The following is a 57,671-nucleotide window of genomic DNA, read 5'->3' as shown; positions in this document are numbered from 1 at the left end:
CTAAAAAGCTTAAGAAACAATAATTTATTATTTGGAGGTGTAATAATGTCATTTGTAGCATGGAGTGCAATTTTTATGACTTTAATCGGAGCATTATCTGGAGCAATTTTTGGTACAATCTCCTTTAGAAATAAAAGCAAAAAGTAGCCTATAAAATTTTATAGGCTACTTTTCATTTCATCGTTATTACTTAGCTAATTCTTTCGTACCCTTCATTACATCAACGAAGAATCCCCAGTTATTCACAACAGAAGAAATACTAATATGTTCATCTGGAGTGTGAACATTGAATATATCTGGACCGAATGAAATTGCATCTAATTCAGGCATCTTTTGAACGAATACACTGCATTCAATCCCTGCATGTACAGCGAAGATTTCAACATCTTTATTGTATTTTTCTTGATGTACTTTTTCAAATAAATTACGAATTTGTGAATTCGGATTGTATGGCCATTCTGGATACTCTGACTCTATTTCAAATGTTGCACCAACTAATTCAGCAATACATTTAATCTCATCTGCAATATGTTGTTTTAAACTACTTACAGAACTTCTCACTTCGTTACGTAATTTAATTTCATCTTGCAATGTTTCAATAACACCTAAATTGGTTGAGCTTTCTACTAGACCTTTAATATCCATGCTCATACTTTGAATGCCGTTCGGAATTAAGAATAATGATGAAATAAGCTGCTTTTGTGTCTCTTTAGCAAATACTTTTTCTACTTTCTCATCCAATTTTGTAAGTGTAACATGAACATCTGGATCAACGGCACGCATTTCTTCTTGTAATACTCGTGACCATGACTCTAACTTTTCTTCTACCTTCTCTACATCTTCTTGACGTAATAAAATTGTAGCTACACTTTCACGCGGAATTGCATTCGTTTTCAATCCACCATGAACTTCACTTATATCAAATTGAATATTTGCTGATAAATCATGTAATACTCGTCCTAATACTTTGTTTGCATTCCCGCGTTGTTTATCAATTTCCATACCAGAATGTCCGCCTTTTAGACCACCGATATATAGACGGTATGCAACCAAATTTGCTGGCGCTTCATCCCAAATTACTGGAATTGTTTCAACAGCTTTCGCACCACCTGCGCTACTTACTAGTAATTTATGATCTTCTTCAGAATCAATATTAATAAAAATCTTTCCTTCAAAATGATTTGAATCAACAGCGAAAGCTCCGCCCATTGTCGTTTCTTCTTCAGTAGTAATAACTACTTCAAGTGCTGGATGTGGAATGTCTTTTGAATTTAATAAAGCTAATGCATATGCAACTGCAATACCATTATCAGCACCTAAAGTTGTTTGATTTGCATATAACATGTCCCCAATAATTCGTAATTCAATTGGATCTTTTTCAAAATCATGTACGGTTGCTTGATTTTTTTCGCAAACCATATCCATATGACCTTGAATAATAATAGCCGGTACATTTTCATAGCCAACAGTTGCTTCTTTTTTAATGATGACATTTAACGCTTCATCTTGAATAACTTCTAAGCTACGCTCTTTCGCGAAATTTACTAAGTAATCACTAATTTCTTTTTCATTACCAGATCCTCTAGGAATCTTCGAAATTTCTGCAAAATGATAAAATACAGGGTGCTTTGTTAATTGTTCTAAAGTAGAATACATTTGTAAGCTCCTCTCAAAATGACAAAATAATATGTAAGTTCTATCTCATTATACCATGTTTCAGTATTTCTCCTTTCTATTTCACACCTTAAAAATGTTCAAATATTAATATCACTCCTCCGAATAATATTGTGTATGATACCTATATACGATGAAGTTGCTTTGCAGAAGAAACTTGCATGAAATAAAAAAACGAAAGAACATATATTATGCATGTTCTTTCGTTTTTTTCACTCGTATATATTTCGCAGTATCGCTATTCATCAGTTTCTCTAACCTATCTATATTTTCCGTTAATGCACCTTTTACAAGAGAGAAATCTGTATTTGATTCTTCTTTTTTTTCTTTAAAAAACGAAGACTTTTGTACATTTACTTCAGCCATCTCCTCTCCCCCTTTTCCAAAAGATACAATCTTTTATTTATATTATATAGCAAGTATAGCCAGAGTGTACACTTATGATTTTCTTTTTAATTCTTCTTCTAACTCTTCTACTTGCTGCAACGTATCTCCTTTTATTAAAGAGAAATCAGTTGTATCTTCATTATCTTCTTTGAAAAAATCATTGTCATAATCTTTTATCACTACAATCACCTCTACGTGCTAGTGTAGGAATGATTGTCCGATTTTATTCAACTTTGTCCGATTTTATGTATAAAAGAGTAGGACAGAAGATTCTGCCCTACTTAATAAAATAACTATGATGTATCGTTAAATTATATACATTTTCAAAATCCCGGTCTTGAAGATTATTTTTCTTCCCGTCAATAACAATGAAAACATCACTCACTATTTTTGCTGGTATAATTCCGACATTTTCTACTTGCACTGCTTTCTGCTCATTCAATTGCTCAATATACTCTAACGGAATCATAATACTGAATTGAGAACGGATACCACGAAAGTTTGTATTCAATTCCTTTGCCGCTTCAAATACAACAATTTTTGCTCCAATCTTTTCCCCGTACGAATCTAAAAATGCGTTTAAGCTTTTTGTATATTCTTCCTCCGTATGCCATTCCATCGTACCGAATACTGCTGGATTGACATTTTGAATAATTGTTGTGTATATTTCTCCTCTTGCTTTAGAAGCAATTAATGACCGTTTTATCGATTGAACCGTCTTGCCGATATCGCTAAATTTCGCTCCCCATATTTCTGAAATATTAGGTGTTAAAATAAATGCAATATCAACGAAAATAACCATTGCAGTGAACATTAAAAGATTTTTCCAGAGGGTTAAATCAATTCCTTTTATCATGAAATATACGGTGACTGATATTATAAACAACCCATACCAAGTCTTTCGAATACGTTGCTTCTTCTCCTCGTACAACTCTTCGTTTTTCCAATAGAAGAAAATAAGTAATAGAAAAACGATTGCTAAAATAAATAAGCCGATTCGAATGTTAGAGATCACCAATGACATCACCCTCCATTCAAAAATACTCACGATATCATTACATGCACAAGCAACTCTCTTTATGACAAAAGACGTGGACAAGCTTCTAAATTTAGCTACATCGCATATACATTAGAAGGTGCCACGTCTTTATCATGAGTCTACATTGTATATGTAGACAAGCATTCATTTCAAATTTTCATGTTAAAAAGTAAAATGTTTCGGAATTTCCCCTTTAGGTACTTCTCCGTCCATACTTAAATAATAATGACGAATCGGACGTAATTTTTCGTCTAATTCATACACAAGCGGAATGCTAGTTGGGATATTTAATGAAACTACACCATCACTTGAAAGGTTGTCTAAATATTTCACTAGTGAGCGAATTGTGTTACCGTGTGATGAAATGATTACTTTATTACCACTCTTTAATGTCGGCGCAATTTCTGAATGCCAATAATTAAGTACTCTTTTCTCCGTATCCACTAAACATTCTGTCAATGGAAACTCACCTTTTTTCAGTGCTTTATATCTTGGATCATTCACTTCATATCTAGGATCATCCTCAGTAAGAGCAGGTGGTCTTACATCAATACTTCTTCTCCAAATATGAACTTGTTCCTCACCATATTTTTGGGCAGTTTCGTCTTTATTCAACCCTTGCAATGCACCATAATGTCTTTCATTTAACTTCCAAGATTTATGTACTGGTACCCAGGCAAGATCCATCTCATGAAGTACAATCCATAACGTCCGAATTGCTCGTTTTAATACAGATGTATAAGCTACATCAAAAGTATATCCGTTTTTCTTTAATATCTCTCCTGCTTCTCTCGCTTCACTTAATCCATTCTCTGATAGATCAACATCTGTCCATCCAGTAAAGCGATTTTCAAGATTCCATAAACTTTGTCCGTGACGAATAAGTACAAGTTTTATCATTATAATTCCCCTTTCGGAAATGTGAATTTTATTGTTCCATTGCGTACACGTATAAAGTATCTAGTAATGTATCTTTTTATCCATTCACTCTATGACCAAATCATAGTTGCCAAATGTATGGATAAAATTTGTTCTTTTTCAAACGATAAAAACAGAAGTTTTTTCATTATTTTTGATCGACTGGTATTTCCCGTTTCGATATCCAAGCATCAAAACCTGATCGGCTATTTGCCATTTCATTCATAACTTGGTGCCAATTGTCCTCACATGATTCACCAAATTTTGAAAAAATAGCACCCATTTGTTGTCTTTGTACATCGCTCAGTTTTTTCTCTAAATCAGTACCTTTTTCTGTTAAAGATAACTGTTTCACACGGCGATCATGTGTAGCTTCATTACTCTCAATTAAGCCCTTTTCCACAAGTTGGCGTAATGGTCCGTGAAGAGCTTGTTTACTTATTTCTAGTAGTGATAATAACTCATTTACACTTATCCCCGGAAAGCGTGCGATAAAAAATAAAATTCGATGATGTACTCTTTGAATACCATACTCTTTTATAATTTCATCTGGCTTTTCAGTAAATGTTTTATATGCAAAGTAAAATAATGCTAATGCTTCATTCATCTGTTCTTCTTTATGTTGTGTCATCTACTTTCCCCCTGTATGTAAATTATACCACATTCTCGTAATGAATTTTTAAATCCATACTCTAGAGCTGCTTTCGTTTATTACAAGACAGCAAAACAAAGAGGAGATGATTCACTTGAAAACGCAATATACTGTAAGTACATATTTATTAGACCGACTAAGCGAATTAGGAATTGAACATATTTTTGGTGTCCCTGGTGATTATAATTTGGCTTTTTTAGATGATGTAATAGCACATGAAAAGTTAGAGTGGGTTGGCAATTGTAATGAATTAAATGCGGCGTATGCAGCAGATGGATATGCTCGTATAAGAGGAATCGCCGCTCTTATTACCACTTTCGGTGTTGGAGAATTAAGCGCCATTAACGGTGTTGCTGGCTCATACGCAGAAAACGTACCTGTTGTAAAAATCACGGGGACACCACCAACAACAGTAATGGAGAATGGAGCACTCGTTCATCATACGTTAGGTGATGGAAAGTTCGATCATTTTTCCAATATGTATAGAGAAATCACGGTGGAACAATCAAAATTAACACCTGAGAATGCCGCTGAAGAAATTGACCGTGTGTTACGTGCATGTTGGAGTGAAAAACGCCCTGTTCATATTCAATTACCAATTGATGTGTATAATAAACCCATTAATAAACCTACAGAACCAATTTTACATAAACCAGTTTTAAGTAATAAAGATGCGCTGGATAAAATGCTTCTACATACAGCTTCAAAAATAAACAGTGCCAAAAAACCTGTTATTTTAGCTGATTTTGAAGTGTCACGTTTTCATGCGGAAGAATATTTGCATCAATTCGTAGAAAAAACTGGGTTTCCTATCGCAACGTTAAGTATGGGAAAAGGAATATTTCCAGAAAAACACCCTCAATTCATAGGGGTTTATACTGGTGATGTAAGTTCTTCGTACTTGAGAAAAAGAATTGATGAATCTGAATGTATTATTAGTATTGGTGTAAAGTTAACTGATACTATTACAGGCGGTTTCACACAAGGTTTTACGAAAGAACAAGTTATAGAAATTCATCCCTACACTGTGAAAATTTCAGATAAAAAATACGGGCCAGTTGTAATGAAAGATGTTTTACAACATTTAAGTGACTTAATTGAGCATCGCAATGAGGAAACTCTTGAAATCAAGCCGTTTATTTCAGAATCAGTTTCTATTACAGAAAAGTTTAATCCAAAAATGCAAATGGTTACACAAAAACATTTTTGGCAGCAAATGTACCATTTCTTACAAGAAAATGACGTCTTAATCGTAGAACAAGGAACGCCTTTCTTTGGTAGTGCCGTTATCCCTTTACCAAACAACACTACATATGTAGCGCAACCATTATGGGGATCAATCGGCTATACATTACCTGCTCTACTTGGTACACAGCTCGCTAATGTATCACGGCGCAACATTTTAATTATTGGTGATGGTTCTTTCCAATTAACTGTTCAAGAGTTATCGACTATACTACGTCAAAATTTAAAACCAATTATATTTTTAATTAATAACAATGGATACACTGTTGAACGTGCAATTCACGGTCAAAACGAACCGTATAATGACATACAAATGTGGGATTACACAAAAATAGCAAACGTATTCGGATTGAAAGAACAAAGTCGAACATTTAAAGTGGAAAATGAAACAGAGCTGGCAAAATTCTTAACGGAAATAAATCTTAATAAGGATCAGCTTATCTTTGTTGAAGTTGTAATGAGCCAAGGGGATCAGCCTGAATTGTTAGCTAAACTTGGAAAAAGAATCGGCCAACAAAATTCTTAATATTACAAGCATAACCTAATTATATAAAAGGAAAAGGATGACAAGTGTCATCCTTTCCCTTTTATATATAATATTTCAAGAATATTCTTCGACTAACGTCTCGTGTGACAAGTCAAAATTTTTAATCACCCTTTAACTTTATAGCTTTTGTAGCAATAAATGTTTTAATATGCTTATCTAATATTCTTGTTCCACCAAAATCATCCTCATAAAAACCTGTTATAATAAAACCTGCTTCAATTTGGCCTTGGATTTGGTCTTCTAGAGTATGCGCATATTCTATTGTTTGATTTGAATCGATGTAATCTTGAACTTCATCCTCTGGTAAATAATCCAATGTCGATGAAGGGATTGAATGTTTTACATCAAGAATACCTTTTTGTTCTTGATTATCATCAAAAATCCATAGTAATGGATTTGTAAATCCAGAAATAAGAATACCTTTATTCTTTAAGACCCTTGAAACTTCATTCCATACAAGTTGAACATCTTTTACAAACAAATTAGAAACAGGATTTACAACAATATCAAAATATTCATCCTCAAAATCACTAAGGTCTGACATATCTCCTTGTACTGTTTTTAAAGTTAAACCATCCCGTTTTGCTACATTTTCATCTTGTTCCAATTGCTTCTTGGATATATCAGTAACTGTTACATCTGCTCCAGCAGCAGCTAGAACTGGCGCTTGTTGTCCGCCACCTGATGCTAAGCAAAGTATCTTTAATCCATTTAATGACTTTGGAAACCAATCTCTAGGAACTGATTTTTCCGTAGTCACTGTAATCTCCCATTCACCTGATTTACTTCTTTCAATAATCTCGCTACTTACAGGTTGCGTATATCTAGAACCTTCTTCAACTTTTTTATCCCATGCATTACTGTTTTGTTGAGTTGTATCCATTATAACTATTCCCTCCTAGCTATCTTATTACATTTTAAGTGTAAGATCATTTTCTATTTATGCTTTTCTTTTTCTATTAACCTAACCAATAATTAATACATATTTTTCTATATTTATATTAACAGATAAAAAGTAGTAAAAAAATAAAATATTCTAAATAGAAAAAATACAAATTTATTTAAACAAATAAAAAGGCATTCCAAACCTGTTGACGGTTGGAACACCTTTTTATTTGTTATTTAAATTTTCAACCTCTTAACTACACCCATTAAACAAATCAATTACAATTTATTCCGCAAGTGTTAACTGCCAAGACACGCCATACTTATCATTTAACCAACCAAATTTTTTACTAAACGGATAGGCACCTAAAGGCATAAGTACTGCTCCATCCTCCGCTAGTTTATTAAAAGCCGTTTCAATTTCTTCTTCCGTATCACAAGTTACATAAAGAGACATAGCTGGAGTGAATGTAAAATTATGATTTACATAACTATCTATGCACATGAACTCTTGCCCGTGTAACGTAAACGTTGCATGAATGACAGTACCCTCTTTACCAGGCCCGTTTTCATCGTAGCGAGAGATATTTACAATTTCTGATTGATCGAATAGTGATGTGTAAAAATTCATCGCTTCTTCAGCTTTTCCTTCAAACATTAAAAACGTAGTAATTTTTTGATTTGTGTTACTCATATAGAAACAACCCCTTGTTATATATTTATGTAAAATATACATCGGTTAACAAAACCGAACGTACATTCTTATAAGTGTATTGTCTATACAAACGATGAGTTTGTCAATTATCTCCTTTCTTATTTCTTCTTAAATAATGCTGTCCAAAGAAATGATTCTCCAAACATAGTATTTGGTTGTTCCATTTGCTTCATTTTTCTAATTTCAATCACTTCAAATTCTTTAAATATCTCTCTTAATTTTTCTTCCGAATAAGCAAGACCACCTTGTAGACTCCATCCTCTATATACATCCCAATCTGTTATGTCTGAGCCATTTCGTTCGTCTAAATCGCCTGCCGCAAAACATGTTAATCCGAAATAACCACCTGATTTCAATGAGTTTTTAATTAAATCCACATAATTTATTCTTCTATGTGGTGGAATATGATGCAAACAGCCCGAATCGTATACAAAGTCAAAATCATTTTGACCCTCCAAATTAAAAATCGAATCACAAATAAAGTGAATTTCTATCCCTTTTGCTAACGCTCTCTCTTTCGCCCAATTAATGCCCTCTATAGATAAATCTACTGCTGTTACATCAAATCCTTCATTTGCTAGATAAATTGCATTTCTACCCGGACCACATCCAAGTTCTAGTACTTTTCCTTTTGAAACCCACTTTTTTTGTATATACGAAACTAGGTTCTCATCTGGTACATTTTCAAAAAACGGAACATCTTTTTCTCTATTTGCATAAAATTTATTCCAAAATGGTTCTGCTGGTCTTAATAATGAATCTAGCATTTTTAAAATATCTTCTTGATTATGCAACATTTCATTTTTCACTTGTATCCCTCCAAATATAAATATTCAGAAAATTATTATACATCTTTTAGAACTTTCAGACAAAGAGAAAAACTCCTACATTCAATAGGAGTTTTTCTCTTTAAAATCCAAGAATAGCTAACCATTTTAACAACTTCTCTTCTCGCGCTTTTAAATCATCGTTCCTAAGCTTACCTAACTGTATTTCACTAACAATTTCTCCGTCCGCCATAAAAAGAACTCTTTCTGTTTTCGCTGCTACCTTTACATCATGAGTCACTAACATAATAGTCGTTCCATCACGATTAATATTTAATAAAATTTGCATTACTTCTTCTGTTGATTTTAAATTTAGAGCACCCGTTGGCTCATCAGCAAAAATAATATTTGGATTATTAATGAGCGCTCTACATATAGAGACTCTTTGTAATTGCCCCCCAGATGCTTCGGTTATATAATGAGATGCTATATCATTTATCCCCATTTTCCTCATTAGTTCCAGAGCACGTTGATTTACTATTTTCTTACTCTCACATTTCGCTAAATACGCAGACAAAATGATATTATCAAATAGATTCAAGTTTCTAAGAAGGTTGCTCTGCTGAAAAATAAATCCTATTTCAGTAAGGCGCAATTTGGCTAACGCTTCTTCTTTCATACAAGATATTTCTTTACTACCAAATTTCACACTTCCTGATGACATTTGATCCATTCCACTAATATTATATAGTAACGTCGACTTCCCAGAACCAGAAGGCCCCATAACCGATACAAATTCTCCCTCATAAACCTCTAAATCTATATTTTTTAGCACGTGATAATTTGCATTTCCATCTATTGAAAATGTTTTGTTTACTTGCTTCACTTCTAAAATTTTTTTCAAGTTTTACACCCCTACTCCCCATTTGGCTTTACATCGTTTGTTTGATTTATAGTAAAACTACTGAAAAGTGTTGTTGCAGTCACAGCTATAAATAAAATAGCTGGACATATTATATAAGAAACGATAGGATTTACGACAAACTTTATATGAGCTGCTCCCATAAATGAGCCTAACCAACTTACTAACATTTCACCAAACGTAGCAGCTATACATATCCCTGTCACAATGCCTAATAATACGATGACAATCGAACGAGTTATATACTGTATACGAATATCTTTATAAGAAAATCCGATATTTTTCATAATTAAAATTTGCGAAGAATCTTTTGCTAATAACATTTTAAAAAACATCGCAGTTATTAAAACTGATATTAATATCGCAATCAAAATAGCTACTTGAGTCACAAGTCTTATTTGTTTAACTGTCTCTCCTAAAGTTTGCGTTAAATAATCATCCGTATCTGTTATTTTTGTAGAACTAAAGTTTTGTTTATACTCCTTCACTTTTTCTTGCACATCCACATTAGGCTTCAAATCTATATTTACTACATACCATAATATATTTTCATTATTATTAGAAAAACTAGCTTTAGCTGTTTTCCCACCATTCGTTACATCTTGATATATACCACTAATCGTTAGTGTTTTCTCTTTCCCATCTACAAATAAAACGATATAATCCCCTACACTCTTTTTTAATTCATTTGCGTTCATATAAGAAAGAGCAATTTCATTTTCATTTTTTGGTGGCCTACCTTGAATATAGTCTAATGGAAATGTAGTGAAGTCTCCCACTTCTACATTTAAGTTTTCATGTGTATCATCAGCGCTAACCATTTTAAATGTACTCGTTACAAATGCTGCATATTTTTCTACTTCATCATCATCTCGTAAATATGATATAACGTCCTTAAATCGTTTCTCTATATTTTCAGTTTGCTGTAAATCTATTCGAATATCACTTTTTCCTGTTCCCATATAATTAACAAACTTCGGTGACTGAATCGTATACAAAATGTTAACAGGTACCACAATCATAAACACAGCTATTATTAATACGATACTTAATACGCGATATAACTTAAATCTTTTTATAACATCTTGTATACCAATAAATATATTTACATTTGTAATTTTAGTTTGTTTGATTGAAAAAGATTTTCTAATCTTTCTTTTTCCTAGTTTATCTCTTGATTGCAAAGCATCTATTGCTGTAATTCCCCTAAATTTCCGCAAAATGATACGACAGAACAGGATAACGACTAAAAATAACAATGTTGTGATTATTAACGGCACAACATTGTGTAAAATACTTTTATCTGCCGCCCCCATATAAAGAGTGATATTAGAAGTAAATATCTTTGTAACAAATAGTGAAAATATATATCCACATATACATCCACCAGCTGAAATAACAACATATTTTGTTACATATAGTTTTTGAATATCTTTGTTATGAATGCCGATAGCTTTCATAACTCCAATTTCCCGATAATCTTCTTCCATCGAAGTAATGATCGTAAATCTAATACATAACATTGCAATTAACATTAATAATGCACTTATTATGATAAGTACTGCAGCTATTATTCCATCTGTTAATGAATTGAGTGTTTTAAATAGTGAATACGTAATAGAGGGGCCTTTTTGAGGTAAGTTCGATGACTCGTATAGATTTTCAAATTCATTTATTTTATTTTCATCTGTTAGCTGGAATTCAATAAGATATTCGCTTTCTCCAAAATTCCTTTTTATTTTTTCAAAGTCTTCATTGCTTATTACGAATCGTTTTGAACTAACAATTGATGGATTCATTTGAACATCACGAACAAATGCTGAAATAGTAAATTCTAGTTCATTCTTATTTTTATCAACCCATATTTTATCTCCAATACGCAAATTATATTTTTGCATATAATAAATGGGTACACCTATTTCCCCTTTCCTAACATCAACCACTTCATTATTTAAATTTAATAAAAAATCAAACTTACTATTTTGTTTAACGAAGCTTATGTCCATTACACTACTATGTTCCGCTTCATTTTTCTTCTTTATAAAAATGTTAGATCCGTTTATTTGAACCATCTCAGCCGTTTGCTGTTTTTTTACAAACGGAGTTTTTTCTACAAAGGAATCAATTGACTTTTGATTTACTTCTCCGGCATGCATTTGTACGAAATGCGGTGCGTTTGATACTTTAACCAATTGATCCATTGAGTTCAATAGATTCATAACATTACTTGAAGCACTAGCCATTAAAAGACTTGATAACATGATAAACATAAATAAAATAGTAATTATCATTTTATTTTGAGAGAAATCTCTTTTTAACATTCTCCTAATCATATAAAGCTAGTTCCCTTCATTCGATAGTATTTTCTTCGTCACAACTGCTATTAATATCATTATGAAACTAATAACTAATATAGGTAAATAAATTTTCATACTGAATTCTTCAAACATAAAACCATAAACGACTTGCCCAATCGGTGTCATGCATTGGGATACCGCTGTAATAATTGCCATTACTTTTCCTAAGTTCTCATTTGGTGTTTTCTTTTGAACTACAGTAATCACATAGATGGATACAATTGTCATGATCATTGCAATTAGAATAGAAGAAAGTATAAAGAGGATAAATGGTGGATAGTATCCTAAATTAAGAATAAATGGTGTAACTGATAGCGCTACTGGTATTACTAATAGAGCTATAATAAGCATCCAATAATATAATGTTTTCATCTGTAACTTTTTAGCAAAGAAACCGATTGACAATGCACCTAATATGGTGGCAAAATCAATTAACCCCATCCCAATTCCATACATCGTATCGCTACTTTGCATAGTTACTCGTAAAATAATAGGTCCTCCAACAACAAATAGCGGTGTCAAAATTAAGTTTAGTAAAGCTGCAAGTAACATAGCCTTCAAAATAAATGGCTGTTTTAAAACATATATAAATCCTTCTTTCATATCCTTTACAATTGTCGGTATTATATAGCTTTCTTGTGCTCTTTTTATAAAAGGTATTGTAATAAACATTTCTAAAATCGCAGATAAAAAGAAAGCAAGACAACTTATTATTACAAGCATTTCCAAACCAATTATGCCGTACAATATTCCTCCTAATATAGGAGCAACTATATTAGATAGTGCTTGCACACCATTTACAATACCGTTCGCTTGTTCTAATTTTGTCTCAGGAACTAATTGTGGAATACTTGCCATTACAACTGGTGAGTACATTGCACTAATGACTGCTAATAAAAACATTATTGTTCCAATCAATATAATAGATACAGATCCAGTAAATAATAAAACTATAAAGCTTAATACAATCGTAGCGTTTATAAAATCAAATATAACCATTAAATTACGGCGATTAAAACGATCTGCTATCGCTCCGCCAAGAGGAGCTAGCAAAAACGGAATACTCGTTACCGCATATAATCCTGCGAATATATCAGCACGTCCTGTTATATCTAGTACATATAATGACAATGCAAAACGTAAAAGTGTTGAACCTAAAATAGTAATAATTTGCCCACTCACCATTAAATAAAAATCTTTCATCGAAGATTTTATACTTATAGACATCATAATCACACCCTTCCTTTAATTTAGACCGACTGTCGGTCTATAATAAACAAACAGAAAAACATTATTTCTGTTTCATTAAAACCTCCATCATATAATCAAAGGATCCTTCTTTCGCTCCAACAGATACTTCCATCATTTTAATATAAGCTTTCACTCTCCTCATCATTTCTTCCGGTTTCCATTGGAATAACCCATCATCAAATATGACTTGCGCTGAGGATAGTAATAATTCAATCGTTTCTTGTGGGTAGGAAGTTGAAAATATCCCCTCTTCAATTCCTTGCTCTAAAACTTCCGTTAATACAGGAGATAAATGAATAATAGATTGTACTAAACTTTTTTGATGCATTTCTGCATTATTTGGTTGATGAAATTGCTCAATCATTTTATCTTTTACATCCCCTGATTTTGGGGATTGCTCCATCAAAACCCGCAATAACTTTTCTAACACTGGGATTTTGGGATTAGAGATGATTACTTTTGCTTTAGCAACATCTTCTTTAATAATCCTCATAATAATCTCATCCATTACTTCCTCTTTCGACTTAAAATAGTGATAAAACGTCCCCTTTGCTATCCCTATCTCTTTTAAAATGTCATTTACTGTTGTTTTCGTATAACCTTTCGTAATAAATAAACGTTCAGCAGTTTCTAAAATTTCCTTTCGTCGCTCCTCATATTCCTTAACTATGCGCATTCACGTTCTCCTTCCCGCCAGACCGACTGTCGGTCTATTTCAATTATATGTTTAGTTAGTAAAAAGTTTCCTAATTATTGTTTATATACAACATCCTTCTTTCTATTTCCTTTATAAATTTTTATTTTTTAGCTTCCGTTCAATTTATTTAAAACGTACCTCATGTTTCTTATCGTCACCTTTCATTTTAGGAAAAGAACGATGCCCCGGCTTAATCCTATTTTTCTTGATTCTTCATTCAGACGCACAATACTTTGTATTTTTTCAGCTCCTTTACCACAAGTCTACGCATCTCCTTTTCATCGATGACTTCAAAAAGTGACAATTGATTCATACGATACGGTTCCCCTCTGTTCGATCTATTTACTTATGAATGGATTATTTTGTTGAGTCCCAATATGCAATATTGCATATTTCGTACTTTTAATTTATATATATGTAATAATTTATTTATAAAAATATAAATTATTACTAAGGGTGATTTATATGAGCAAGTTCCGAAATAAGATAATTAAATATTTGCAAACATTTTGGGGATGCTTAGCATTTGGTGTATTAATGTTTGCTATCTTCTTAATTATGGATTTAACAGATGCATCTTTAAATACATTAGGCTGGAGGGACTGGCTAGGTTCTGTAGCAGGCGCAGCCATTTTATCTGTTGGGATGTTTACTTTAAATAAATTGGATTTAAAATAAATATTCGGTCAATACTGAATGTAGGCTGTATGCCAACATTCATGTAAAGTAGTCTTCTCTGATCTCCTTGTATTGAGCAGTTAGCTTTTGCTAGCTGCTCTTTTATTTCATTCCAGTTCTTACCTCTTAAAGAAGTCTTTAACTGCGTTTCCCAATACGTACACATATCTATTCCCCTTTGCTACAAAATGAAATCTTTATTTTGTTTTATGCGTCGCTTCTTCAATCAGCCAAGATACAATATTAAAATCATTAGCTTCAACCTTTAAAGATGTTCCGTTCTAAAAGCATTCTTTAATCACCTCGAGTAATTCTCCAACAACTTCAATTCATCCCGTATTCATTCGCCCTTTCTCCCAAATAACTATTTTGTTTTACTTTATACTCATCGCTCTTTTGAACATTTACCTTTCTATTGTTATATTTGCTCATTGTTTTTCTCTTTGTTTTACTAATTAGCTGATTAATTTCGCAAACACCATTTATTAAACATTCCATGTTTCTTCATCTCTTGAATATTTTTCAAATAAAAATACATACTATTTTCAAGCCGCCGTGTCCACGGCTAATACTTCTTTCTTTTGTTACAGCAGAAGCAGGTAGGTTCTTCACTTATCTGCTTTCTCTGTATATTTTTTTAGAAATCGAAAATAATACCAACAAGCTGTTTGAACTAGCAGCTTCACTCTTCTCGTAATGGGGATGCAAATTATCACAATTAGCTAACTCATTGAACTCACTGGCAGACAACCAAAATCGTTGTCTGCTTTTTGTATGAGATTTTTCATTTTACATATACTACTTTTGAACCTGCATACCAATACGAGCCATTTTGGTGCTTGGGATTTCCCTTCCGGGGATAAGTATTTTTTACTTATCCCTTTTTTTGTATAGACACTTATATTTAGGGTAAAACTAATCACAAGCAGATTTTCTGTTTATGCGTAGTTCTAAACAAGATTACTGTTTCTCCTATTAAAGGACGGCAGGTACGACTGCTAGTCCTTTTTTCTTTTTTCGTATACTACCCCTTCTGTTAACTTCACACTACATTACCTTCATCGTCATAGTAAGCAATTTCCCAATTAGGATGGCAGTGGTGCTTCTCGAGTTTCTCATCGAACAAAACTAACAAAGTAATTTTCGAGTTTCCAACGATTGTCCCCCCCCCCATACGAGTTTAATCCTCATAAACTTCTCTTGTTCTATTTCGACAATTGCGGAATGTGTAATGAAAATACTCGTTCGCTTCAATACCTTTTCTTTCAACAAAAGTGTTCTGCCTAAATAGTAGACATAATAAGTGCCGTTCTCTTTTTGCTGCAGCATAACATTCCCCTACCATTTGAATATGTTACGAATTTCTTTCACTCCATCGTTCAATTCTTTGTTTCCAAAAGATGTTTTCGTATCGTTATACCAATTGATTTTTTCATACTCCGTATCATCATCAGGGGAGCTAGCACGAATTGCTTTCTCTCGATTTTTTCCGATTAAATATTGTTCATACGTAAGTTGCACTTGTTCCTGAATTACGACATGGTTGTAATTCCCTTGCTCTACTGCTTTTGGACTATATAATCTCCTTTATAAATTTTAAATACGGTGAATGAAATTTTTGTTCTTTTTCTTGCTATCATCCTTGTTCTATACAAACAAAAAAAGAGCCACAATTTTTGCGACTCTTTACAATTCTAACTATTTAACGGCCACGTCTTTGCTGACCTTGCTTTGAACTACCTTTTTTATTACTTGGCTTATTAAATGATCGGTTGTTTTCATTTCTTGAACTATTTCTTGAATCACTTCTTGAACCATTTCTCGAACCACGTCTTGATTCACTTCTTGAACCTTCACGGCTATCTCTTTGACGATATTCGCCTGATTTCTTCGGAGCCGGCTTTGGTACCGGTTTTCCATTTTCATCTACATGTTTTATCTTCGGTTGTTCGATTATTTCTCTTTGTATTGGTGCACCAAGCGTTTTTTCAATTTCTTCTAAATGTTTTTCATCTTTCGCTGCAACGAATGTAATTGCAAGACCTGATCCACCTGCACGTCCTGTTCGGCCAATGCGGTGAATATAACTTTCTACATCTTCAGGGATATCAAAGTTAAATACGTGCGTTACACCATCCACATCCAATCCACGAGCTGCTACATCCGTTGCGATTAAGTACTGGATTTTAGCTTCGCGGAAACTCTTCATAACTCTTTCACGTTTCGCTTGAGGTATATCACCATGAAGTTCAGCACAATTATAACCTAGTCCTTTTAAATTATCATAAAGCTTACTTGCTCTAACCTTTGTACGACAGAAAATAACTGCTAAAAATGGCTGATCACGATCCATAACAAAACGAAGTGCATCTGGCTTTGCACGATCTGTTGTCTCAATGACACGCTGCTCAATTTTATCAACCGTTACTTCTTCACTTTGTATTTGAATCATTTGCGGCTCATCCATATAGCGCTTCGCCAATTTTTTAATATCTTTTGGCATCGTTGCTGAGAATAACATCGTTTGTTTACTACCAGGTGTCTCATCTAAAATATCTTCAATATCATATAAGAAACCGAAATAAAGCATTTGATCCGCTTCATCTAGTACAATCGTTGAAAGATTACTTAAATCAATTGTTTCACGTCGTATATGATCTAATAATCGTCCTGGTGTTGCAACAACAATATGTGTATTACCTTTTAATTTTCTCAATTGTTGTGCTACATCTTGCCCGCCATAAATCGCTAGTACATTAATATCTTCTCTTTGAACAAGCATTTTTTTAATTTCAGTTGTAATTTGCAGTGCTAGTTCCCTTGTTGGTGCAACAATTAAAGCCTGAACATCACTAGACTCTGGATCGATTTTTTCTAAAATCGGTAACACGAATGCTAACGTTTTACCCGTTCCTGTTTTCGCCTGCCCAATAATATCTTTACCTGACAGTATAACAGGAATTGCCTTCTCTTGAATCGGTGTTGCTTCTGTAATTCCATTTTCACGTAATGTATGATTAAAAGTTTCACTAATTCCTAATTCTAAAAAGTTTTTCAAATAGACCACTTCTTTTCCTTATTTTTCACATTAGCTTTCATTGTACCATTTGTTTCGCCAAATATGAAAAATAAAAAAATTCTTATCTTCTTTTTTTATATTCATCGTGTACTAGTCGGACAAATTCTTTTTGCTTTTTCTCGGATTTTATTAATGCTTCCATGTTAGTAGAAGACAAAATGAACTTCTTAACTTTTCTATTACTCCAAATTAATCTTGTATACTTTGTATCTTCGTGTAGCTTTCGAAACCACTCAAATTCGCTTAATTTGGCAATATGATGTTTTAATTTCATGTCATTTCGAGGATAAAATAAAATGATATCTGCAATTACATCAAACAATAAACTCATCTTCTCCCTCCTATACATATATATTTCAAATTTACGGAAAGATAGTTATAAGATGATAAAATTGACTAATACACTCATAAGGATTTTTTGCATATTTTTCTTACTATATTTTCAATCCACCACAATTATTATGGCGAAATCTCAAACAGATGTATTAAGTAAATTCAAATATGCTTTACTCAAAAATGATAAAAAATTAATGCAGTCATATGTAATAGATGGGATTGAACTACCTAACTTCAAAAAAATAAACCTATTCGCAAAATTAAAATAGTACCATCTCCAAAAAATGATACTACAATTCTTATTTGTTATTTCAAAGGCACTGATGAAGAATTTACTATCGGTTGCATTTTAGAGATAGTAACAAAGAATAATAAAATATCTCGAATTAAGCAAATTTTTGATGGAACGAATCCATTTATGAAAGAAGCTACTATCGTAAAAGAATATGAAATGAAGTGTAAGGAACATATACTTACTCCTCCAAAATTCCCGTTCGAAATTCACGAATTTCAAGGGTACATCTATAACGATTACTTAAACCTTCAATACTACAATGAAGATATTAATGGGATTTTTAAAATCACTGTTTCACCAGTTCAAAATAAATTAGCCTTCTATGTACATAAGGGCGCTAAGTTCTACAGCCTAAAAAATAATATAAAAGCATTATATAATCCTCATTTTGATTCAGCATACGAGCTCCTCTTTCAGAAAAATGGTTTTCAATATACAATTGCAATTGGTAACAAACGCTATATACAAGAAAAATATAACGTAAAGGATTTAATTCAAATTGCAGAATCTATGAATTTAAAAACGATCTTTTCGATATGGGAAAGATCATTTTTTATTATTTTATACAGTAAGCTTTCCTCCATGATAGCAATAATACTGCGCTGCTTTAAGACTTTTAATATTATTTAATGATTCTTCCGCTTTTTCTATGTCTAAGCAAAAATCCGGATTAGCTATTTTTAATTCACAATTATCTTGAACAGCCGCATCCCCTGTGATTACACAGTTTAAATTCGGAAAATATAATGAAATATGCCCCGAAGTATGTCCTGGCGTCGCTACTATTTGACATTCATTATTCAAAATCATTTGACCATCATATACTTTTTCATCGACGGAAATATGCCTTATATTTTTTAACTGTTGTATAAACCACTCACCAAATTCTTTCTCTTCATTTGGCATACGTTCTAACATTTCTTCAGCTTGAACTAACCTCTCTGATTTTATATCACCATTAATATAGTTAGATTCAATTTCACTAGCAATAATATGAACGTGAGGATATTTCACTTTGAAATCATATAAAGATCCTATATGATCGTCATCATAATGAGTAATAATTATATTTTTTAAGTTTTTCAGCTCATACCCATGTTTTAATATTGCATTTTCAATTAAAGGTAAAAAATTTGTATATCCTGTATCGACTAATGTTAATTCATTATGTAATATAATTAAACTTGGAAAAATACATTGTTTTTTCCCGTTAAATTTGAATTCAATTGGTAGTTCTATTATCTTCATTTTTCTTCCCCCATACCGCTTAATAAATGTTTAATAAAAAAATAAATCATCTACATACATATCGTTCAAATTCTCATTTAATGTGTACTTTCTATATAATAAAGAAAAAGCATCCGTTATGAATGCTTTCCTTATCTTACCTGTTCAACTACATAAATCAACTTGGGCCTATCCGAAACCTGATATGTATAGTCTTCATTTTTATGCATATATGTTTCTATCCTATTTATCACTTCAAACATTCTGTCTGAATTCGCACTGAAACGAGATACTGAATCACATAAAACTATTGACCCTTTCTTGTAAAAATTAATAATTTCATAAATATCGCGTTCTAGACAAACTTCCCCTACTTGCAAATCCTCTTTCGCTTCATAGTTATAAATCCCCATTCTCATCTTCCCCTCAAATTGTATTTTTTTCTTACAACATCCCCTTGTTATATAAATAATAGCACGATAAAATTCTAAAACTCAAACTCATCAGCTTCATCTGAGAAAATAAAAAAGCCATCACCGAAGTGACTACTTTCAAGAAGATGGGAGAAAAGAGAAGAAAAAATAATTCAAAACAAAGTAGCACCTGAAATGCTAGATGAAGTAGCTAATCGAATAATAACAGAATCACATTAGAAGCTTATGAATCACCAGCGAGTAAAGGGGCTATTCAAGAATTACCAAAGTTCTCACCAATAGATGTAACAATAGATTATTTAGAAGTAATTTAACATTGTACGAATGCAGAGATTAATGTAAAAAATGAACTTTAATACGCGTTACCACAAAACGTTATCTACGTAGTACCTTTACTTGGAACGAACATATACACTGTAATTCATTACATAACCAACATTCTTTTATTTTGAACAGGTAATTCCCTATTTTTATGGAAATATACAATAAGAAAATCAATAAAATTGATTATTTACTCACTTCTTTGTCTATCCTTTTAAAAAATCTATGTTTTTGTAAAAGGAGTGTTTATATGGAGAAACAGACACTTTGGAAAAAATTCAAGAAAAGCTCAGCAGATCTCGGTAAATCTAGTGTATATGAAAGTATTATTTTATATTACACAATGAGAAAAAAAGGGTTACCTACTAAAGCGAAATTCATCATACTAGCCGCTTTATCCTATTACGTATTAACAATTGATTTCATTCCAGATATAGCTGCTATTATTGGGATTGGCTTATTAGATGATGTTTTAGCGATCGCTATAGCGCATAAATTTGTAATGCGCCATGCAGACGCTGAAATTCGAGAAAAGAGCAAATTAAAAATGGAGTCATTATTTACTTCAGCTCAGGCGTGACTTAAAATAAGTGATCATTTACCTACTTTTTCTAGTTTCAACTAAAACCAACCTTTCATTAAAGTAAACTCTATGCACCCCACTGAATATTATCATGTATCAATTGCGCTATTGCAGGATAAATCCTATCAGAAACACCAGAAATTCTCTTAACTCTCCAGCCGTAGACAATTAGGGTGCCAGCACTTGGTCATAAGCTCCGACACCCTATTATTCGTACTTATGACTATCTATTATGCAGCCGATTTCAATAAAGAAATATATACAATATTAGTGCATGTAATTTATACCGTTACATGCGCACGCCTATACAAAACTGCTATTGCCGTTACTATAAGAATCATCCCCATAAAAGCAGGTGCTGCATGACCAAGTGATACATAGATTTGCCCCCCAATAATTGGACCAATCATTCTTGCTAAAGCTTGAATAGATTGGCTACCACCTTGTATCCTTCCTTGTTCACTAGAACTGACAGACTTTGAGAGCATCCCATTGAATGAAGGCCCGAAAATTGAATCACCAAAACCAAACAGTAACATCCCAACGATTAGAAGTGGATATAACGAAAACAAAGCAGATGCTGCAATAAAACTGTAGCCAATAATCTCCGAAACCATCCCAAGTATCGCTATTTGTTTATCACTAAGCTTGATCAAAAGTTTTGGCATTATAAAAGCTTGTGAAATGATGTCTTGAAAGCCCATAATTGAAAACATAAGTCCGATTAGTGCAGGCTCCCAACTAAAGGTATCCATCGTAAATTGAGTGAAAATTGCTTGTAAAGATCCGTTAGGTAGCCATAGTAAAAACGCTGAGACAAGTAACCATTTTAAGTTTTTCATGGAAAGTATGTTTGCTAGCTGCGCAAAAGGATTCAACCTTACAAAAGTAATCTCTTTTAATCTATTATTTTTGTCAAGACTCTCAGGCATATATTTCATACCATATAAAAAATTTAATAAAGTGATGAGTGCTCCAAAGTATAACGGTACAGAATGACCAAACTTTGCAAGTAAGCCCCCAAGAGTTGGTCCAATAATAGTTCCCGCTCCTACAACTGCACTCAACCATCCAAAATATTTCGTTCTCTGCTCTGGAGGGATGATGTCTGCAAAATATGCGAAGATAGTACTTATGCTCCCGCCTGTTATTCCTTCTATTATGCGTCCAGCAAATAGTACCCATAAAGCTCCTCCTATTCCAAAAAATAAGTACCCAATTGCAGAACCAAATAAGCATATTAAAAGTAATGGACGACGGCCATACTTATCGCTTAAAGCCCCGATTACTGGGGCAGTTAAAAACACGCAGGCCGCATATACGGAAGTTAGTAGTGTAACAACCAATGCTTGTTCTTCCGGATTACTTGTATATGGCTGTACTAAGAATGGGACTACAGGCATGATGATACTGAAACCTATACCACTAAGAAATACAGAAATGAGTCCGAATAGTAAAGCATGTTTATCTATGCTTTTTTCAATTTCCCTTTCATTTTTTGATCTAAATATAGACATTTAACTTCTCTCCTTAAAACATTTTGTTGCTTTATCAACAAAATAATAACTCTGTTTTGTTGATAAAGCAACAAAACATAAAATAATAAAAAAGCAGCCTATTCTCATTAGAGTAAGGCTGCCCGTAAAAGCCCGATTGGTGAGGGCTGATAATCAGTGGAGATGAAGACCCCCCCCACTGATTAAAGTTTCACTTTATTATTAAAATATATTACGATTTAATATGTATACCTTGTTTCTTTATTTCTGCATCCAAATGTCTACTATACTTTTCCACAAAGCTAATTATACTGTTGAATTCTTCTTCAGTTACTTGCTCAAATACAGCTTTATCCCGCTCTTGAAACTCTTTGTGCAGATTTTCATGGATTTTATAAATTTCTTTCCCTTGTTCGGTAAGCCTAAAATAAATTTCTTTCTTATTTTCTGACTTTTGGTAGCTTTCAACAAAGCCTTTTTGTATGAGCTTTTTAGTCATTCTACTTATGGCACCGCGAGTCACATAAAAAGCCTCTGCGAGTTGTGTCACGTTAGAATCTGCATTGTTTTCAATATATTCAATGCAGTGGACTTCAGAAGACTTAAAACCTTTAAGACCTTCTTCCATCTTATCTTTATTAAGCCAAACCAGCTTATTATATAATTCCCTGAAACCGTTCATGACCTGTTCTTCTTTATTCATGCCCTGCCCTCCTCACCGCTCATTAGCATATTAAAACTATTATAATAAATTTCTGCTTACGTTTCGACAATATTGAAATAATTATTATAACATTAAAGATATGTGTAAAAATAGGCGCTTAAATAAAATAATTTTTAAACAGCAAATTTTGCAAGTTTATTTCTATTTACAGTAAACGGTAGACAAAAAGTAAGAGCTAAGATCATTTCTCTTAGCTCTTCTTTCATAAAACTATTTCACTTCATTAGCGACAAAAAAGTGCTCACATACACTTGATATGCGCTGTAAGTCCACGTTCCCACCAGATATAACAGCCACTACTTTTTTCCCTTTTATATAACTATCAACTTTTCCTGCAAGAAGTGCAGCAGTTGCTAATGCACCTGCACCTTCTACAACAGCTTTCCCACGTTGTAATAAATCTTTCATCGCTACTTCCAGCTCTTTTTCTGATACAGTTACAATATCATCTACTAATTCTTTTACAATTTCAAATGTTAATTCACCTGGTATTTTAACTGCGCAACCATCTGCAATAGTAGGCGCCTCATAGTGTTCTACGATTGCTCCTTTATCGTAAGATGCCTTCATTCCATGAACATTATCTGCTTGGACACCAATTATATTAATGGATGGATTAAAAGATTTCAATGCTACAGAAATACCAGAAATAATTCCGCCTCCGCCAATAGGAACAATTATTGTATCAACATCCCACATATCATCAAGAATATCTAATCCAATTGTACCTTGACCAGCCATTACCTCTACATCATCATATGGATGTAAGTATGTTTCACCTGTTTCCCTTATAATTTCTTCACATTTTGCCTTTGCATCATCAAAGGTTTCACCATGTAAAATCACTTCAGATCCATATCCTTTTGTTGCTTCAACTTTCGCCTGCGGTGCAGAAATTGGCATAACAATTTTACTCTTAATACCGAGTAAATGAGCAGATAATGCAATTCCTTGCGCATGATTACCAGCAGAACAAGCAATTACTCCTCTTTCTTTTTCTTGATCTGTAAGCTGTGACATTTTGTTAAACGCACCACGGAATTTAAACGAACCTGTTAATTGCATATTTTCTAATTTCAAGTGAATTTCTCCACCTGTTTTACTACTCAAATAAAATGATTTTACTAATGGAGTTTTACGAACATTTCTGTCCAAAATAGTTTGAGCTTTTTTAATATCGTCTATATGCAATGGTAGTTTTTTAGTTATCATACTAACACCTCTTCCAATGTTCTCTTCCTAAGTTTTCGTAAGTCGCAGCTCCTTTATACGAAACCATCTATGTTAAAGACCATTCTTTATATATGAATCCCACTTTGTAATACATACATTTGCAAACAATTTAGCATCCTCTTCATATCACGTTCTTTGTAATGATTTAAGCATGCAATTTGGATCCAATTATTCTTTCGTAAATACGTTGATTCATAATGGACAATATATCCTTGTAACGCTAACGCATCACCGACCGCTTTAGAAGAAAGACCTCCATTTAATTGAATCGTAAGTATAATTGGCGCGGCATGTTCTTTAGGTGAAACAAGTTTTAACCCCATACTAGTAATAGCTTCTTCCATATAATCATATGCCTCTTTAATTTTTACAAATGCTTTTTCATCTTCAAATCTCTTCAGCGCTTCTTGCAGTGCATAAATTAAATTCCATGAATGAGAATACGGAATACTTTCATTTTCTTCGTACATACCGATATCCATATAGACCGGTAATGTCTCGTTTACTCTCACATTATGATTATGAAAAACGAAAGATACTCCAGTAAACGATTTAATTGCCTTTCCACTAACACCACTTGCAAAATATACATCCTTTAAATCTATCGGTATTGCTCCAATCGAACTGATGCAATCTACACAAAGTTTCATGTCGTGCTTGTTACAAAGGGTATTCAGCTCATCTAAATCATTTAACATTCCAGTTGATGTTTCATGGTGAACAAACCAAAGCCATTCATAATGTCCAGTTCCCATTATTTTTTCTAACTCTGTATAAATAAACGGTTCTCCCATTTCTTTTTTATACGTATCAAAATGTAACTCTGCGCGTGTTGCATGCCCAACTAATCTATTACCAAATTCCCCATTTGCTAATACGAGTCCTTTTCCTTTTAAAGAACGTAACTGTAATGCGATGGCATCATTTGCTAACGTCCCTGTTCCTAACATGATTTGCACACGTTTTGCTTTTGTCATTTGCAGCAAACGTTTTTTCACATTGTCCATCGTCACTTGAAATGACTTAGAACGATGTGAAATAGGCTTAGTAGAAAATGCCTTTCGAACATTCTCTTCAATATCTACTGGACCAGGTAAAAACGTATATTCTTTCGTCATAATACCCCCAACACTCGACGCTTCAAACATAGCAGGGGTAACATACATTGGCTGGAAGGCTGCTTCTTCTGTGCCAACTAACGTATGGAAAGGTTTGAATCCCATTTGCTCATATAAAGGTAGTTCACGTGTTGTCGCAGAAATGAGCGCCAATTCATATCCATTTAGAAGCAAATAACGATGTAAAAAGCGAATTAAACCTAACAAAGCTCTTCCATTTCGATATTCGCGTTCTACTGAAAGTAAACGAATTTCATATACATTTTCCCCATGCTTTTCCAAATAAAAATCTAAGTTTGAAATTTTATAATCTAATGAGAATGGTCGTTTTCCTCGCAATGCAACCATACCTACTAACTTATCGTCATCTAAACAAATTAAATATGTATTTTCTTCATGAAAACGATCTATACGAACACGATCTTTCGTTTCTTCATGTTGCGGAATTTCTTCTACAAATGTTTTATAATTCAATTTATGTATACTTTCAAATTCCCAATCTTGATCAGCAACTTTATAAATTAACCCCATGCTTTCTCTCCTTTATGCATTTAATAAAAATGATAAGTGGAGATTAACTCCACTTATTAAAAGTTCAGTTCATTCGCGATTTACATATAAAATAAGTACAATGATAAATGTACTTAAAATAGTCGTAACAATAGAGTAAGAATACAAAATCATGCAAACTGGTAAACAAGCGATTGTAATTAACCCTGGCTTAGTAAATCCTTTAAAGATTAAATAAAATATAATGAAAACAGCAATAAGAGTAAGCGCTATCAAGTAATCAAATGCGATTAATCCTCCAATAAATGTTGAAATTCCTTTTCCGCCCTTACCTTTAAATAAAATGGGAAAAATATGTCCAATTATAACAGCCAGTAAAGCTAACATTACAAATGTAGAATCTTCAAAAAGGTATTTTGCCATAGAAACAACGATTGCCCCTTTGATCGCATCACCTAAAAATGTAGCGACGAAATACCCTTTTCCATACACACGGCCCATGTTTCTTGCACCAGGATTACCACTTCCTTCATCACGAATATCAACGTTATGTCTCCATTTCGTTACTATATAAGCAGTCAATATGTTTCCGAATAAATAAGAAGCGACCAAATACAAAAATTGCATACTATTAATCATGTAATCATTCACTTTCTACGTAGGAGTACTTATACAATATTCAAGAACTATGTATATTGTACGTTTCTATCCACATCCATTTATACATTTTAACATCATATATTTACAAATCATACAAAAATTCTCATACAGCTATTTTTTAAAATATATATTTTTCATTAAATAATATGTTCCTTTCACTGCTGATTGTGATTGTGATATAAATGTAACTTTTCCTATGCTTTTCTCACAGCATTTCTTAAATTCATCATATATTTCAGGAACGAAACGCAATATGCTGCCACTTACTGCAATTGAAGCTGATACATCAAACTGCATCTTGTTATAAACATCTATCGTAATCCTTGCTAATTCCTTTCCAGCTTGCATCATAATTTCATGTGCAGCATCATTCCCATTTCTAGCTTCCCGAATAACTAATGGTGTGATTGCTGCAACTTTATCTTTTGCAGATCTATAAACTAGACTTTTTATATGAGACGGTGTCAAAAGTTGAAACTCATCTTGAATTCTGAAGCTTAATGGACAAAGTCTAACTCCTTGATCAAATTGATTTGCCATTCTCTTTAAAGCTTGTAATGCAATCCAATATCCGCTTCCTTCATCTCCTAGAATATGTCCCCATCCGCCGCTATACTCATGTACTTCTCCTTTTCTCCCTAGACAAATCGCACCTGTGCCACCAATCGTTAAAATTCCATCCTTTCCTTCTAAAGCGGCTGCATGTGCTATCATTGCGTCATTAAAAACTTCAATTTGTATTCCATACTTCTTTTTTAGACGTAATGTTAGTTCATTTGTATTTGCTCCACCTATACCTGCTAATCCTAAACAAATACAAACGCAATGCTCTTTCACTACACTTATCTGGCATTGATCAATCGCTTCCATAATATGCACAAGAGCTTCTTCAAAATCTATTAATATGTTTCCAAAACCACTGGTAGCTCTTACAAGTTCATTTCCGTCTTTATCAAATGCAATTGCTTCTGTCTTCGTTCCCCCGCCATCTACTCCAATCATATACTTCATATACGTTCTTCTCATTTTCTTCCTATTGGAGGGAATGTTGTATTCCCTAAAACTACAGATTTCTTAGCACCAGTTGCGCTTGGCACATTACTCGGATTATGATGATACGTTTCGTTTGCTAAAATCGCAAAGGCGATTGCTTCTTTCGCCTCTGAAGAATAGCCTATATCTTCTTGAATGAATATTGTACATTTTTCATCCTTCAATCCATACCGTATCATTTCAACAAGTGTGCTATTATAACTGCCGCCACCGCCTAAAATGACCTCATCGATTTCATAATACGGCAGAATAAACTCCTTATAATGATGTACAATTGAACTTGCTGTAAACATCGTGACACTCGTTACTATATTTTCTTTACTATGCTTTTCATACCGCTTCAATAACTCACTTACAAATTCTTCTCCAAACTGTTCTCTACCAGTTGATTTCGGTGGATTCATTTTCAAAAATGGATGGTTCATACAATAAGTTAAAATTTCATCTACAACAACTCCCCGTTTTGCAATCCTACCATTTTGATCATATGACAACTGAAATAACCTTTGACATACTTCATCAATTATCATATTACCCGGACCAGTATCAAGAGCTATAACGTTCTGATCACTTTGTTGACTTGGTATTACTGTAACATTACCAATCCCACCAATATTTTGTAGTAGTCTATTTTTGCTTGGATGACGATACAAAATAACTTCTGAATATGGTACAAGTGGTGCACCTTGTCCTCCTGCTGCCATGTCCATCGTACGGAAATTTGAGATAACCGTCGTGTTCGTTTCGTATGCTATTACTGCAGGTTCCCCAATTTGCAATGTAGAAAGTATCATATTACCATCTTGCTTTGGCTGATGGTAAATCGTTTGTCCGTGGGAACCTATCAAATCTAATTGTTCCAAAGAAAAATTGGCCTCTTTACAAACTTCTTTTACAGCGTTAGCGAAACATAAACCTAACTTGAAATTTAAACTACATATGAGTTGGACATTTGAATTTTCTATTGATAATGCTTGTTGTATTTCACTTTTTATATCGTTACAAAATGAAACTGTAGTAAAATGGATGAGTTCGATCTTAGACTCTACACCACTCCCTTCTATATGAACGAGCGCTACATCTATTCCATCTAATGAAGTACCGGACATTATCCCCGCAATATACATAACATGCATGACCTCCTATTCACTAAAAAACAATCATGTAAGTTACAAACGTACAACCGATCGAAAAGAATATAAATCTAAAAAACAACTGAGCTTTCGATGCAAACGATCCATCAATGAAAGAAACAACTACTGTAAGCAAAATGCTTGCCGCAATGCTTGTAACGAGCCATATACTATGCATTTGTGATAGATGTAGCATTCTTAATAAAGGCACAAAAAGTAAATTCGCACATATCACTCCAAATAATAATAAAAATACACCTTTATAACTAAATTTTATATTCATTCCATTTCATCCTCTCTGGACTTCATGTGAAAGAAGTGATAGGCAAAATACCTATCACTCATAAATTAAAGCATAAAGATTATGGATTAACAGATTCCCCTTCACCATTCTTCTCAATTTCAAGCATATTTTTGTCGTACATTTTAAAGAATGGTAAATATATAAGGAACGATATTGCTATATTTATAAAAACTAATACTATTGCACGCCAATCTCCGCCTGTAGCTAAATACGCACCAATTGGAGCTGGTAATGTCCACGGCGGCATAATATGCGTTGGCGTTACAAATCCCATCGCAGTTGCTGAATATGCAACAGTTGCCGTCACAAGTGGTGTAATGATAAATGGGATAATTAAAATTGGGTTTAGTACAATCGGTAATCCAAATATGACTGGCTCATTTATATTAAAAATACCCGGAACAATACAAGTTCTTGATAATGCTTTCGAATATTTTGATCGACCAAATACAATCATAGCTAATACAAGCCCTAATGTCGCACCAGAACCGCCAATCCATATAAACCATTGATATAACGGCTCTGGTGAAATAAATGGCAACTGATCTGCTCCACTAGCAACTGCTTCACCATTTTTCCCTAGGTATACTTCCCATAATGGCCGAGCAACAGTTCCAACAACCGACACACCATGGATTCCGAATGACCAAAAAAACGTAATTAAAAACACTGGAATCATTACACCTAAGTAACTATCCCCAGCTTTTACTAATGGTGCTGCTAATTTATCAACAACATGGTGTAAATCAATGTTAAAAACGACAGTTACTAGACTCATTATAATAATAACGAATGCAGCAGGTATAAGTGCTTCAAATGAACGCGACACAGATGGCGGTACTTGTTCTGGCATTTTAATCATTACATTTTTCTTCTTACAAAACCTTAAAATCTCTACGGATAAAATAGAAACAATCATCGTCACGAATAATCCATGACCTCCGAGATTTGTCATCGGAAGCATAAATCCTTTTTTATCAATTAATTCAGGGGTTAATGTTAGTAGCAGTGAACATACCGCAAGCTGTGCTCCTGATAAAGCATCTAACTTATAACTCTTCGCTAAATTATATCCTATTCCAAATGCTATATATAAAGACATAATAAACATCGTTAACCGATATGGTATTAATATACTTGTTTGATGCTTTAATGCCCAAACGGATATGAAACTATCTTTCGGTAATGGTGGAAATGCTACGATTAAAAAGAAACTTCCTACGATGATAAATGGTAATGCTGAAATAACTCCATCACGGATTGCTTGTAAATGTCTCTGTTCAGAAAGTCTTGCCATCGGTCCAGATAAATTTTTATCAAGAAACGTGACAAACTTATTCATAACGGTTCCCCCCCTAACGAATTAAATCATTTACAGTATTTAACAAAGTCGGTCCACCAAGCGGCGTATATGCTTGCGGCGGAATGATACCACACGGAATAGATTCCTCTTCTGCAAATTTTTTTACAGAGTCAAATCGGTGTCTAACTTGTGGTGCAACCATTACAACATCCCAACCATTCTTTACTTCTTCTTCCACCTCACTTGTTCCAATCGCATGCACTTCCATGTTCATACCCTTTTTCTCCGCCTCTTTTTTTAAAGCGTTTACAACAATTGCGCTGGACATTCCTCCAGAACAAACGAACAAAACCTTCATTTATGAATCCTCCTATACTTATAATTTACTACCCTTCAAACGAAAGGAAGTTTCACTTTACTAACAAGCATATGAAGTAGTAAATGAATTTAGTTATAATGAAAGTAAATTTCATCAAAAATATTTTTCCTATTAAATTAATGTTTCAATATGCAATTTTCTCTATTGCAAGGCCAACCTCACCTCGAATATTATTTTAGATAATCATATGATAGGGAGGCGTATACATGATCGTTAAACGTTTGTTTATGATATGCTGCATCGTCATCTTGTCCATCCCCTTCTCTTTCATTTCCCCTCACTCTACTTATGCTGAAGTAAATACTACGTATAAAAAACACGAATTACGTGCTGTATGGATCGCATCTGTTCTTAATATTGATTGGCCTTCAAAAACTGGCTTACCAATTGAAAATCAAAAACAAGAATTTATCAAATTATTAGACGATGTAAAAAACACCGGTATGAATGCAGTTGTTGTACAAATAAAACCAACCGCTGATGCCTTTTACCCTTCAAATTATGGTCCTTGGTCTGAATACATTACGGGTATACAAGGAAAAGATCCCGGATACGACCCACTAGCATTTATGATTGAAGAAGCACATAAAAGAAATATAGAATTCCACGCCTGGATTAATCCATACCGAATAACGATGAATCATACTGATATAAATCGATTATCAAATAATCATCCTGCAAGACAGCACCCGGATTGGGTTGTATCTTATGGCGGGAAATTATATTACAACCCTGGTATTCCAGAAGTGAAAAAGTTTATAACTGAAGGTGCTTTAGAAATCGTACAAAATTACGATATTGATGCGTTACATATGGATGATTATTTTTATCCATATAAAGTAGCGGGCGAACAATTCCCCGATCAAAAAACGTATGAAACATATAATAACGGTAGATTTACAAATATAGAAGATTGGCGACGTGACAACGTAAATGAGCTTGTAAAAGATTTACATGCTACTATCAAACAAGAAAAATCATACGTAAAGTTTGGCATTAGCCCATTTGGCGTATGGCGAAATATAGCTGATGATCCGACTGGCTCAAACACAACTGCCGGCCAAAGAAACTTTGATGATCTTTATGCTGATACACGTGAGTGGATACAAAAAGGTTATATTGACTACATTACACCGCAAATATATTGGAATATAGGTTTCACTCCCGCTGCATATGACATATTAGTAGATTGGTGGGTAAAAGAAACAAATAATAAACCAATTCACCTATACATCGGTCAGGCAGCCTATAAAATTAATAATAACTCTGTCCCTGCCTGGTTTGACCCAGATGAATATCCAAGACAGATTGCATTAAACCGGCTATTTCCTGAAGTTAAAGGTAGTATGCATTTTAGCTTAAAAGACATTAATAACAATCCACTAGGAGTGAAAGATAGACTCTCAAAAGACATATATAAACACCCTGCATTAATCCCGCCTATGCCTTGGCTTGATCACAATCCACCAAAACAACCGACTTTAAAAGGTGCTATCTCAAGAGATGAAGGTATTGCTTTAGGTATCATTGATAATAGAGAGAATGATTCTGCTTATTACGCTATTTACCGCGCGAATGGAAAAAGTGAAGTGAATATAGAAAATCCGAAAAATTTACTTACTACTGTAAGAAAGACAAAACCTGGAGAAATTTATGTAGATAAAACGGCTATTCCTGGAGAAACATATACGTATGTAGTAACTGCAGTTGATCGATTGCATAATGAAAGTGTTGCATCTATTCATACTACCGTTACAGCAAAATAACAGGTAATAAAAAACGCCTTAAAGCTAAGTATTATAGCTTTAAGGCGCCTTTTTTATTTATTCTTAAACTTCTCAGTCGCTGCTCTCATCTTCACATTCAAATCGTGATCAATCGAGTCACGAATATCTCGCTCTACTTCTTCCATTTCTTTTTGGAAATTTTGCAAGTAGATTTTTAATTCTTCTTCTTTTTCTGGTCGTTGTGAAGGTGGTAATTGCACCACTAAAGATAGCATCGCTGTTAAATCTTTCATTAAAAACGTTTCGAGTTTATGTTGTTGTTCAAACATACGCTGCTCCTGATAATACGGCAAGGCATTTAATACTGAAATTGTAATTTCATCAACCGTTCGTTGTAATGAAGGATTTATTGAGCGTTTATACGCTTGAATTGTATTTAATGCATCTGGATATCGATCATAAAAATACAATTTATAAAACGATAAGTCTGTCGGTTTTACTGTTTGCTGCGTTTCTTGTCTTAAAAAATCTTTTACTTTCATCGCCGCTACATCAATATCTTCATTTGTAAGTTTTTTCGTTGTTTTTGCCATTACATGTACTTTTTTCTGTTTTTCTTTCGGTAACATTGAGAATACTTGCTCTCTCGTACGTTGACCCGATGCACAGAAAAGCGTGTTTAATATAAGTTGTTCTTTCTTTCCTTCCGTACGAATCCAGCGATAAAAAAGGGGATGTTGTGTAAATTCTTGTAGAAACGGTAATGATTTATTCGATAACTTATCTAAAGAATCGTGCGCTCTTTTATATGGCTTCGTCCATGAAAAATACAGTTTACGTCCGAAATATACAACTAAAACAACAACAGTAAAAGCGATTAAAAGTAATGTACCCAATAGTACTAATACGGTTTGAATGAAACTCATTTTTTCACCTCCTCTAAAAGTCTGTTATTTCCTTGGACGCTGAATGAGTTTTTGTTTCATTTCATCATTAAATGTGTCTAGTTCAATAACAAACTTCTTACTTGACTCGATAATACGTTCTGATGATTTCTCAGAAGCTTCAATCGCAGCAAATACATTTTGGAATGATTCGCGTAATTTATCCATGCTAATTGCAGGATTTTCAAGAAGTTTTGTTGTTTCTTCTGTATTTTGTTTTAACGCTTGGGAATTACTTAATACCATGGATTCAATTGCTTCATTTGTTGCATTCACTGCATCAATTGTTTTACGTTGATTCGTTAATGCTAGCTGAATCGCAGCGGAAACCGTTACAACGTTTTGCGTCATCGTAATTGCATTACGAATGGCCTCTGTTAACTTTTCATTATTTTTCTTAATAATGTCTACAGATGCGATAGATTGTAATAACACACTTTTCGCTTGCTGCATATTACGTGTACGCACTAGAATCTTTTCTAATGCATCGTTAATTAATGGAATATCTCTTTGACGTTCTGGATTTTGTTTCTCAGCTTCGAGCATACCGGCCAGTTTTTTCCCTAAGTATACTTGCTTATCAAGCGCATGAATTTTATCGTGCGATTGCTCTTTAAGCATTTCAAGACCAACTGTATCTTCTTGTAAGTTGTCACGACCAATTAGAAGCGATCTTATAATCTCCTCAATTTGCTTATCTATAGATTGATATTTATGCACGTATGTTTCAAGTGGATTTTTCTTAAATACTTTAAACATAATTTTCTTCATACCACTTGCTTTTAATGAATTCGGATCAAGCTCTGATACTACTTTGCGTAATTCTAACAATGTATTTGGAATTTCTTCATTCTTTCCATTCATCATCGCTGTGACAGGACGTTTTAATGCTGATAACGTTTGTCCTGCTGCTTGTTGTTCTTTATCCCCCAAATCTCCTAGCTGCGACAATACTTTCGATAAATCTGTATTTTGCTCGCTATTTAACTTTTGTACATAAAGATCGGCTTCTTTATTTAATTCATCAAGTTCTTCATCTTTTATAACTGTATCAACTACTACTTCTACATTATTATCTTTCACAATTGATACGGGTTCTTTTTTCTCGAGTTCAGTCAACAAAATCGCTCCTTTATTTATATGTGCGAATTTATGTGCACTATATTTCATCTAATATATTGTATTTCATTTGCAAACAGCCTATATGAAATCAATTTTCAAGAAATACCTGCTTATGCAGTCATTCCCTGTTTCTTACTATAAGTATACCTGTAAACAACATAATTTTCCTCAGACTTAAGACCTAGAGACCGACATGCTGAAGGCGGATTCTTCGTATGTTACGTATATAAATTACGTCCTTCCCATACTACTGCACGCAATCTTTTGACATACACCCTTTTTCAATGTGATAATTATATTACGCTCAATCCTATTTCTTCTTACGCGCTACAAATGCACCCTTTTGAAATGCCAATAATACTGTTTCAAACATTTCATCTTCTTCAATCATTTTTATAAACTCAACTAATTCACTCGCATGAGAAGTAGCATTATCGACAACAAGAAGACCTTGTGGTTGTAAAATGCGTTTTATATGTTCAAGCCACCACATGTATTGCGTACGCTCTGAATCTAGGAAAATAAAATCAAATGAATCATCTAGTTGTGAATCTAAAAATGCCCCTGCTTCTTGATTGTGAACATCAATCCTTTGTAAAAGGTTTGCCTTTTCAAAATTGGCAAGTGCCTCTCCAACTCGTTCTGAAGAAAGCTCTACAGTTGTTACATTTCCATTTGTTTCTTCTACCGCATTAGCTAACCACAATGTAGAATAACCATTAGAAGTTCCGATTTCTAAAATATTTTTTGCACTACACCCTTTTACTAAAATTGATAAAAATTGCCCCATCTCACGAGAAATATTCCGTAATTTTTCTTCCCGTATTTTTTTATTCCGATCATGCTCTTCTCCATATTGTTCAAGTTGAAGTAATAATGAATCTAACGTATCCATTCTTTTCATCGCCTTTCCAAGCAATATGATGAAAAAGCTCTTGCTGCCCGTCTACTTTTTATTATATGCGAAACGAAATCCTTTTTCCCGTTATATGACAAAGATTTATAATTTTTTATAGCATATTGTTTCGTTTTTTGGTAAAGTTAATTTCTACGTGCAATTATTCCATTCATATTATATTTTATAAAAAATTGCAGTTATAAAAAATATATAAACCCCATTTAAATGAATCGGTATTTCAAATTCAATTAAGCGCCCTTTTCGGACGCATTTTCTTTTGTTTATATATCTTTAAAAGAAAGGATGCTTACAATGAACGTGATTAGCTTAGATGCTGCTCGAAAACGAAAGCAGCATAAAAAATTAATGATTACTATACCGATTATTACACGTATTTATGAAGAAGACGGGGAAATTAAATTTGAGGTAGCTGGTGAAAAAGATGTACCTCTTGAAATGTTAGAAAAATAATAAAAAAACGCATTTCTGAAGAAATGCGTTTTTTTATATTTTTACATTTAAATGCATAAGTTTTTCAGGATTAACCATCATATAAATGTTTGAAATCTTCTCATCCTCAAATGCAAACGAAAGAACATACGTTATTTTATTATTTATTGTAACTATTACCCCAGGCATACCATTTACCATTTTGAAATCAACAGTGTACTCTTCTGTCAATCGTTGTGCAATCCCAAAGAACAAACGTATAATTCGATCCGCAGAGTAAATCGGATGAATCGCAGTTGTAACTTTACCACCACCATCTGCTTTCAATATCGCATCTGTTTTTAATACTTCTAACATACCTTGCGCATCACCACATTGTAGTGATGATACAAACTTTTCAACATAATCAGCCATTTTCTTCGTACTTAATGTTGATTGCTTCGGCTTATCCAATATACTATTTCGTGCGCGTTGAAAGATCTTCCTACAGTTCACACTACTCTTATCAACAATTGAAGCTATTTCTTCGTATTCATAACTGAAAACCTCTCTTAATATGAAAACAATCCTTTCTACCTCAGACAGTTGTTGTAAAAGTAATAAATATGCTGTGGAAAGGGATTCTTTCATAACAAATGACTCTGATGGCTCATTACTTTCTTCTACAAGTGGCTCTGGTAACCACATCCCTACGTACACGTTACGTTTATGCGCTGCCGAACGTAATTTATCAATTGAACGATTTGTCGCCACCTTACACAAATATGCTTTCATATTTTCTATAGACTGAAGATCCTCTATATTATTTAACGAGATAAATACATCCTGAACGATATCCTCAGCATCCATAACACTCCCAAGGATTCTATATGCTAACGAAAATAATAATGGTTGATACGCTTCATATAATTGCTCCGTTTCCATGATGAACTCCCTCACTTTCTAATTGCTTTAAAATGTGTAACGCTGCACGTTTTCCACTTGCTACTGCAGCATCAGCTAATATTTCATCATGCCCAGTCCAATCACCTGCAACGTAAATACCTGGCATTTCAGGGATATTAGGACCTGGTTTTTCAACTCGGTTTATATGAGGAAAATCATATACTACTGTTATTTTCGGTAAATATTGCTGTGCAACAACTTCTCTTTTCCAATTTGGATGTAGCAAATCCATTGTACTTTCTAACTGTTCTTTATCTTCATGAGTTTGTTTCATCTCTAGTACAGGATTATGGTACTTAATTAAACTCACTGCAATTAATCCATCATCACTTAATTTAGCTGCTCTTGATTGATTCGTGAAAAATATAGGCTGATCTAACCCTAATGCAAATTGATGTGTCGGATTAGGTAATCGTCTCAAACCAATATCTAATGCAGCAACAGTAACCGGTACCGATTGTTTACTCCATCTATGCAAACTTGTTCCTTCCACACCTTTAATTATGTTACAAGCTTCTTTCGGTGGAGTCGTCACAATGACTGTACCTACTTCAAATACCTCATCATCAAAACAATATATTCTTTGTTTATCTTCGTAATGCTCTATTTCCAAAACATGCTTTTTATCCAAAAATTGCACCCCGGCATGATTCGCAATGTCTCTTAATTTTGTTATTATCGTCTCCCAGCCACCATCTACATAAAATACCCCATCTTTTATCGAAAGCTGTATTTGCTTTAGTACAGATGATGCTAATTGTATTGTAGGAGCAAACGTATATGTTGTTGTTCGGCATAATGCATAAAATATATTTCGAACCATTGGATCTTTTATTTCATTTTCTGCCCATGTAGTTAAACTCATTTTTGGAACTTCTCCTACATCTAAATTCCCTAAACAAATCATAAGACGTGAGAATTGTACTTTTGCAGACCACGAAAGTAGTGGTGTTGATAAAATTGTGCGAAAATCTGTTGGGATGGTAAATATATCTCCTTTCCATATTCCATGTGCTTTTGTAGATGGTATTCCACCCGGTAGATTCATACCAAGCTCATTAAAAGTTAAAAATGCTGTTCCTCCTCTATATAGGGCGTGTGCTCCAAGATTCATACAAATCCCATTTTTATTTATAGTCATCCCTCGACCACCAAAGCGACTGGACTTTTCTAATACAATCACTTTTCTTCCAGCTTTCGCTAAATATATAGACGCTGTTAATCCAGCAAGGCCACCACCAACAATTGCTACATCAAATTTCTTCATAATAAAATCCCTCCTTATCGTTCTACATACAAGACGAACGATTAAGGAGGGATGTGACATGAAAATATATTTTTACTCATCTATTTTATTTCATTATTTTTTTATTCGGTCATATTGCATACGAAATAACTCAATTGCAAATGGTATATCCTCTTCACTCTTTATATAATAACTGATCCATCCTGATTCAGGTAATACGTGATGTGGTTTGACCAATCCTTGTTTTACTAATTCATCCCGCTTTAACTTTGGAAATGGTAAATCAACTAACTTATCTCCATGCAGATGACCAAGTTCTTTCTTGCCATAATTTATTTCAATGCCGCCAAATCGATGCGGTTTTTCAGAGACACCTGCCCAGCCAAGCACTTCATTTCTAATCATTTCACTAAATGACATGAACCTTCACCCCTTATTAATGATTGATGTAATATTAAATTAACACGTTCTTTACTTTTTTCCATCAATCCAAAGTATGAATGGATATACGAATATAGTTTCATCTCAACACCTTTATTTTTTACATAATTAAAATAATTTCAAAGGGGATTTATTCTATTATATAGAATTACTATTAAAAATAATTTTAAGGGACGGATTTATATGAGCGAGGTATTATTACAAAAGGCAAATTATCTACAATCTAATGAATTAAAACTCTTGAAAAAAGCTATATATTTTGCAGAGCAAGCACATGATGGACAATACCGTCAAACTGGAGAACCATATATTATTCATCCTTTCGCAATTACAGAAATACTGCTAAATTATAAAGCTGACATTACAACATTGATTGCTGCTTTATTACACGATGTTGTAGAAGATACCGAATATTCTCTAGAAGAAATCGAATCACATTTCGGTGCGACTATTCGATATATTGTAAATGGATTAACAAAAGGGAAAAAACAACAAGATCAAAACAAAGTATTATACGAAGCAATTAATTTTAAAAAATTACTATTATCCTCTCAACATGATATACGTGTTGGCATTATTAAAGTTATAGATCGCCTTCATAATATAAAAACTTTGAATGTTAAAAAACCCGCGAAACAAGTAGCATATGCGAATGAAACATTAACACTTTTTGCGCCACTTGCAAAGCGACTTGGATTATATACAATCCAGTATGAATTAGAAAATCTTGCTTTTCAATATTTACATAAAGAAAGATATAGCAAGGTACTTAAATTCTTAACGGGATATGTTCCACATCTTCAAAAAAATATAACCGATTTAAGCAAAGGAATTCATTCTTTTTTTGATACTAACCTTTCATTTGAAATAAGCTATGAGTTCCCTCCGATTTATACTGCTTACTCACAATTACAAGAAATACAAAACGTATCAGAGGTTTCACAAATTTGTATTACAACTACAAGTGTACTAGATTGCTATAAAATTCTTGGAATGATACATCAATTATACAATCCAACTATAAACTATTTCGAAGACAATATAGCACTTGAAAATAGCTATTTTAATAACAATTTAAAAACTAAAGTCAATATGAATAATAATGAACAAACAATTATCATTCAAACACAATTAGCAAAAACATTAAAAGATAACGGCATTTTTTCTTTATTAAATAATAGAACTGCAAATGTCCAATCCATATCTTATAAAATAATGAATGATACAATTGTGCATAACAATTTATTAACTACAGATCCAATTGCGTTCCACAATCTAGTATCGTACGAACTATTTGAAAATACCATAACGGCTTATACTTCAGATTTACAACCTATTTATTTACCAGATGGTGCTACAATTATTGATTTTACTTTCTCTGCATTTCCAAAAATTGCACATAACATGAAAAATGCAAAAGTAAACGGTATACCTGTTCCACTTAAAACAAAGGTATCTCATTTTGACATCATAGAAATCCATTTTGGTTTAAAACAAAACTTGGCATTAGAGTGGCTAAATTACGCCAATACCGCTAAAGCACAATTCATTATTCATCAAAAACTATCTTGAATAACAGACCAATACCTCTATGAAAAAGGATTGGTCTGTTATTCAAAATACGAAATACAACCCATATTCTTTATGGCATAGGCAAATTTATTATGATACCAACAACCGCACATAACAAACACTAGACACATATCCTAATTTTATAACCTTACTTACTAATAGAAAGGCAGGTAATACAATTGACTTCTAATATCGACTACACCTCCCCCTCAACTAATTTCACTTATGATTTAAATAAAAGTAATTTTTTTCAGAAAGATGCTCAAAATTATATAAACGTACTTGGCATGAAACAATTAAATACGTTAGAAAACACTTCTTTATTAGATATTTATTTAAGTTCAGGTAATGTTGTAGAACCACATATTCATCAAAATGCAGCTGAACTTGTTTACTGTATTTCAGGATCTGCGGTTGTTTCTTTACTTAATCCATTTACGAATCAACTATTAAACTTACCGATAAAACCAGGGCAAGTTGCCAACATTCCACAAGCGTGGTGGCATTATGAAATTGCTACAGCAGATAATACTCATTTATTAGCAATTTTCGATGCCCCAACACCAGAAGTTATTTTTGGTTCTGATATTTTAAGATTAACTCCCGCTAATATAATGGCCCATACTTACTGTCTCGATGAGCAACAATGGAAACAAGCGGTATCCCCTATTCAATCCACTACAGTAATTGGTCCCCCAGTAAATTGTAATAAAAACCGTGGAACGATAAACCCAACAACTCAGCCTCCTAATCTACAACAAAATTTATATTACCAAGATTCATATTATTTCCCTCTTTACTGGGGATATTAATTTATATTATGAAAGGACAATTATTTATCTCCTCGGAAAATACGTAGGAGATTTTTTTATTGTATACCCATTCCTATTTATTATCGTAACAATTAATAGAGTACATACATATAATAGTTATATATTTAATTGGAGGTGATAGTACTATGAGTAATTATAACTATCGAAAAAACTACTCTCATAATAAAAATAGTAGTTCATCAGCATCTTCTCAGTCTTCAAATTCTCAATCTTCCAATTCCCAATCACAAAGAGACTTAGCCGAGCAAGGCTATGTAAAGAAAAAAGGATGTAACTGTAATAAAAACAAATAGTTTATTATTAATTTGAACAATAACATTGCAACGCTCACGATAAATAATGTACTTCCCTTTTATTTAAAAGATGAATTCTATTTCTAATAGAATTCATCTTTTTTATTTATAGATAATTTTTCAAAACATATAACTTATTTCATAAACAATAGATTGCAAATCATAAATTTTGATTTTTCTTTTATACCAACTTAACAAAGACTAATTTCTCAATTGATTTATCACCTATCTTCCCATAAAGTGAAACTTTCATCAGTGGAGGTTTTCTTCATCTCCCACTGATTATTAGCCCTCACCAATCGGGCTTTTATGGGCAGCCCGACCCCCACCTAACTTCTTTGCCTTCGCTGAATTTTGAGGTGAGGGTCTTACTGCTCATTAATGCGGGATAAAATATAGCCCTTCCTAATTATATTAGGAAGGGCTATATACAAATGCCAGTTCAAATTTCAAACAGACATTATAGCAAACTAGACGATATTAATACCTGCACTTACAAATCCAGCTACTGCAGCTATTGGACTTGCTGCTGTTAATGAAACGTAAAGTAGTATTTTATCTCCTGCAGCTACTGGGATAGCTTCAGGTACGATACCTGATGCTGTAGAACCAATTGCTATCGCAGCAAATGCTGGTGTTAATAATAGAGGCGCACCCTGTACTGTAAACGTATTACTTGCTGCAGGTGCAGTTAATATTTGTATCTGCACTTGAACAGGTGATAATGGAGCTAATGCAGCTGTTGCACTAAAGAAACCTGCTAATGAAGTAATAACTCCTGCGCGTGGTGCTACAAATGCATAATCACCAACACCTAATGCTAATGTGATACTAGTTCCACCTGTTAAAGCTACGCCAGGCTGACTAAATCCAAATCCAAGGAGTGTTCCTGTATTAGCTATTAATGCGTTAACTAACGCAGATGGTGTTGTACCTGAAGCGAATGGAATAATAGCTCCGCCACCTGTTGCTCCTGTTGCTCCTGTCAAACCTGTTGCTCCTGTTAAACCTGTTGCTCCCGTTGGGCCTGTTGCTCCTGTTGGACCTGTCGCTCCTGTTGGGCCTGTTGCTCCTGTTAAGCCTGTTGCTCCTGTTAAACCTGTTGCTCCCGTTGGGCCTGTTGCTCCTGTTAAACCTGTTGCACCACCAGTACCTGCTGGACCTGTCGCTCCTGTTGGGCCTGTTGGACCTGTTGCTCCTGTTGCTCCTGTTGCTCCGCCACCAGTACCTGCTGGACCTGTCGCTCCTGTTGGGCCTGTTGCTCCTGTTGGACCGCCTCCTGGAGTAGCACCAATTAATTGAGTTAATAAGTTTAATAAAAGTTGTAAACTTGCAGGGTCAATAATTAATGAGAAGAAGAATGGTGCAAGAGCACTGTAGAATTGTTGTAATAAAGAAAGTAATTGACCTAAATTTGGATTAGGAGATTGTAGTAAGTTAATAATACTTTGAATTAATTGTTTTAAGAAATTTCCTTCTGGAGAAGGTGCTAATTCATTTAGTAAGTTCAATAGCTGAGTAAACAAATTGAGTAAAGCTAATCTGTTTGCATCACTTGGATTTGCAAAAAACGCTGCAATTGCCGAAATTAAAGAGTTTAGTAAAGTAATTAATCTACCTAATTGCTCACTAGTAATTGGAACTGTTTGTGGATTGTTACAACATTCTGGAGTGAACACAATCGGATTATTGCAGTTGTTATGACCAAAACAATTGTTATGTGACATTTATTTCCTCCTGACTTGTCTTATAGTTGAGTGTTTTCCTATTCTAAGAACCATAAAAGTTCCGATTGAAAAAAAAACAATTGAGTTATTTTTTCATTTAAGATAGGAAACATGAATGATAATTAAACTTGAAAACTTAATTTAATTATGTTCATGACTCACATATTAATTATATGTTTTTAATAATTGACTGCTTAGATTAAACACCTAAACTTAAGAGTTTATTTTATTTTTCCACGTTTATCTCTTAGGTCCAAAAGCACATTTTAATCTGAATATAAAAACTAAACATTATCATATAACCAACAAGTAACAATAATATGTTTATTAAAATTGTGTTCCCTCTATTATCATGAAGCCGTTTCTATTATCAAAAACTTTCATACAATATAGTGGACAAGTTATTCTATACTTCGTTCCAAAAAAATTTAGGGAGTGAAAATTAATTGCCAATTATTCAACCATTTATGGCATCTAGAAGATTTACATCTACATTAGGAGCTGGAACCGGAACTGGTGCAGCTTTCGCAATTGCTGCTACAGCTTGTTTAAACGATGCTGGCACTACTGCAACTGCTTTTCCGACTTTTACGTATTACAACTTATATGTAAACGGCATTCTTCAACCTAGTGTGAACTCCAGTGTTACTACTGGACCTACTGGTGCTATTACAATTCCTGGCGGAGATGCATTAGACGGTGGAATTCCAATTACAATCGAATTTATCGTCACTTAGTTTTAACTACTTTAATGTAGAGCAAAAAGACAGATCCTTTTTATTTAAGAATCTGTCTTTTTTAATTAATGATGATAAATTGTAAAATAATTGAAGAACCTTGTGATGGTGGTTGATTATCTAACAAAGTTAGCTGGCCAGTACTAACCTGATATAATGGTTGTGGTTGAAGTATTCCATTAATAAACAAATTAATATACGAAACCTCATCAGGAGATAATATGTGAGTTGTACCATATTGAGCTAGCCCATCTGAATCTGTATATATTAGTTTTTCTCCATCTGAAAAAGTGTAAAATAATAAATTAGTTGTTGTTATGGGGCCAACAACTCCAGTTGGACCTGTTGCTCCCGTTGGACCTGTTGCTCCCGTTACTCCTGTTGCTCCTGTTGACCCTGTTGACCCCGTTACTCCCGTTGCTCCTGTTACTCCCGTTACTCCCGTTACTCCCGTTGCTCCTGTTACTCCCGTTGAACCTGTTACTCCCGTTGAACCTGTTACTCCCGTTGACCCTGTTGCTCCCGTTGACCCTGTTACTCCCGTTGACCCCGTTGCTCCCGTTGACCCTGTTGCTCCTGTTGACCCTGTTGCTCCCGTTGACCCTGTTGCTCCTGTTGCTCCCGTTGACCCTGTTACTCCCGTTGACCCCGTTGCTCCCGTTGACCCTGTTGCTCCTGTTGCTCCTGTTGCTCCCGTTGAACCTGTTACTCCCGTTGACCCCGTTGCTCCCGTTGCTCCCGTTGACCCTGTTGCTCCCGTTGACCCTGTTGCTCCCGTTGACCCTGTTGCTCCCGTTGACCCTGTTGCTCCCGTTGGAATATAAATTGGCGGAAGAACCGGAAAAGTAGGTCCAATATTTTCTGGTCTTACCATACCTTTATTCAAAGATAATTTTTCATTGCTGTTCAATTTACTACCTCATTTCACATTTTGTTTACTAATTAACAAAATAAAATCTCTATTATTTTAGAAAAATTCCATAACTACTTTTTCATACTCAAATGATTTTATATAAAGTAAACTTTTTACTGTTACTATAACTAGTAGTATTAATATAATAAAATGATAGTTCCATTCCAAAATACTAAATCAGTTACATTTTAATTTAAAAATGAGGTGATTTATATTCAAGATAAGAATGAAAAATGAAAAAAGGACTATTATCAATAGCTCTTGGAATTATACTTCCATACAGGCTTTCAGGTCCTACTGGGCCTAATATTACAACAAACTCCATGTTCGCTAATAACACGTCAGGTGGTCCCATTTCAGTTATATTAGGCGGAACTAATATTCCACCTTTTAATAGCCAAAGTCTCGGTAATTTTACAGTGAATGCTTCAAATGATATATTTACAATTCCTGTTACTGGGAGATATTATTTAACCTATCAAGTTAATACAACAACTGCACTACTTGCTGGTACAAGGCTACTATTAAACTCTTCGACTCCACTTTCCGGATCTATTTTTCCCCCCGCGTTATCAACTTCAAATTATAATAATAATTTAATAATTAATTTAACTGCTGGTAATACAATTTCACTTCAACTATTCGGCGTATTATCCAGAGTTAATTTAGTTGGAGGTGGTTCAACAGGTGCCTCTTTAACAATTATACGAATCGATTAAAAAATGATTCGTTCTTTTTATAATAATCATTCTTAAATGCTAAAATAGTAACTACTAGGTCATTCCTTTAGTTTATATTTTAATAACTTCACGTAAGTGATTATGCAATAAGAAACACTTTGTACTATATTCATAGTACAAAGTATCTATACTAAATTTTCCGTATATACATTATCAATTTACACTCCTCACTGCTAATGTTACATTGAATATGAAGATAGTTTCTCAAATGCGAACCATCTCAAAACATATTTGAGAAACATACTCCAATCCTATACGCGAGAGCAACACTCTGTTGACACTCAAATGAGTGTCTTTTTTTGGATTATAATAAATAAAACCATCTCTTATAGATAGATGGTTTTATCATTACGCCTTTCTTTATTTTTAAGGCAGCTGTAAATTTATGAAGTTGAATAATAAATGGTCATACTTAATCGAGTTAGCGTTCTTCCAAAATTACGATAGGAATGCGGTCTATCCGCCTTAAAGCGAATTGCATCCCCACTATTTAATCTATATTGACAATCATTTATTTCAATTGTCAATTCCCCTTCAAACACCGTTATAAATTCTTCGGTCCCTTCTTTATGGCCTTCCGAACTTAATTTTCCTTCTGCTTCAATTTCAACGGAATAAATTTCAAAGTTCCTATCATCTTGGAAAGGAAAAGAAGGATACACTTTATATCTTCCATTGTCTTCTGACAATACTTGAATATCATTTCGTAAAACAACTTTCGTATCCGGTTGCGGATTATTGATTAAAGAAGTAAAAGATACTTTCAAACCATTCGCAATTTTCCATATCGTTGTTAATGTTGGACTTGACTCTCCTCGTTCAATTTGTCCAATCATCGTTTTACTCACACCTGTTAATTGGGAAACCTTTTCTAAACTTAATTTTTCCTTCTCTCGTATTGTCTTTAAATTTTTCGCCAAAATAAGTTGAATTTCTTCCATAAGAAACACTCCTAAACTACATACAATATAACGACCATTATGTATAATAAAAAGTACACGTTATATTGTTCTTTTCGGTCATTATAACATACAAAAAATAGGGGGTTTTGAAATGCCTATATTTTCTTTTTTATTATTTGTTTTTATAAGTAGCTTCACACCCGGACCTAACAATTTTTTAGCTATGACATACGCTAATCAACATGGTTTAAAAAGGAGTATGCAATTTTGCTTCGGAGTAGCTTTCGGGTTTTTCATCCTCACTTCCTTATGTAGCTTCTTTAATATTGTCCTAATTAATATTCTACCCATAATCGAATTTCCTTTAAAAATCTTAGGTGTAGCATACATGTTATATTTAGCTTTTAAAATACTCACTAGTAAAGCTAGTACAGATCCCTATGAAAAGTATAATAAAAATTTATTTACAGTAGGGATTTTTCTTCAGTTTGTTAACCCTAAAGGGATATTATTCGGACTAACTGTAGTATCAACTTTTATTCTCCCTTATTACAATTCATATTCAAGTTATCTACTTTTTTCGTTATTTCTCGGTGTAGTCGGGTTAATGAGTACATTTAGTTGGAGCTTATTTGGTTCCATGTTCCAAAAACTATTATTAAAACATACAAGATCATTTAACATCATTATGGCCGTTTTATTAGTTTTCAGCGCTATTTCAATTGTAATCAATTAAATTCAAATTCTAAATTCTTTTCTTATTAAAAGTATGTTTTACAAATATAGCTGATATGTTCAATGAACATCCTACTTACATGCATTACTTAGTTTTAAGCCAGAATAAAAATTTAAAAAAGAGGATTATTCATTATAAGTAATCCTCTTTCTCAGGCCGATTATTTTGTAAATATTCTGTTCCACTAAACTCAAATTTTCACTTAATTTCATACCACCAGCCTCTACGATCAAGGTAATCCGTCATTCCTTTAAGTTGCGCATCTGAAGTTGGTTCAGATATAAAATATGTTAGACCATCAGATTGTAAGATGAAGTTTGCTGTCATTTTTAGGGACGTTAATGCTCCCATTACATCCGGTGTTTCATACGGTGAAAATGCTCCTGATTGAATGATATTTTTTTTGGATGGCGGAGTTGTCCCACCAGATTGCCCAGTTAATGCATAAACAATTGAATTTGCAATCTTATCTGGATTCCATTTTGCCATATCTGCTTCATTATCGATAAATCCAAGTTCAATTAAGATTGCAGGTGCTTTCGTATTCGCTAACACATAAAGATCTTTTCGTTCCTTTGCACCGCGATTTGACCAGCCAATATCTTTTGAAAGTTGTGCTGCTATCTTTGCTGATAAAGCTTGTTGATCATAGTAGAGCACTTCAACACCATTTGCTTTCGTATCATATGAGTTTAAGTGAAATGAAACTACTAAGTCTACATCATGTGAGTTTGTTTTTGATACGATGTTATTTAAATTTTGTGCCTGCGTTGTCCCTACTTCATCAGTATCATCATAAACTGTATGCCCTAATGCTCTCAATTTAGCAACAACTGCATCCTTAACTTGGCGATCCATAATGTGTTCTTTCCGACTCCCATAATTCGCACCTTGTACAATACTGTTATGTCCTGCATGTAAACTATATCTAGCCATTTTTCAACACCCCCTTTTTTATTAACATATTCAAAGCTCGTCTTATTGTCCGGTCAAATATCCAGTACAACACTTACAAATAATAAATAGGGCGCTAATCTATTTTTTTAATGAAAAAATCAAAAATAATACTTTAAGTTGCGGCATCTACTTTTTACCATTCATTTTAAAATCTTTTTATAATAATACAGAAAAATACGCTATTATATAAGTTATTGTTCTTTAGGAGGGATTTAATGGCTGATAAATATAAATTTTTAATTCTCATTGTTACAGCATTTTTTTCTTTCTTTTCCTTAATAAAAGATTTCCGTAACACTTCAAAAAGTTTCTTTTGGGGTAGTTTTGTAATTCTTACAAGCTTCATAATACTTTTAACAATCGCTTTAGATTTAACTCAAATACTCCTATATTCAACGCAAATTGCGCTTGAGATTATTACACTACCACGTAAACTATTTTTACCATCTGTCACTGAAGCCGCTAGTATTTGCTAACAAAGTATTTTCATTTTCTTATGCATGCCAAAATATATTTTGGCAAATTTGACACACATTCATATCAAACAAGCATATTTTATTGTATGGTGACTATCTAATAATACATTTTTTAATTTTTATAAGATTTTTTATTTTTAATTAAAAATCTACAACATTCTAAAACAGTATGCACATAATATCCTCAATTCCCTTTTTAAACATGAAACTTGTCTCAGAGCGCTTTTAACAGCGCTCTTTATCTTTAATAAAGGCTTTATTAAAATTCAGGTCAAAAATTAATACCCTATAGTCATGATAGCTATTTACTGGTTTCAAAATAAGTTGCATTAATAATATAGAAATGAAATACCCATAAAAATTATTACTTTACTATTTCTTTAAACATGCTAGTGAGGTGATTCTGATAGATTATCAAAACAAAGATATGTTCATTAACTTTTCACTTTTAGATATTAGCCATATTATCCTCCCACATCACCCGACTGGGCCTACCGGCTCTACTGGTCCCACTGGACCTACCGGGCCTACCGGGGCTACTGGACCTACTGGACCTACTGGACCTACCGGGCCTACTGGACCTACTGGTTCCACTGGGCCTACCGGGGCTACTGGACCTACTGGTTCCACTGGCTCTACCGGTTCCACTGGACTTACTGGCTCCACTGGACTTACTGGCTCCACTGGACCTACCGGGCCTACTGGTTCTACTGGCTCTACTGGTTCCACTGGCCCTACTGGCTCTACTGGCTCTACTGGCTCTACTGGCTCTACCGGTTCCACTGGACCTACTGGCTCTACTGGCTCTACTGGCTCTACTGGCTCTACTGGCTCTACTGGCTCTACCGGTTCCACTGGACCTACTGGACCTACTGGTTCCACTGGACTTACTGGCTCCACTGGTTCCACTGGACTTACTGGCTCCACTGGGCCTACCGGGGCTACTGGTTCTACTGGCTCTACCGGTTCCACTGGACCTACTGGCTCTACCGGTTCCACTGGACTTACTGGCTCCACTGGTTCCACTGGACTTACTGGCTCCACTGGGCCTACCGGGGCTACTGGTTCTACTGGCTCTACCGGTTCCACTGGACCTACTGGCTCTACCGGTTCCACTGGACCTACTGGCTCTACCGGTTCCACTGGATCTACTGGCTCTACCGGTTCCACTGGACCTACTGGCTCTACCGGTTCCACTGGACCTACCGGCTCTACCGGTTCCACTGGACCTACTGGCTCTACCGGTTCCACTGGACTTACTGGCTCCACTGGTTCCACTGGTTCCACTGGTTCCACTGGACTTACTGGCTCCACTGGGCCTACCGGTTCCACTGGGCCTACCGGGGCGGCTAGTGTAGGATTAACAAACTATCTATATGTTTTTGATACTACTAACCAATCAATTGCAGTGGGAAGTAGTGTTACTTTTAACACAAATGGACCTATAACAGGAACTGCCCTTAGCCACATCACAGGTACTGGAAATATTATAATTAATACACTAGGAACATATGTAGCAGAGTTTCAATTACAAGCTTCTCGCGAAAACCAATTTTCCCTTGCACTAAATGGTACACCAATTCCAGGTGGGCGTTTTGGTACGGGATCACCACATACAATAAATCAAGGTACTGCTGCTTTTACCGTAACAGTTGTTCCTTCAACATTGACTTTAATAAATAACACCTCTTCAGCAGGTACTATCACTCTCTCAAATAGTGATGGTGGCTCTTTAACAAATGTATCTGCAAGTATAAGTATTTTTCAGGTCGGATAATTGATTTGGCTAGAAAAGTAATTTATAAAGTTTACAAATATAAAAAATGAGGCTTCTCTTTTCTAGAGAAACCTCATTTTTTATATTAAATTTTAAACTGACTCGTATACAGATCAAAATAAAACCCTCTATCTTCCATGAGAGATTCATGATTCCCTTTTTCTATAATACTTCCATCTTTTATAACAAGGATTTGATCTGCTTTTTCAATTGTTTTCAGTCGATGAGCGATTACGAAACTTGTTCGACCTCTCATTAAATTGTTTAGTCCTTCTTGTATTTGTAATTCCGTTCTCGTATCAATATTAGATGTTGCTTCGTCGAGAATTAATATATCTGCATCTGCTAAAATTGCCCTTGCAATCGCAAGAAGTTGTTTCTGTCCTTGACTTAAATTCGATCCTTCTGAAGCTATTTTTGTTTCATATTGATTCGGTAAATGTTTTATAAAAGAATGTGCAGATGCTGCCTTAGCTGCATTGATTACTTCTTCATCGCTAGCATCTAATCGCCCATAACGTATATTATCCATAATCGTCCCAGCAAATAAATACGTATCTTGTAAAACTACTCCTATTTTACCTCGCAACGAATTAATATCATATTCTTTTATATTTTTTTCATCAATATAAATTTGCCCTTGCTGTATATCGTAAAAGCGCGTTAGCAAATTAATGATTGTTGTTTTACCCGATCCAGTTGGACCTACTAAAGCAATTGTTTCCCCTGGCCGCGCTTTCAGACTCACTTCTTTTAAAATCGTTTTATTTTCCTCATATCCAAATGAAACATTCTGGAGTGCAACATGGCCTTGTAAATTTTGTACAACGAATGCATCTTTTTTATTTTTGATTTCCGGTACTTCATCCATAATTTCAAAGACACGTTCCCCACCAGCAACTGCCGCTTGAATCGTATTCATTAAAGTTGCGAATTGACTAAGTGGTCTTGAGAACTGACGAGAATAATTAATAAAAGCTGCAATGACACCTACTGTTGTCATTCCATTTAAAACCATTACTGATCCCGTTCCAATTACAAGTCCCATACCTAAGTTATTAATAAAGTTCATACTTGGAAAAATAAAAGCTGAAAATGTATCCGCCTTCGTTGCTGAAACTCTTAGTTGTTCATTAATTTTATTGAAATTCTGTACGGTTTCTTTTTCTTTCCCGTATAACGTTGTAACATCCGCTCCTGTTATAGCTTCCTCAATAAATCCATTTAATTCTCCTAAATCTTTTTGACGCTTTGCAAAGTTTTTGCCACTATAAGCAACTAGTTTTTTTGTAACGAAAAACATAATAGGTACTGTAATTAAAGTAACAATTGCTAAGATCCAATCTAATGCGAACATCGCAATCGTCACACCTATAAAAGTTAGCGCTGATGAAATAATTTGTACAACACTTTGTGTCAACGCTTGATTCAAATTATCTATATCATTTGTCACACGACTCATTAAATCCCCTTGAGAACGTACATCAAAGAATCGTAAAGAAAGCGTTTGGATTTTCTCAAAAATATCTTGTCGTATTTTTTGTATCGTTTTTAATGCAACATTAACCATTACAAATGTTTGTAACCAAGTTAAGAATACTGTTACACCGTAAATCGCGATAAGTAACAAACACATTCTCGCCGTGCCGCTTAAATCTTTTGGTACAATATATTGATCGATAATTACTCCCATTAAATACGGACCTAATAACCCAAGTAACGTCGTAACAAACACTAAAAATATAACGAGCGTAAGAGCAGCCTTTTGATAGCCCATATAGTTCCATACTCTCATCACAGTTCCTTTCGTATTTTTAGCCTTCCCCATCTTTGGTGCGTTACGCCCACCTTTATTAGCAAATTGTCCTTGAAAATTACGCATGTTCTTTCCCACCTTCTTTATGTAAATAGCCACCTTGGGAAAGATAGATTTCTTTATATACCTCACATTGTTCTAACAGTTCTTCATGTGTACCATCACCAACTAATTCACCGTTATCTAATACAAGAATTTTATCAGCATCTATTATAGATGAGATTTTAGAAGCGATTAATAATGTTGTTGTTCCTTTATATTCTGTTCTTAATGCCGATTGAATGTTAGATTCTGATTTTGCATCCACTGCTGATGTAGAATCATCTAATATAAGAATGGATGCCTTTCTCACAAGCGCCCTTGCAATTGATACACGTTGTTTTTGTCCACCTGACAAATTCGTCGCACCTTGTGTTAAATTATATTGATAAGATTCTTCTAGTTTATTGATAAACTCAGTGGCACAAGCTGATGCAGCTGCTACTTCCAGCTCATCATGTGTTGCATCTTCTTTACCATAACGTAAATTCTCTTCTATACTACCTGAAAACAACAACGCCTTTTGAGGTACAAACCCTATTGAAGCACGGAGTTTTTGCAAATCATATGTTTTAACATCTATTCCATCTATACATATTTCACCTTGATCCACATCATATAGTCGTGGTAACAATTTCGCTAAGGTAGATTTACCACTTCCAGTCGATCCAATAATCCCTACTTTTTCACCTTTTTGTATGTTAAACGAAATATCTTTTAAAACATATTCATTATTTTTCGTATAGCTATAACTAACATTTTTAAATTCGATTTTCCCTTCGATTCTATCAGGTTCAATCGCATTCGCTTCGCTTATAATATCAACTTCAGCATTTAAAACTTGCTGTACACGATCCGCAGATGGAAAAGCTCGCGCAATTTGAATAAATACCATACTAATCGACATAAGTGACATTAAAATGATATTCAAGTAGTTAATAAATGCCAAAATCGCCCCTACTTGAAGAATCCCATTAAATACTTTTTCTCCACCAATCCATAATGTTGCGACAATCCCGCCGCTTACAACTAGCATAATGATTGGCATCATTAAAGAAATAAGTTGCACAGCTCGAATATTTATCTTCGTTAAATTTGTATTTACATTTCCAAATTGAGCGATTTCGTATTTTTGTCGTACATACGCTTTTATAACACGCACACCAGATAAATTTTCTTGTAACTTTGTATTCACTTTGTCTAATGCCTCTTGCACCTTTTTAAATGTACCACTTGCTTTACTTGCAATTAAAATAATCGCAAGTAATAAAATCGGAACAACTACAAGTAATATTGGAAATAACTCTCGCGCTGTTACAAAAACAATAATTATACTTCCGATAAATAACAGTGGACCACGAACGAGAACACGTAATGTCATCGTCATTGCCGATTGAATGGAAGTGATATCATTCGTCACAATCGTTAATAATTTACCTGTTCCAAATGAATCACGATTTTCACTAGAAAATGTTTCTATTTTCGCAAACACATCTTTTCGTATGTCAGTAGCGAAATTAACAGCTGCTTTTGTAGAATACATCATACACCCCAGTCCTCCAATTAAACCGAGTACTGCAGCTCCTATCATAAGAAGTCCCATTTTTATTACATAATTCATATCCCGATTTGCTATCCCAACATCAATAATATGTTGCATAATAGTCGGTTGAATTAAGTCCATCGCAACCTCAAGTACCATAAATAGCGGTCCAATAATAGCGAAGAACATGTATGGTTTTAAATACTGTAATAACTTACGAAATGATTTCATACATAATCTCCTTTTCCTATGAAATTACCACTGTATAATTCATATCCCTCCTTATTTAAGCGATATATTTTGTAATTTCTTTCTTACTTTTATTATATTATGTAAATTAATATTTAACATTATTAAATGATAAGCATTAATGACTTTCTGGTCAATAAATGTGCTTTGTATTATATAAATACAAAAACCGCATTCTTAATAAAAAGAATACGGTTTTTTATCTATATTTTTTCAGTTGTAAAACTTAAAAACTCAGTCTCAAATCCATTATTTTTAGAAGGACTACACGTGTAAAAACCTATTTTAATAGGCTCATTTCCTATATCCTCCATCAAATGAGCGATTCTTATTTGTTCCCATTGGTGGATCTTCTTCACATATATTGTATAATCACCACGTTTACGAACAATTCGAAAACGAAGTTGCTCGTTAGCTAATTCTGTTGGAAAGTCTTGTGTGGACCAATCGGAATATCCATTATTTGTTACGACAGCTCCTAAATGAGATGGACCATCTGGAATATATTCTAATGAAGTTTTCAACCAACACTTTTCCGAAATCATAACAAAAAGACCCGCTTGATCGAATTTTGAATTTGGATTCATACGCAATTGAACTTCAGCTTGAAAGTCTGTCATCATCTCAGTATAAAATACATGACCATTCATTACTTCAAAACCATAATGTGTTTTAAGCCAAAAATCTGTTTCGGCTTTCGAGCGGACAATCAACGCATGATTGTTATTAAGCTTATAATATTCAGGTACATTCATTATAGTAAGTTGCTCAATATGTTCTGGTATATGTGATATTTTCATAGTTCCTCCATAGAAAATCATTTATATGCACATTTAAAATTCTACTAATACTGGAAATTTATAACCTTTCAAATTCAACTCTCTATTGCTTCGAACCATTAAATACTTACTTGACTGTAATTCTGTAAACTGTACATCCTCAACCCCTAATTGATCTGGAGAGAAGTAAAATTCGATTTCTGTAAATCTTTCAGCAATTTCCCCGCATATTTCATCTAAAACTGGAATTACTGGTGCAAACACTCCATATAATTTCAACTTTTCATTATCTACTTCATACACAATTAGGGCATCTAACTTCTCTGAATAATACAATTTTTCATTCCATTTCGAATCATACATATTCAAATAAAACGAAGGACGGAAGTTTAATGTTGAAAAATTATTTGAAAGTCTTTGGCTACTATCTATAGTTTCATGTATTAACTTTCTATCCTCTTCCATATAATAATCTAGCTCTCTAAGTAAGGATTCATTATTATTCTTTTTATCATATGGAATAGTCATCAAATATTCCTGCACAACTTTAAAACCAAATGATGCATATAGTTCAGGTTTTTCCGTAAACAATAATGTACATTCACATTTCTTATCGATTTCTTCTATCATTTTACTCATTAATTGTGTCATGAGTCCTTGTCTACGAAAATTAGAGTGTGTCATTACCGATTGAATGCCTGCTGCATTTATTCTTTCACCATTTACTAGCAATGGTAGCGAGAATGCCGCAACATTTGCAATCGCTTTATCGTCATGTAAAAATGATAAAGCTTTGTATGTATCATCCCAATAACCTCTCTCTGAAAAATCATTCAATGTTTGAATTGTAATTCCAAACACTTCTTCAAATAAAGGAAATAACTGCTCTCTTTTCGGTTCTTCTATTAGAAGACTTGCCAATTTTTCAACATTCCCCATGTTGTACCTCCAAATGTTAAATTCCATTAAATTAGATATACTTATATAACCTACTCTTAAAAATAGAGGTCTTACCAATCAATATACTATCATAAAAAATAAAAAAAAAGTCTAATTAATTTTATGTTTTGACTATTTGAAAATAAGTCGAATAAAACAATATTAAGATTTCTGGATATTAATTAGTTTATTATATAAAAATAGCGCTTTCTAATTAGCTTTCACTAATAGAAATACACTATTTATAATAAAATATTTTATTCTTTTATCCCTTCAAGTCTTTCCTTCGTATTAATTTCTTCTCCACTTATACGCTTTTCAAAAGACTTTCTCCAACTACTTGAAAGTGCATTTACTTCTAATATCCTTTTTACCCCTTCAATATTTTGTTTTTCCTTGTGCATGATACGGTTAGCAAACGCCACTGAAACACCTTTTGGATCAGACTGTAGTCTTTTTAAAGTATCGACTGATGATACCCATCCTTCTTTTAGTACACGAAAATAAAAGCCTGTATATCCTGTTTCTTGAAAATATAGTGGTAACTTTGGAATATTATATTTTTTTGCTAATTTAAAACAAGGTTGCCTTGGTTGTGTCACCTGTACGATTGCCTGTCCGAGCTCAAACGTATCACCAATACAAACATCCTCTTCGCGCATACCACTAACTGTTATATTTTCTCCGAAAGCTCCATATACAAGATCTTGATTCAACTCTTTTTCCCAGTATGGATAGTGATCACCAGTATAAACACAAACTGCTTTATCTACTCCTCCATGATGAACTAAGTCAGCTTGTCCATCTCCATTAAATTTTACAAAAGATAAATATACCGGTTCCTTTACTTGTTTCTTATTTATGCCTGTATGAATTACTTTTCCGCCGTATGTAACCTCTTTTGGTAATCCTATATTTAAAGATAATAATTGATATTCATTAGCCATTCTATTTCCTCCTTTAAAGGTGTTACATGTATTTTCTCTCAGTTAATTTTTACAACCCTCTTTGTTATATAAAGATGATTATAAAACCTCTAAAATCATTGTTCAATTCAATTATTTATATAATAATGATAGGTATAACCTATTATTATACTTGAGGTGATTCCAATCGAATTAAGACAACTTGAATACTTTTTAGCTGTTTCAAAAGAATTACACTTCACAAAAGCAGCTGAGAAATTAAATATTTCACAACCTTCACTAAGTCAACAAATACGTGTATTAGAGCATGAAGTAGGAATGCCACTTTTCGATCGAATTGGTAAAAAAATATCTTTAACTGAAGCAGGGAAGATTTTATTATCACATAGTAAAACCATTTTTCATGAAGTCGAACAAGCTCGTTCAGCTATACAAGACCTAAACGGATTACAGCAAGGTTCCTTAACAATAGGGGCTTTGTTAACCGTCGTAAATTATTTACTACCAACAGCTATTTTAAATTTTAATAATTTATATCCCAATATAGAGCTTTCTGTATTAGGGCTTCGTACTAGAGATATTCATGAAAAATTATTACAAAACGAACTAGATATTGGAATTACATTTCTCCCAGTGCAAGATAAAGAGATTATCTCTATCCCTCTATACAAAAGCGATCTTACATTAGTCGTGCCCACTGGTCATCGATTGGCTGAACGTAATCATGTATCTATTGCTGAATTACAGAACTACCCTTTAATTCTTTTACCTAAAAATTTCTTTTTAACCGAACTAATTACATCTCAGTGTCAAAAATTCAACTTTAAACCAAGACCAATTTTAGAAATTAGCACGATGGAATCTTTAATCCAAATGGTTTCCAAAGGAATGGGAATTACAGTTTTACCCAAACCATATATAGACTTTTTACAAAATAAAAACATTCAAGCTATTAAAATAGAAAACCCTACTCCAACAATTGAAATAGGACTAATTTATAGAAAAGATAAGTATATGTGTGC

The 57,671-nt window shown here is 33.7% G+C and carries 55 protein-coding genes and 3 pseudogenes (1 of these 58 cut by a window edge); 14 read left to right on the top strand and 44 right to left on the bottom strand.

Annotated features, from left to right (window positions below; translation table 11 throughout):
• Positions 1-186 precede the first annotated feature (186 nt).
• The 6 genes from pepD to AC2CGR_RS07410 all read right to left on the bottom strand — a co-directional run bounded on the left by pepD (position 187) and on the right by AC2CGR_RS07410 (position 4,649).
• Positions 187-1,656 carry a beta-Ala-His dipeptidase gene (gene pepD, locus AC2CGR_RS07435; RefSeq protein WP_087963881.1) on the bottom strand — a complete coding sequence of 490 codons (1,470 nt, stop codon included), beginning with the start codon at positions 1,654-1,656 and terminating at the stop codon, positions 187-189.
• Between the two features lie 207 nt (positions 1,657-1,863).
• On the bottom strand, positions 1,864-2,040 hold the full coding sequence (gene spoIISB, locus AC2CGR_RS07430; protein WP_087963880.1) for a stage II sporulation protein SB: 177 nt from the start codon (positions 2,038-2,040) through the stop codon (positions 1,864-1,866).
• Positions 2,041-2,112: 72 nt separating this feature from the next.
• Positions 2,113-2,241: a hypothetical protein gene (locus AC2CGR_RS07425; RefSeq protein WP_029438356.1), complete on the bottom strand. Its 129-nt coding sequence runs from the start codon at positions 2,239-2,241 to the stop codon at positions 2,113-2,115.
• Between the two features lie 97 nt (positions 2,242-2,338).
• A complete protein-coding gene (locus tag AC2CGR_RS07420; protein ID WP_131102745.1) occupies positions 2,339-3,076 on the bottom strand; it encodes a type II toxin-antitoxin system SpoIISA family toxin in 738 nt (245 codons plus the stop codon).
• A 186-nt stretch (positions 3,077-3,262) separates the two neighbouring features.
• Positions 3,263-4,000 carry a 2,3-diphosphoglycerate-dependent phosphoglycerate mutase gene (gene gpmA / locus AC2CGR_RS07415; RefSeq protein ID WP_087963878.1) on the bottom strand — a complete coding sequence of 246 codons (738 nt, stop codon included), beginning with the start codon at positions 3,998-4,000 and terminating at the stop codon, positions 3,263-3,265.
• Between the two features lie 166 nt (positions 4,001-4,166).
• Positions 4,167-4,649, bottom strand: coding sequence for a MarR family winged helix-turn-helix transcriptional regulator (locus AC2CGR_RS07410; protein WP_087963877.1), 483 nt, complete (start codon positions 4,647-4,649; stop codon positions 4,167-4,169).
• Between the two features lie 106 nt (positions 4,650-4,755).
• Here AC2CGR_RS07410 and AC2CGR_RS07405 point away from each other — a divergent pair, with 106 nt between their 5' ends.
• The gene (locus AC2CGR_RS07405) at positions 4,756-6,441 is read left to right on the top strand and encodes an alpha-keto acid decarboxylase family protein (RefSeq protein ID WP_484480695.1); all 1,686 of its coding nucleotides are present in this window, start codon (positions 4,756-4,758) and stop codon (positions 6,439-6,441) included.
• Between the two features lie 121 nt (positions 6,442-6,562).
• Here the strand turns inward: AC2CGR_RS07405 and AC2CGR_RS07400 are convergent, their stop codons facing one another.
• The 7 genes from AC2CGR_RS07400 to AC2CGR_RS07370 form a co-directional block, all read right to left on the bottom strand.
• A complete protein-coding gene (locus AC2CGR_RS07400; protein ID WP_087963875.1) occupies positions 6,563-7,345 on the bottom strand; it encodes a class I SAM-dependent methyltransferase in 783 nt (260 codons plus the stop codon).
• Positions 7,346-7,633: 288 nt separating this feature from the next.
• On the bottom strand, positions 7,634-8,041 hold the full coding sequence (locus tag AC2CGR_RS07395; protein ID WP_078985373.1) for a VOC family protein: 408 nt from the start codon (positions 8,039-8,041) through the stop codon (positions 7,634-7,636).
• A gap of 119 nt (positions 8,042-8,160) precedes the next feature.
• Positions 8,161-8,871, bottom strand: a complete 711-nt coding sequence (locus AC2CGR_RS07390) for a class I SAM-dependent methyltransferase (protein ID WP_087963874.1) — start codon at positions 8,869-8,871, stop codon at positions 8,161-8,163.
• A 100-nt stretch (positions 8,872-8,971) separates the two neighbouring features.
• Positions 8,972-9,733, bottom strand: coding sequence for an ABC transporter ATP-binding protein (locus AC2CGR_RS07385; protein WP_087963873.1), 762 nt, complete (start codon positions 9,731-9,733; stop codon positions 8,972-8,974).
• An 11-nt stretch (positions 9,734-9,744) separates the two neighbouring features.
• Positions 9,745-12,084, bottom strand: a complete 2,340-nt coding sequence (locus AC2CGR_RS07380; RefSeq protein WP_131102159.1) for an ABC transporter permease — start codon at positions 12,082-12,084, stop codon at positions 9,745-9,747.
• Between the two features lie 6 nt (positions 12,085-12,090).
• A complete protein-coding gene (locus AC2CGR_RS07375) occupies positions 12,091-13,338 on the bottom strand; it encodes an MFS transporter (RefSeq protein ID WP_087963871.1) in 1,248 nt (415 codons plus the stop codon).
• Positions 13,339-13,399: 61 nt separating this feature from the next.
• A complete protein-coding gene (locus tag AC2CGR_RS07370) occupies positions 13,400-14,035 on the bottom strand; it encodes a TetR/AcrR family transcriptional regulator (protein ID WP_087963870.1) in 636 nt (211 codons plus the stop codon).
• Positions 14,036-14,521: 486 nt separating this feature from the next.
• Here AC2CGR_RS07370 and AC2CGR_RS07365 point away from each other — a divergent pair, with 486 nt between their 5' ends.
• Positions 14,522-14,734 (top strand): hypothetical protein, encoded by a 213-nt coding sequence (locus AC2CGR_RS07365; protein WP_087963869.1) that lies wholly within the window; start codon positions 14,522-14,524, stop codon positions 14,732-14,734.
• Between the two features lie 324 nt (positions 14,735-15,058).
• Here AC2CGR_RS07365 and AC2CGR_RS07360 read toward each other — a convergent pair whose 3' ends face one another.
• From AC2CGR_RS07360 to AC2CGR_RS07345, 4 genes are all read right to left on the bottom strand, one after another.
• Entirely contained in the window at positions 15,059-15,232 is a 174-nt protein-coding gene (locus AC2CGR_RS07360) for a hypothetical protein (RefSeq protein WP_165507110.1), read from the bottom strand.
• 840 nt (positions 15,233-16,072) lie between these two features.
• Positions 16,073-16,255, bottom strand: coding sequence for a hypothetical protein (locus tag AC2CGR_RS07355; protein ID WP_484480921.1), 183 nt, complete (start codon positions 16,253-16,255; stop codon positions 16,073-16,075).
• Between the two features lie 181 nt (positions 16,256-16,436).
• On the bottom strand, positions 16,437-17,801 hold the full coding sequence (locus AC2CGR_RS07350) for a DEAD/DEAH box helicase (protein ID WP_484480694.1): 1,365 nt from the start codon (positions 17,799-17,801) through the stop codon (positions 16,437-16,439).
• A gap of 73 nt (positions 17,802-17,874) precedes the next feature.
• Entirely contained in the window at positions 17,875-18,144 is a 270-nt protein-coding gene (locus tag AC2CGR_RS07345; protein ID WP_071715843.1) for a hypothetical protein, read from the bottom strand.
• Positions 18,145-18,196: 52 nt separating this feature from the next.
• Between AC2CGR_RS07345 and AC2CGR_RS07340 the strand changes: the two are divergent.
• A pseudogene (locus AC2CGR_RS07340) lies at positions 18,197-18,960 on the top strand (hypothetical protein); the annotation flags it as partial.
• A 45-nt stretch (positions 18,961-19,005) separates the two neighbouring features.
• On the opposite strand, the gene AC2CGR_RS07335 reads toward AC2CGR_RS07340, so the two are convergent.
• A complete protein-coding gene (locus AC2CGR_RS07335) occupies positions 19,006-19,692 on the bottom strand; it encodes an MBL fold metallo-hydrolase (protein ID WP_071715844.1) in 687 nt (228 codons plus the stop codon).
• 131 nt (positions 19,693-19,823) lie between these two features.
• Positions 19,824-20,084, bottom strand: a complete 261-nt coding sequence (locus AC2CGR_RS07330) for a hypothetical protein (RefSeq protein ID WP_000513513.1) — start codon at positions 20,082-20,084, stop codon at positions 19,824-19,826.
• Positions 20,085-20,676: 592 nt separating this feature from the next.
• On the opposite strand from AC2CGR_RS07330, the gene AC2CGR_RS07325 reads away from it, so the two are divergent.
• Positions 20,677-21,006, top strand: coding sequence for a YkvA family protein (locus AC2CGR_RS07325; protein WP_071715845.1), 330 nt, complete (start codon positions 20,677-20,679; stop codon positions 21,004-21,006).
• A gap of 284 nt (positions 21,007-21,290) precedes the next feature.
• Here AC2CGR_RS07325 and AC2CGR_RS07320 read toward each other — a convergent pair whose 3' ends face one another.
• From AC2CGR_RS07320 to AC2CGR_RS07275, 10 genes are all read right to left on the bottom strand, one after another.
• The gene (locus AC2CGR_RS07320; RefSeq protein ID WP_071715846.1) at positions 21,291-22,526 is read right to left on the bottom strand and encodes an MFS transporter; all 1,236 of its coding nucleotides are present in this window, start codon (positions 22,524-22,526) and stop codon (positions 21,291-21,293) included.
• A 211-nt stretch (positions 22,527-22,737) separates the two neighbouring features.
• Entirely contained in the window at positions 22,738-23,208 is a 471-nt protein-coding gene (locus AC2CGR_RS07315) for a MarR family transcriptional regulator (RefSeq protein WP_423115825.1), read from the bottom strand.
• Positions 23,209-23,439: 231 nt separating this feature from the next.
• Positions 23,440-24,441, bottom strand: a complete 1,002-nt coding sequence (gene tdcB / locus AC2CGR_RS07310) for a bifunctional threonine ammonia-lyase/L-serine ammonia-lyase TdcB (protein WP_071715847.1) — start codon at positions 24,439-24,441, stop codon at positions 23,440-23,442.
• An 86-nt stretch (positions 24,442-24,527) separates the two neighbouring features.
• Positions 24,528-26,111 (bottom strand): aminotransferase class V-fold PLP-dependent enzyme, encoded by a 1,584-nt coding sequence (locus tag AC2CGR_RS07305; RefSeq protein WP_071715848.1) that lies wholly within the window; start codon positions 26,109-26,111, stop codon positions 24,528-24,530.
• Positions 26,112-26,180: 69 nt separating this feature from the next.
• Entirely contained in the window at positions 26,181-26,729 is a 549-nt protein-coding gene (gene plsY / locus AC2CGR_RS07300) for a glycerol-3-phosphate 1-O-acyltransferase PlsY (protein WP_071715849.1), read from the bottom strand.
• Between the two features lie 132 nt (positions 26,730-26,861).
• Positions 26,862-27,761, bottom strand: a complete 900-nt coding sequence (locus AC2CGR_RS07295; RefSeq protein WP_484480693.1) for a BadF/BadG/BcrA/BcrD ATPase family protein — start codon at positions 27,759-27,761, stop codon at positions 26,862-26,864.
• 11 nt (positions 27,762-27,772) lie between these two features.
• The gene (gene anmK, locus AC2CGR_RS07290) at positions 27,773-28,930 is read right to left on the bottom strand and encodes an anhydro-N-acetylmuramic acid kinase AnmK (RefSeq protein ID WP_087963864.1); all 1,158 of its coding nucleotides are present in this window, start codon (positions 28,928-28,930) and stop codon (positions 27,773-27,775) included.
• 22 nt (positions 28,931-28,952) lie between these two features.
• Positions 28,953-29,219, bottom strand: coding sequence for a hypothetical protein (locus AC2CGR_RS07285; protein WP_001021970.1), 267 nt, complete (start codon positions 29,217-29,219; stop codon positions 28,953-28,955).
• 79 nt (positions 29,220-29,298) lie between these two features.
• On the bottom strand, positions 29,299-30,582 hold the full coding sequence (locus AC2CGR_RS07280) for a PTS sugar transporter subunit IIC (protein ID WP_087963863.1): 1,284 nt from the start codon (positions 30,580-30,582) through the stop codon (positions 29,299-29,301).
• Between the two features lie 13 nt (positions 30,583-30,595).
• Positions 30,596-30,901, bottom strand: coding sequence for a PTS sugar transporter subunit IIB (locus AC2CGR_RS07275; RefSeq protein ID WP_087963862.1), 306 nt, complete (start codon positions 30,899-30,901; stop codon positions 30,596-30,598).
• A 227-nt stretch (positions 30,902-31,128) separates the two neighbouring features.
• Here AC2CGR_RS07275 and AC2CGR_RS07270 point away from each other — a divergent pair, with 227 nt between their 5' ends.
• Complete coding sequence (locus tag AC2CGR_RS07270; protein ID WP_087963861.1) at positions 31,129-32,688, top strand: glycoside hydrolase family 10-like protein; 1,560 nt, start codon at positions 31,129-31,131, stop codon at positions 32,686-32,688.
• Between the two features lie 53 nt (positions 32,689-32,741).
• Here AC2CGR_RS07270 and AC2CGR_RS07265 read toward each other — a convergent pair whose 3' ends face one another.
• The 3 genes from AC2CGR_RS07265 to AC2CGR_RS07255 all read right to left on the bottom strand — a co-directional run bounded on the left by AC2CGR_RS07265 (position 32,742) and on the right by AC2CGR_RS07255 (position 35,619).
• On the bottom strand, positions 32,742-33,575 hold the full coding sequence (locus AC2CGR_RS07265; RefSeq protein WP_000008382.1) for a DUF3974 domain-containing protein: 834 nt from the start codon (positions 33,573-33,575) through the stop codon (positions 32,742-32,744).
• Positions 33,576-33,599: 24 nt separating this feature from the next.
• Positions 33,600-34,712, bottom strand: a complete 1,113-nt coding sequence (locus AC2CGR_RS07260) for a toxic anion resistance protein (RefSeq protein WP_000137402.1) — start codon at positions 34,710-34,712, stop codon at positions 33,600-33,602.
• A 313-nt stretch (positions 34,713-35,025) separates the two neighbouring features.
• On the bottom strand, positions 35,026-35,619 hold the full coding sequence (locus AC2CGR_RS07255) for an O-methyltransferase (protein WP_033702179.1): 594 nt from the start codon (positions 35,617-35,619) through the stop codon (positions 35,026-35,028).
• Positions 35,620-35,925: 306 nt separating this feature from the next.
• Here AC2CGR_RS07255 and AC2CGR_RS07250 point away from each other — a divergent pair, with 306 nt between their 5' ends.
• Entirely contained in the window at positions 35,926-36,084 is a 159-nt protein-coding gene (locus AC2CGR_RS07250) for a hypothetical protein (protein ID WP_001100984.1), read from the top strand.
• A gap of 33 nt (positions 36,085-36,117) precedes the next feature.
• Here the strand turns inward: AC2CGR_RS07250 and AC2CGR_RS07245 are convergent, their stop codons facing one another.
• From AC2CGR_RS07245 to AC2CGR_RS07235, 3 genes are all read right to left on the bottom strand, one after another.
• A complete protein-coding gene (locus AC2CGR_RS07245) occupies positions 36,118-36,987 on the bottom strand; it encodes an RNA polymerase sigma-70 factor (protein WP_000447140.1) in 870 nt (289 codons plus the stop codon).
• Positions 36,965-38,275 (bottom strand): phytoene desaturase family protein, encoded by a 1,311-nt coding sequence (locus AC2CGR_RS07240; protein ID WP_484480692.1) that lies wholly within the window; start codon positions 38,273-38,275, stop codon positions 36,965-36,967. Before AC2CGR_RS07240 ends, AC2CGR_RS07245 begins: the two co-directional genes overlap by 23 nt.
• 93 nt (positions 38,276-38,368) lie before the next feature.
• On the bottom strand, positions 38,369-38,674 hold the full coding sequence (locus AC2CGR_RS07235) for a luciferase domain-containing protein (RefSeq protein ID WP_000010316.1): 306 nt from the start codon (positions 38,672-38,674) through the stop codon (positions 38,369-38,371).
• 204 nt (positions 38,675-38,878) lie between these two features.
• Here AC2CGR_RS07235 and AC2CGR_RS07230 point away from each other — a divergent pair, with 204 nt between their 5' ends.
• Positions 38,879-40,267: an HD domain-containing protein gene (locus AC2CGR_RS07230; RefSeq protein ID WP_087963859.1), complete on the top strand. Its 1,389-nt coding sequence runs from the start codon at positions 38,879-38,881 to the stop codon at positions 40,265-40,267.
• A 179-nt stretch (positions 40,268-40,446) separates the two neighbouring features.
• Entirely contained in the window at positions 40,447-41,079 is a 633-nt protein-coding gene (locus tag AC2CGR_RS07225) for a cupin domain-containing protein (RefSeq protein WP_033701426.1), read from the top strand.
• A gap of 784 nt (positions 41,080-41,863) precedes the next feature.
• Here the strand turns inward: AC2CGR_RS07225 and AC2CGR_RS07220 are convergent.
• Positions 41,864-43,120 carry an exosporium glycoprotein BclB-related protein gene (locus AC2CGR_RS07220; RefSeq protein ID WP_205687601.1) on the bottom strand — a complete coding sequence of 419 codons (1,257 nt, stop codon included), beginning with the start codon at positions 43,118-43,120 and terminating at the stop codon, positions 41,864-41,866.
• A gap of 446 nt (positions 43,121-43,566) precedes the next feature.
• Here AC2CGR_RS07220 and AC2CGR_RS07215 point away from each other — a divergent pair, with 446 nt between their 5' ends.
• Positions 43,567-43,857 (top strand): DUF4183 domain-containing protein, encoded by a 291-nt coding sequence (locus tag AC2CGR_RS07215; protein ID WP_001121647.1) that lies wholly within the window; start codon positions 43,567-43,569, stop codon positions 43,855-43,857.
• Positions 43,858-43,918: 61 nt separating this feature from the next.
• On the opposite strand, the gene AC2CGR_RS07210 is transcribed toward AC2CGR_RS07215, so the two are convergent.
• Positions 43,919-44,767 carry a DUF4183 domain-containing protein gene (locus tag AC2CGR_RS07210; RefSeq protein ID WP_484480691.1) on the bottom strand — a complete coding sequence of 283 codons (849 nt, stop codon included), beginning with the start codon at positions 44,765-44,767 and terminating at the stop codon, positions 43,919-43,921.
• Positions 44,768-44,974: 207 nt separating this feature from the next.
• Between AC2CGR_RS07210 and AC2CGR_RS07205 the strand changes: the two are divergent.
• Positions 44,975-45,489, top strand: a pseudogene (locus AC2CGR_RS07205) (BclA C-terminal domain-containing protein).
• 404 nt (positions 45,490-45,893) lie between these two features.
• Here AC2CGR_RS07205 and AC2CGR_RS07200 read toward each other — a convergent pair.
• A complete protein-coding gene (locus AC2CGR_RS07200) occupies positions 45,894-46,451 on the bottom strand; it encodes a helix-turn-helix domain-containing protein (protein WP_061687914.1) in 558 nt (185 codons plus the stop codon).
• Positions 46,452-46,563: 112 nt separating this feature from the next.
• On the opposite strand from AC2CGR_RS07200, the gene AC2CGR_RS07195 reads away from it, so the two are divergent.
• Positions 46,564-47,148, top strand: a complete 585-nt coding sequence (locus AC2CGR_RS07195; RefSeq protein ID WP_087963855.1) for a LysE family transporter — start codon at positions 46,564-46,566, stop codon at positions 47,146-47,148.
• Positions 47,149-47,346: 198 nt separating this feature from the next.
• On the opposite strand, the gene AC2CGR_RS07190 is transcribed toward AC2CGR_RS07195, so the two are convergent.
• Positions 47,347-48,084 (bottom strand): N-acetylmuramoyl-L-alanine amidase, encoded by a 738-nt coding sequence (locus tag AC2CGR_RS07190; RefSeq protein ID WP_087963854.1) that lies wholly within the window; start codon positions 48,082-48,084, stop codon positions 47,347-47,349.
• Between the two features lie 236 nt (positions 48,085-48,320).
• On the opposite strand from AC2CGR_RS07190, the gene AC2CGR_RS07185 reads away from it, so the two are divergent.
• On the top strand, positions 48,321-48,581 hold the full coding sequence (locus AC2CGR_RS07185) for a hypothetical protein (protein ID WP_087963853.1): 261 nt from the start codon (positions 48,321-48,323) through the stop codon (positions 48,579-48,581).
• Between the two features lie 1,042 nt (positions 48,582-49,623).
• Positions 49,624-50,358, top strand: a pseudogene (locus tag AC2CGR_RS07180) (collagen-like protein); the annotation flags it as partial.
• An 85-nt stretch (positions 50,359-50,443) separates the two neighbouring features.
• On the opposite strand, the gene AC2CGR_RS07175 reads toward AC2CGR_RS07180, so the two are convergent.
• The 5 genes from AC2CGR_RS07175 to AC2CGR_RS07155 form a co-directional block, all read right to left on the bottom strand.
• Positions 50,444-52,240: an ABC transporter ATP-binding protein gene (locus tag AC2CGR_RS07175; RefSeq protein ID WP_087963852.1), complete on the bottom strand. Its 1,797-nt coding sequence runs from the start codon at positions 52,238-52,240 to the stop codon at positions 50,444-50,446.
• A complete protein-coding gene (locus AC2CGR_RS07170) occupies positions 52,233-53,987 on the bottom strand; it encodes an ABC transporter ATP-binding protein (RefSeq protein ID WP_087963851.1) in 1,755 nt (584 codons plus the stop codon). Before AC2CGR_RS07170 ends, AC2CGR_RS07175 begins: the two co-directional genes overlap by 8 nt.
• 221 nt (positions 53,988-54,208) lie before the next feature.
• Entirely contained in the window at positions 54,209-54,805 is a 597-nt protein-coding gene (locus tag AC2CGR_RS07165; RefSeq protein WP_087963850.1) for a DUF1349 domain-containing protein, read from the bottom strand.
• Between the two features lie 33 nt (positions 54,806-54,838).
• Positions 54,839-55,723, bottom strand: a complete 885-nt coding sequence (locus AC2CGR_RS07160) for a GNAT family N-acetyltransferase (RefSeq protein WP_087963849.1) — start codon at positions 55,721-55,723, stop codon at positions 54,839-54,841.
• Positions 55,724-55,980: 257 nt separating this feature from the next.
• Positions 55,981-56,670 (bottom strand): MOSC domain-containing protein, encoded by a 690-nt coding sequence (locus AC2CGR_RS07155; RefSeq protein ID WP_087963848.1) that lies wholly within the window; start codon positions 56,668-56,670, stop codon positions 55,981-55,983.
• A 156-nt stretch (positions 56,671-56,826) separates the two neighbouring features.
• On the opposite strand from AC2CGR_RS07155, the gene AC2CGR_RS07150 reads away from it, so the two are divergent.
• A protein-coding gene (locus AC2CGR_RS07150) for a LysR family transcriptional regulator (RefSeq protein WP_087963847.1) crosses the window boundary here: on the top strand, positions 56,827-57,671 show its 5' portion. Its footprint extends 58 nt past the window's final position; the window shows 845 of its 903 coding nt (coding positions 1-845); its start codon is at positions 56,827-56,829; its stop codon lies off the right edge, out of view.

Source organism: Bacillus sp. LSHTCR4 (genome assembly GCF_057197025.1).
Note: the sequence above shows the minus strand (reverse complement) of the source record. Positions and strands in the feature narration are given on the sequence as shown.

Excerpts from the sequence above, each read along its gene's own strand:
- pepD (WP_087963881.1), bottom strand. The coding sequence starts at position 1,656 with ATGTATTCTACTTTAGAACAATTAACAAAGCACCCTGTATTTTATCAT.
- spoIISB (WP_087963880.1), bottom strand. The coding sequence starts at position 2,040 with ATGGCTGAAGTAAATGTACAAAAGTCTTCGTTTTTTAAAGAAAAAAAA.
- gpmA (WP_087963878.1), bottom strand. The coding sequence starts at position 4,000 with ATGATAAAACTTGTACTTATTCGTCACGGACAAAGTTTATGGAATCTT.
- AC2CGR_RS07410 (WP_087963877.1), bottom strand. The coding sequence starts at position 4,649 with ATGACACAACATAAAGAAGAACAGATGAATGAAGCATTAGCATTATTT.
- AC2CGR_RS07405 (WP_484480695.1), top strand. The coding sequence starts at position 4,756 with ATGATTCACTTGAAAACGCAATATACTGTAAGTACATATTTATTAGAC.
- AC2CGR_RS07400 (WP_087963875.1), bottom strand. The coding sequence starts at position 7,345 with ATGGATACAACTCAACAAAACAGTAATGCATGGGATAAAAAAGTTGAA.
- AC2CGR_RS07395 (WP_078985373.1), bottom strand. The coding sequence starts at position 8,041 with ATGAGTAACACAAATCAAAAAATTACTACGTTTTTAATGTTTGAAGGA.
- AC2CGR_RS07380 (WP_131102159.1), bottom strand. The coding sequence starts at position 12,084 with ATGATTAGGAGAATGTTAAAAAGAGATTTCTCTCAAAATAAAATGATA.
- AC2CGR_RS07375 (WP_087963871.1), bottom strand. The coding sequence starts at position 13,338 with ATGATGTCTATAAGTATAAAATCTTCGATGAAAGATTTTTATTTAATG.
- AC2CGR_RS07370 (WP_087963870.1), bottom strand. The coding sequence starts at position 14,035 with ATGCGCATAGTTAAGGAATATGAGGAGCGACGAAAGGAAATTTTAGAA.
- AC2CGR_RS07365 (WP_087963869.1), top strand. The coding sequence starts at position 14,522 with ATGAGCAAGTTCCGAAATAAGATAATTAAATATTTGCAAACATTTTGG.
- AC2CGR_RS07360 (WP_165507110.1), bottom strand. The coding sequence starts at position 15,232 with ATGGAATGTTTAATAAATGGTGTTTGCGAAATTAATCAGCTAATTAGT.
- AC2CGR_RS07345 (WP_071715843.1), bottom strand. The coding sequence starts at position 18,144 with ATGAGTTTATTGTTTGATGTAATTGCAGATATCATTTTATTTTATCCT.
- AC2CGR_RS07335 (WP_071715844.1), bottom strand. The coding sequence starts at position 19,692 with ATGAAGATAATAGAACTACCAATTGAATTCAAATTTAACGGGAAAAAA.
- AC2CGR_RS07330 (WP_000513513.1), bottom strand. The coding sequence starts at position 20,084 with ATGGGGATTTATAACTATGAAGCGAAAGAGGATTTGCAAGTAGGGGAA.
- AC2CGR_RS07325 (WP_071715845.1), top strand. The coding sequence starts at position 20,677 with ATGGAGAAACAGACACTTTGGAAAAAATTCAAGAAAAGCTCAGCAGAT.
- AC2CGR_RS07320 (WP_071715846.1), bottom strand. The coding sequence starts at position 22,526 with ATGTCTATATTTAGATCAAAAAATGAAAGGGAAATTGAAAAAAGCATA.
- AC2CGR_RS07315 (WP_423115825.1), bottom strand. The coding sequence starts at position 23,208 with ATGAATAAAGAAGAACAGGTCATGAACGGTTTCAGGGAATTATATAAT.
- tdcB (WP_071715847.1), bottom strand. The coding sequence starts at position 24,441 with ATGATAACTAAAAAACTACCATTGCATATAGACGATATTAAAAAAGCT.
- AC2CGR_RS07305 (WP_071715848.1), bottom strand. The coding sequence starts at position 26,111 with ATGGGGTTAATTTATAAAGTTGCTGATCAAGATTGGGAATTTGAAAGT.
- plsY (WP_071715849.1), bottom strand. The coding sequence starts at position 26,729 with ATGATTAATAGTATGCAATTTTTGTATTTGGTCGCTTCTTATTTATTC.
- AC2CGR_RS07295 (WP_484480693.1), bottom strand. The coding sequence starts at position 27,761 with ATGAAGTATATGATTGGAGTAGATGGCGGGGGAACGAAGACAGAAGCA.
- anmK (WP_087963864.1), bottom strand. The coding sequence starts at position 28,930 with ATGTATATTGCGGGGATAATGTCCGGTACTTCATTAGATGGAATAGAT.
- AC2CGR_RS07285 (WP_001021970.1), bottom strand. The coding sequence starts at position 29,219 with ATGAATATAAAATTTAGTTATAAAGGTGTATTTTTATTATTATTTGGA.
- AC2CGR_RS07280 (WP_087963863.1), bottom strand. The coding sequence starts at position 30,582 with ATGAATAAGTTTGTCACGTTTCTTGATAAAAATTTATCTGGACCGATG.
- AC2CGR_RS07275 (WP_087963862.1), bottom strand. The coding sequence starts at position 30,901 with ATGAAGGTTTTGTTCGTTTGTTCTGGAGGAATGTCCAGCGCAATTGTT.
- AC2CGR_RS07270 (WP_087963861.1), top strand. The coding sequence starts at position 31,129 with ATGATCGTTAAACGTTTGTTTATGATATGCTGCATCGTCATCTTGTCC.
- AC2CGR_RS07265 (WP_000008382.1), bottom strand. The coding sequence starts at position 33,575 with ATGAGTTTCATTCAAACCGTATTAGTACTATTGGGTACATTACTTTTA.
- AC2CGR_RS07255 (WP_033702179.1), bottom strand. The coding sequence starts at position 35,619 with ATGAAAAGAATGGATACGTTAGATTCATTATTACTTCAACTTGAACAA.
- AC2CGR_RS07250 (WP_001100984.1), top strand. The coding sequence starts at position 35,926 with ATGAACGTGATTAGCTTAGATGCTGCTCGAAAACGAAAGCAGCATAAA.
- AC2CGR_RS07245 (WP_000447140.1), bottom strand. The coding sequence starts at position 36,987 with ATGGAAACGGAGCAATTATATGAAGCGTATCAACCATTATTATTTTCG.
- AC2CGR_RS07240 (WP_484480692.1), bottom strand. The coding sequence starts at position 38,275 with ATGAAGAAATTTGATGTAGCAATTGTTGGTGGTGGCCTTGCTGGATTA.
- AC2CGR_RS07235 (WP_000010316.1), bottom strand. The coding sequence starts at position 38,674 with ATGTCATTTAGTGAAATGATTAGAAATGAAGTGCTTGGCTGGGCAGGT.
- AC2CGR_RS07230 (WP_087963859.1), top strand. The coding sequence starts at position 38,879 with ATGAGCGAGGTATTATTACAAAAGGCAAATTATCTACAATCTAATGAA.
- AC2CGR_RS07220 (WP_205687601.1), bottom strand. The coding sequence starts at position 43,120 with ATGTCACATAACAATTGTTTTGGTCATAACAACTGCAATAATCCGATT.
- AC2CGR_RS07200 (WP_061687914.1), bottom strand. The coding sequence starts at position 46,451 with ATGGAAGAAATTCAACTTATTTTGGCGAAAAATTTAAAGACAATACGA.
- AC2CGR_RS07195 (WP_087963855.1), top strand. The coding sequence starts at position 46,564 with ATGCCTATATTTTCTTTTTTATTATTTGTTTTTATAAGTAGCTTCACA.
- AC2CGR_RS07190 (WP_087963854.1), bottom strand. The coding sequence starts at position 48,084 with ATGGCTAGATATAGTTTACATGCAGGACATAACAGTATTGTACAAGGT.
- AC2CGR_RS07185 (WP_087963853.1), top strand. The coding sequence starts at position 48,321 with ATGGCTGATAAATATAAATTTTTAATTCTCATTGTTACAGCATTTTTT.
- AC2CGR_RS07175 (WP_087963852.1), bottom strand. The coding sequence starts at position 52,240 with ATGCGTAATTTTCAAGGACAATTTGCTAATAAAGGTGGGCGTAACGCA.
- AC2CGR_RS07170 (WP_087963851.1), bottom strand. The coding sequence starts at position 53,987 with ATGAAATCATTTCGTAAGTTATTACAGTATTTAAAACCATACATGTTC.
- AC2CGR_RS07165 (WP_087963850.1), bottom strand. The coding sequence starts at position 54,805 with ATGAAAATATCACATATACCAGAACATATTGAGCAACTTACTATAATG.
- AC2CGR_RS07160 (WP_087963849.1), bottom strand. The coding sequence starts at position 55,723 with ATGGGGAATGTTGAAAAATTGGCAAGTCTTCTAATAGAAGAACCGAAA.
- AC2CGR_RS07155 (WP_087963848.1), bottom strand. The coding sequence starts at position 56,670 with ATGGCTAATGAATATCAATTATTATCTTTAAATATAGGATTACCAAAA.